This is a genomic window from Pseudomonas borbori, from assembly GCF_900115555.1.
Lineage (GTDB): Bacteria > Pseudomonadota > Gammaproteobacteria > Pseudomonadales > Pseudomonadaceae > Aquipseudomonas > Aquipseudomonas borbori.
Genome location: NZ_FOWX01000028.1, coordinates 1 through 57,671 on the forward strand (window position 1 = coordinate 1; position 57,671 = coordinate 57,671).

Genomic DNA, 57,671 nt, shown 5'->3' on the forward strand with positions numbered 1-57,671 from the left:
ACCAGTGCAACTTTGTTCATGGCGATGGCCTCCGAGATAAACCCAGCGAGAGCATAGCCCTCGCGGGGTGTGGGGGTGACCATCTCATTACGTTTTGAGCACCGAGAGCTGATCAATCAATGATCAAACCTGACGATCTCTCGTAAATTCCACGCAAGCTCGATGCGAAAACTTCTCCAGAATTCGCGTAGCAACGCGACCCGCAGAGTTGAGTGGGAGTTTTTACACAGACTGGGCCAAAAGCAGACGCTCAGTTCATGATGTCGAGCGCGTTCACATGACCAGAAGGATCACTCTGAAAGATTGAGCTTTCTCATTCAGTGAGATTTTGTGCAGATTTCGACTACCAGATTTCGCAGCCACCGATGGCCTAGGTCGGCACTTAGTCGAGGATGCCAAAGAAGTGAAACGGTGAACTGCGCAGTGCAGACCGGAAGCGGAAAACTGAACATCCCTTGCCGCAAGTTTACGGTATGGCGCTCGGGTACGCTGGCAATAAGATCAGATCCTCGTGCTAAACCCAGGGCGGTCGAAAAACCTCCAACAATGGTGGCGATCTTTCGCTCCAATCCAAGCGCCAGCAGCGCTTCATCAATCGGGCCTTTATCAAGTCCCTCCCGCGAGACAAAGATATGTTTGCCGGCGGCATAATTTAGCGGCGTGATCGCCTGTTCGCTCAGTGGGTGTCCTGAGCGCACCACACCTACATACCTGTCACGGAAAAGCGCTTGGACCCTTAGTTCCGGAGCTGTTGATGCTTCGATGACTCCCGTTTCCAGATCAACCACTCCATCCCGAAGTGACTGGCTGTCTTTGTCGGGTTTCTGCAAAAAGCACAACCTGACTCCGGGGGCCTCTTCTCCGATTCGCGTTATCAGCTCCGGTCCAAAGCACTCCACAAAGCCTTCGCTGGTTCTCAGCGTAAACGTCCTGACGAGGGATTTGAGGTTGAGCGTTTCTGCTGGCCTCAACATTTCCTGACCGTCGCGTACAAGCTGACTGACTCGGTCACGCAGTTCGATGGCTCTGGGAGTGGGGACGAGGCCTCGTCCAGCTCTGACTAAAAGAGGATCACCAGTAGTTTCTCGCAGACGTGCAAGTGCTCGGCTCATTGCTGATGGGCTCAAACGCAAGCGTTTAGCGGCGCGGGCAACACTCCCTTCTGCGAGCACCGCATCGAGAGTGATAAGCAAGTTGAAGTCTAGGTCCGGCATGAATCGATACTAGCGCAGATGGGCCTGACATAGCGTCAGACGCATGAATAAAGTGCAAATGGTGCGTCTTCCGCCACATAGATACGTTCCTTACAGTTTGAGTTAGCGGTGCATTCCGCGCCGAACCAGAAGGAAGTCATCATGAACTCGTTAGAAAAGTCAGTTGAAGCCATCAGGTCAATTTGGGGTCCGCTCAGTTCTGAGCTGGCTGCGGGTTGTAAGCAGCAACTGGAGGCACTCTTGCAAGCACCGGTCACGGAAGAATGGTTGGCGACGCTGCATCAGGAACAGTTGGCTCAAAAGGAGCTGCACAGAGATCCAGTGAATGGATTTGTTTTGTTGGCACATAGCGAGCCTGAAGGGCTCTACAGGCCTCCCCACGATCACGGCCGAGGCTGGGTTATCTATGCGATCCAGCAAGGGGAAATTGAAATGGGCACCTATGCCCGGATTGAGGACGCGGACGGTAGCGTGAAGCTGGTGAAACGGGGTTCCACGGTGCTCCGCCCCGGACAGGCTCAGGTGTATCTGCCGGGTGACATACATGATACGCGCTGCGTTTCAGGGCCAGCATTGTTATTCCGCTTCACCGAGCGGGATTTGAAGAAGGAGGACAAAGAGGCCCGCAAGCTGACACGGTATGTCGAGCAGGATGGTGAGTGGGTCCCGACGAGCCAGTGCGCGCCCGAGTGGTTGAAATCATGAAGCGTGGCCCCGCTCCCAAAGCCGGCCGCTTCAGCACACAACCTGAACCGGCAGCCGCATCGGAGCATGCTGCGGACGCGCTGTCAGTGCGCGCACAACCGAGGCGCCTGGCTGCCATCAGCTCAGTGCTGGCGGCCATGGTGCTGGTGGTACTCAACACGGCGATAGCCAACATGGCCTTGCCAACGATCGCCCAATCGCTGCACGTGGCACCCGCACTGTCCATCTGGATCATCACGGCCAACCAGGCGGCGCTCCTGATGGCGTTGCTGCCCTGTGCAGCACTGGGTGAAAGCCTTGGCTACCGCCGGGTATTCCGCTGGGGAGTGACGCTCTTTATGGCCGCCACTCTGATGTGCGCACTGGCCCCGACACTGTCTTGGCTTATTGCCGCGCGGTTGCTGCAGGGGCTTGGAAGCGCGGCAGTCATGGCACTCGCAATTGCACTGCTTCGTCAAGTGGTGCCGAGTCAGCAACTGGGCGCCGCTATCGGTTGGAATGCACTTGCGGTTGCCTTGTCATCAGCAGCAGGCCCCGCAATGGGGGCAGCGATTCTCAGCGTGGCTGACTGGCCATGGCTGTTTGCTGTGTTGCTCCCCTTCGGGCTCTGGGTGATGCTCGCGGCCCACGCGCTACCTGCTGTTGACGGCACCGCGCGCAAAGCTGATCTGTTGAGCATTGCATTGAATGCCGGGACTTTTGCATCACTGGTCATAGCCGCTGGAGTCATCACCGAGCAGACTGCATTGGCTGCAGCGTTGCTGGCCATCTCTGCCATCCAATTGACGCTATTGGTTAAGCGGGAAAGGCAGAAGGAGGCGCCACTGATTCCGCTTGATCTGCTCAGATCCAACTCATTCCGTATTTCAGTTATTGCCTCGGTGCTCTGCTTTGCTGGGCAGACCGCAGGCTTGGTGGCGTTGCCCTTCTACCTGCAACACAGCCTAGGGCAAGAGGTACTGATGACAGGCTTCTACATGATCCCCTGGCCTTTAACCGTTGCGTTAATAGCTCCGCTAGCTGGTCGTCTTTCAAACCGAAGGTCGACGGCCTGGTTTTGTTCGGTAGGTGGCATTTGTCTTTCAACAGGATTAGCTGGGGCTGCGCTTTGGCCTCTGCAGGAAAACCTCATGATGCTTGTACCGCTCACTATGCTTTGCGGTCTCGGCTTTGGCCTCTTTAACGTGGCCAATAACCGCAACATGTTTCTCTCGGCGCCGATGAGCCGAAGTGGTGCGGCTGGGGGGATGCAGGGTACCGCTCGCTTGCTCGGGCAAACTGCTGGCGCAGTCCTCATGACGCTGCTCTTTAACCTGTTCCCCGCCGACTCTGCGCCTCAGCTTGCCCTTGGAGCGGGAGCTTTATTGAACCTGTTCGCTGCCCTGATATGCACACTGCAAGGCAGACAGGCGTACAGCTACAAATCATGACTTTGAATCGCCCCGGATTTCCAAGGAACTTGATGCCCGCTTCTGGCCTAAAGCGGAGCGGGCTCCAAGGGCAGCTTTGCCCGGTTATTGCCCGTCACGGCTGACTGACGGCCTGGGTCGATGGCAATGCTTCTGACAGGCCGCAGTCGAGCCATTGGAAGCGGCGTGTCAGCCTCCCCACTCACCCCCGCCCAATCGGCTTGCCCACCCGCTTGCGCCCCGCCGTCGCCTTGCGTTTGCCGCTCTTGCGCTTGCCCTTCCAGGGTGCGGCGGCCGGGCTGGCGGGGCCGTTGATGGTCAGGCGCAGGCCGGCGCAGCGTTGCACCTGCTTGCTCATCCAGGCCGATTGTTTGCCGACGAATTCGTCCAGGCTCATCTCGCCGCTCTGCACCATGTCCAGCGCCTGTTCCCAGATCGCCGTGGTACCGGGGTCGGCGATGGCGCGGGGGACGGCGTCGATCAGGCTGCAGGCGGCCGGGGTGGCGGCCAGGGCCTTGCCCTGTTTGACCAGGTAGCCGCGCTCGAGCAGGCCCTGGATGATGCCGGCGCGGGTCGCCTCGGTGCCGATGCCGGTGGTGTCCTTGAGTTTCTGCTTGAGGCGCGGGTCGTCGACCAGCTTGGCGACATTCTTCATCGCCTTGATCAGATCGCCCTCGGTGAAGGGTTTCGGCGGCTGGGTCCAGAGATCCTTGAGGGTTACGCCGGTCACGCTGCAGTCCTGGCCTTCGCGCAGGGCCGGCAGGGCTTGGGCGGGGGGCGCTTCGCGGCCCTTGGCGGGTGTCAGGGCTTCGGGCAGGGCGCGGCGCCAGCCGGGCTCGACTATCACCTTGCCGACCGCGCGCAGGGCCTGGCCGGCGCAGTCGAAGTCGGCCTGGGTGCGGTCGTATTCGTGGTTGGCCAGGAACTGCGCCAGGTAGCGCGCGCGGATCAGGCTGTAGAGCGCCCGCGGCTTGCCGCTCAGACGTTCGAGATTCTGCGCGGCGGCGGTCGGGATGATGCCGTGGTGGGCGCTGACCTTGGCATCGTTCCAGGCCCGCGAACGGCGCTGCGCCTGCAGGTGTTCGAGCAGGCCGGCCAGAGCGGGATCGGCGCGACCCAGGGCGGCGAGGATGGCCGGCGCCTCGGCGTGCTGGCTAAGCGGCAGGTAGCCGCAATCGCTGCGCGGGTAGGTGATCAGCTTGTGGGTTTCGTAGAGCGCCTGGGCGATATCCAGGGTTTCCTGGGCGCCGAGGCCAAGCTTCTTCGAGCAGACTTCCTGCAGGGTGCCGAGATCGAACGGCAGGGGCGGCGCCTCGCGCAGGCGCTCGGTGCGCAGCTGCACCACCCGCGCGCTGGCGGCGTTGCCCATGGCCGTCGCCGCCTGCTGCGCCAGGGTCTGGTCGAGGCAGCGACCCTGCTCGTCGCAGAGCTCCGCTGGAGCGCGCCACTGGGCGCTGAACGCGGTGCCGTCGGCCAGCAGCGGCACCTCGATGGCCCAGTACGGCAGCGCCACGAAGGCGGCGATGCTGCGGTCGCGGTCGACCACCAGGCGCAGGGTCGGGGTCTGTACCCGGCCCACCGGCAGCACGCCCTGATAACCGGACTGCTGGCCGAGCAGGGTGAACAACCGGCTCATGTTCATGCCGATCAGCCAGTCGGCGCGCGAGCGGCCCAGCGCCGACTGGTAGAGGCTGAAGGTTGCGGCGCCGGGCTTGAGCGCGGCCAGGGCCTTGCGGATCGAGGCATCGTCCAGGGCCGACAGCCACAGGCGCTGGATCGGCCCGCGATAGCGGCAGTGCTCGACCAGCTCGCGGGCGATCATCTCGCCCTCGCGGTCGGCGTCGGTGGCGATGACCAGTTCGTCGGCCTCGCCGAGCAGGCGTTTGACCGCCTTGAACTGGCCGGCGGTCTTGGGCTTGACCAGCATCTTCCAGCGCTCGGGGATGATCGGCAGGTCGGCCAGCACCCAGCGCTTGTAGCGGGCGTCGTAGGCGTCCGGCGGGGCGGTTTCCAGCAGGTGGCCGATGCACCAGGTCACCGTCAGGTTGCTGCCCAACCAGCAGCCGTCGCCGCGCCGGGTGGCCCCGAGCACCTTGGCGATGTCCTTGGCCTGGGAAGGTTTTTCACAGAGGAAGAGCCGCATGGCCGCCATCTTCGATTCCTTGTCGCGATGGCGCACAGCATGCGCAGTGATGCGGGTTCAGGCAAGCTCAATCTGTATGGATGTACAGCTTATTGCTGCCGAGCCGCAGCGACGGCCCCGGCAGCGGAAACCTGCCGAGCGCCGTCGATAACGACAAAAGCTCAGCGTGACGAACCGCCCGCTCGGAGTTGCGGCTGTCAGCCCGGGCATCGGCTCAATGCTGGATGGTTTCAAAGGAGCTATCGGCGAAGTACTCGGCATAGCTCTGCAGCGCGCCAAGGACCTTGACCGCCCCGTTGCGGCGAGCCTGATCGGGCGTCTTGCCGGCCATGCTGTCGGCACCGGCCAGCAGCTCGGCGATGATCAGGTGCAACTGTGCGTCGGCTTCGGGTTCCAGCTTGCAATGCTTGACCATGTAGGCCACTTCATCATTAATCCGGACCGCCAACTGCTCGTACTGCGCATCGTCCAGCTGATGGTCATGGATGGCCGGCAATGACGCCTGCATGGCGCCATTCAGCGCGCCCATGGCTTTGCGCAGCGGCGCATCGGTGGCCCATTTTTCGCCGGCGTTCAGTTGCAGTTCATGCTCCGCGGCGCCGTGCTGGTGCGCGGTTTCGCCAGCCAGGCTGACGCCGGCAAAGCTCAGGGAAGTAGCGCCCAGGATCAGGGCGAGAATGACGGCACGGGGGTTCGGGTACATGGTAAGACTCCATAAATTCAACGGATGGCAAGCGGCTGCAAGCAGCGGCTGGTTGCAGTTACTTGAACGTCGCCCGGGATTTTTTGTTCCCTCTCTTTGCTCTATTCGCGGTGCAGGCTTTCAAAACCGGAGGGTCCGACCGGCTGCTGGGTGAGCAGTTGCGCCAGTCGTTGACGTTGTTCGGCGGTGAGAATGTTGCGTTCGAGCAGAAGCTGCTCGATAACCTGTTGCTGCTGGGCATCCTGCAGGCCGGCGATCGCGAGGCGCTCGCGCTCGATCAACTCGGGGTCCGGGCCTTCAGCGAAGATCGCCTCGATCAGCCGATCGCGGTGCTCCTTGATTGCGGCGCCGGAGGCGTGCAACCGGGTAAAGAACAGCACCTCGGCGTCATGCCAGCGCTGCAGCTGCGCGGCGCTCAGCTGGAGATGGCGGGACAGGCTGGTCGACGCCCCTGAAGGCATGGGCAGCCCGTCGCGCGGGAGCATTTGCCAGCCCGCGGCGGCAAGTACTCCGACATTGACCAGTAACGAAAAGACCAGTGCGGTACGAAGGGAGGCATGCGTCATTTCAGGGTTACCTTCAGGTAGCAGGATTCAGGGCGGGCACAGAGGGCGCCGGGCGGGGCACTTCCCAGCACGGCCAGAGCATTCAGGCTCAGCGCAGCGGATGCCGGCGGCTCCGGGGGCAAGGCGGAGCCGATCAGCACGCCGAACAGTAGCGATGCCGCCGCCCCCGCGACGACCGGCAGCCGCTTAGACCATCTGGCCGGTCGCTGGCGAGCCGGCCGTGGGCTGTCAAGCAAAGCGCCGACGCGCGCGGCCAGATCGACCGGCGGTTGCTCAGGCAGCAGCGCGCGCAAACCTTGACTGATCGCCTGCAAGTCGCGAACAACCGTGGCGCAACGGGGGCAGACGGCCAGGTGCGCGGCGATACAACGGCTTTCCAGCGGGTCAGACTCGCCATCGAGGTAGGCGGACAGCGCCTCCATATCCGGGTGCTCAGTCATCCAGTTGCCCTCCGTTCGCATGTCGATAACTACTCAGCATGGCCTCGCGGGCCCGGGCCAGCCGCGACTTGACCGTTCCCGGCTGGATATCCAGGGTGGTCGCCAGCTCCGCATAGGTCAGCCCCTCGATTTCACGCAGCAGCAGGATTTCGCGGTGTTCCAGCGGCAGCCGGGCCAGCAGACGCTCCAGCAGGGCGAGGCGCTGTGCACCGGCCAACTGCTGCTCCGGGGACGCCACGGGGCTGACCAGCGGAGCGCAGTCCTCGAGGGCTGCGCATGGCTGGCGCCGCTGCTGGCGCAGCACATCCAGGGTGGTGTTGCGGGCGATCTGCAGCAACCAGGTCTGAAAGCGCGCCTCGGGCCGCCATTTGTCCAGGGCCAGATAGGCCTTGAGGAAGGTGTCCTGGGTGATGTCCAGCGCCTCGTCGCCGCCGGCGCACAAACGCCGGACGAACTGGAACACGCGCGCCTGGTTGCGCTGCATCAACGAGCCGAAAGCATGCCGATTGCCCGCCTGGGCCTGCTGGATCAACTGTTCTTCCGAGTCGTGCATGTCAACTTTCCTGCCCAAGACATCGGCCCCTGCACGCTGTGTTAAGGGTTTAACGCTGCCAGCCGGGCAAATGTTCCATTCATATTGGTTCAACGTGGATATTTCACCCGGCCATCAGCGAAGTCGCCGTGCGCTGTTGTGCTTCGGCCGCGAAATCCGCACCTGCAGAAAGACGCCCCCCTGTGCAACACCCGACCCGGACAGGTTGATCTCCAGCGCCGGACCGACCGCGGGCAAACGGCGCGAGGGCCGTGCACTGGCGGAAAGCGCAACATTGCCGGCGGCGATAGCGCCTGCTCGACGAGTTGACAGCGTGATCGACGGAGCTAAGATAGTAATCGATTACTATCTTAGCCAAGGAGCACACTGGTGGATACCCATTCGAAGCACCTGCCCGCCGATGAACGACGAGCCGTGACGGTCGAGGCGGTGATTGAGTTGGCCGGCTCGCAAAACCCCAGCGAGATCACCACGTCGGCAATCGCCAAGCACATGAAGCTGACCCAGGGTGCCCTGTTCCGCCATTTTCCGAACAAGGAGGCCATCTGGCAGGCAGTCATGGAGTGGGTGGCCGAGCGCCTCCTGGCTCGGGTCGACCGGGCCGCGCACGGCATCGAATCGCCCCTGGCCGCGTTGCAGGCCATGTTCATGAGCCATATCGAGTTCGTCGCCGAGCACCCCGGGGTGCCGCGCATGATCTTTGGCGAGCTTCAGCGCGCTGAAAGCACCGCCGCCAAGCGCATGGTACAGACCCTGATTCAACGCTACGGCGAGCGCCTGCACTGCTGCATCGAGAAGGGCAAGGCCTGCGGCGAGCTGTGCGCCAGCCTGGATAGCCAGGCGGCGGCCACGCTGTTCATCGGCACCATCCAGGGCCTGGTCATGCAGTCTATGCTGGCCGGGGACGTGGCGCGCATTCGCGCGGATGCGCCCAGGGTGTTTGCGCTTTATCGGCGCGCCATCGCGAGCACAGCGCAATGACACGCCGCACCCTGGCGCTCCTGGCGGTGCTCGTCCCGCTGCTCGCGCTGTTCGTCTATGTCGGCCTGAGTTCCGGCCCCCTCGCCCCGGTGGCGGTGACGCTGGCAACCGTGCAGGATCGCTCGCTCAGCCCCACCCTGTTCGGCATTGGTACGGTCGAGGCACGCTACACCTACAAGATCGGCCCCACCCTGACCGGGCGAATTAAACGGCTGGATGTGCAGGTGGGCGATCAGGTGAAGGCCGGCCAGGTGCTCGGTGAAATGGAGCCGGTCGATCTCGATGAGCGCGTGCGCTCACAGCAAGCGGCAGCCAAGCGCGCCGAAGCTGTATTGCGCGAGGCCGAGGCGCGCCGCCGCTACGCGCAATCCCAGGCACAGCGTTTCGAGAAACTGTTCGCCAAGCGCATGACCAGCGAGGAAATCATCAGTACCAAGCGACAGGAACTGCAGATCGCCGATGCGGTTCTATCCGCCGCGCGCGAAGACCTCGCGCGCGGCGCTTCCGACTACCAGGCACTCGTGGCGCAGCGACGCAATTTGCGCCTGACCGCCCCGACAGATGGGGTCGTCGCCGCGCGTAACGCCGATCCGGGCACGACCATAGTCGCGGGCCAGGCCGTGATTGAACTGATCGATCCGGACAGCCTGTGGATAAACACACGCTTCGACCAGATCAGCGCCTCGAAGCTCGAGGCCGGCCTGCCGGCAAGCATTGTGCTGCGTTCGCGCAACGGCCAGGCGCTGGACGGCCGGGTGTTGCGCGCGGAGCCCATGGCCGACGCGGTGACCGAGGAAATCCTCGCCAAGGTGGCGTTCGAGGCTCCAGCGCAGGCCCTGCCGCCGATTGGCGAATTGGCCGAAGTCAGCGTTGCCTTGCCCGCCTTGGCCGCGACCCCGGTGCTTCCCAATGCGGCAGTCAGCCTTCATGCCGGCCGTATCGGCGTATGGCAGGTCCTCGATCGCGCCCTGCAGTTCACCCCCATCAGCCTCGGCGCCGCCGATCTCGACGGCTGGGTGCAGGTCCTCGCAGGGCTCGAGAGCGGCGCCCGGGTGGTGGTTTATCGCGAAAAGGCGCTGACCGAGCGCAGCCGGCTGCATGTGGTCGAGCAAATTCCCGGAGTGCCGCGGTGATCAGCCTGGCCGGTCGCGACATCCTGCATGCCTGGGGCAAGTTCGTATTCACCGGCATCGGCCTGGGCCTGTTGATCGGCGTGACCCTGGTCATGGCGGGCGTCTACAGAGGCATGGTCGATGACGGCAAGGTATTGCTCGACAACAGCGGCGCCGACCTCTGGGTGGTGCAAAAAGGCACCCTCGGCCCCTACGCCGAGTCATCCAGCATCAACGACGACCGCTACCGCGGCCTCCTCGGCATACCGGGTATTGCCCAGGCCGCCAACGTGACTTACCTGACCATGCAGATCGGCAGGAGCGACGGCGACGTGCGGGCCATGGTGGTTGGCATCGCACCCGGCGCGGCGGGCACGCCTGGCTGGCCGCCGTACCTGATCGCCGGGCGGCAGATCACCCGCAGTCACTACGAGGCGGTCGCCGATATCGCCAGCGGTTTCCAACTGGGCGACTACCTCAACATCCGCCGCAATCAGTACCGGGTGGTGGGCTTGACCCGGCGCATGGTGTCGTCCAGCGGCGATCCGATGGTGTTCATTCCGTTGAAGGATGCCCAGCAGGCCCAGTTCCTCAAGGACAACGACACTCTCTGGCAGAACCGCCGGCGCACTGAAGCCAACCCGGCCTTCAACCGCGCCGAAGTGCCCGGCCTGCTTGCCGCCATCAATGCCTCGCAGGAAACCAGCCAATCGGTCAATGCCGTGCTGGTGCGGCTGCAACCCGGGCAGGCGGCCGATCAGGCGGCCGAAGCCATCCGTCGCTGGAAACGGCTGACGACCTATACCCGACCGCAGATGGAAGCCATCCTCATCGGCAAACTGATCGCCACCTCGGCCAGACAGATCGGCATGTTCCTGATCATCCTGGCGCTGGTCAGCGCGGCCATAGTCGCCTTCATCATCTACAGCCTGACCATGGACAAGATCCGCGAAATTGCGGTGCTGAAACTGATCGGCACCAAGAACCGCACCATCGCCGCCATGATCATGCAGCAGTCCCTGGCCCTGGGCCTGATCGGTTTCGTGGTGGGCAAGATCACCGCCACCTTCGCCGCGCCGTTTTTCCCCAAGTATGTGCTGCTGATACCGCAGGACTCCGTCGTCGGTTTCTTCGCCGTGCTGGCGATCTGTGGGCTCGCCAGCCTTATCGCCATCCGCATGGCGCTCAAGGTCGATCCGGCCGAAGCAATAGGTGGTTGAAATGAACGGTAAAGGCATCCGCATCGAAGGCTTGAGCAAGCGCTACGGCAAAGGCGATACCGCGGTCGACGCGCTGAAGCAGGTGGACATGCAGGTCGCTCCAGGCGAAGTCGTGGGCCTGATCGGCCCTTCCGGCTCGGGCAAGAGCACCCTGCTCAAATGCCTTGGCGCAGTCATAGACCCGAGCGGCGGACGGATGACCCTGGGCGACCAGGTGATCTTCGACGATGGCTGGAAGGTCCGCAACTTACGCGCCCTGCGCCGAGACAAGATTGGCTTCGTGTTCCAGGCCCCCTACCTGATCCCGTTTCTCGATGTCATCGACAACGTCGCCCTGCTACCGATGCTGACCGGCATGCCCAATGACCAGGCACGCGCACAAGCCCTGGAGCTGCTGACGGCCCTGGATGTGCAACACCGCATCAGCGCCATGCCCTCGCAACTTTCCGGCGGCGAACAACAGCGGGTCGCCATTGCGCGCGGGCTGATCAACCGGCCACCGGTGATCCTCGCCGATGAACCCACCGCTCCGCTCGACAGCACACGCGCCATGGCGGTCATGCGCATCCTCAACAACATGGCGCGCAAGTTCGAGACGGCAATCATTGTCGTCACCCATGATGAGAAAATCATCCCCACCTTCAAGCGCATCTACCACATCCGCGACGGCGTAACCCATGAGCAAGTCGGCGAAGGCAGGAGCCTCGAATGAGCCCGCAACTGCGTCAGGAGCCGCAATATTGCGGGCGGTAACCCGCAGGGCGCTACTCGCCGCAGGCTGTACGCCGAGGATGGCTGGTGCAGCGTAGTCTGGCGAGCTGGCGCTTCGCTGCGCACGGATCGCCGCCCGGGGCGTCCGAATATCTCCCACAAAAAAGGGCCACCGCAGCGACCCTTTTCCGTTGACTCAACCCGCTAGCTAGACGGTCGCGTGGATCTGCGACGGATCGCGGCGGCTGTCCGGGCCGTTCTGCAGGTGGGCGCCGGTGCTTTCGTCCATGGCTTGCTGGATCGACTTCCTGCGCTTTTCCTCGGCGCGGCGGGCGACGAACCAGATGATGAAGGTCATCAGCGATACCGACAGCAGGATCAGGCTGGCGATGGCGTTGATTTCCGGCTTCACGCCCAGACGCACGGCGGAGAACACCTCCATCGGCAGGGTGGTGGAACCGGGACCGGAGACGAAGCTGGCGAGCACCAGGTCGTCCAGCGACAGGGCGAAGGACATCATGCCGCCGGCCGCCAGCGAAGGCGCGATCATCGGGATGGTGATCAGGAAGAACACCTTCCACGGCTTGGCGCCCAGGTCCATGGCCGCCTCCTCGATCGACAGGTCCAGCTCACGCAGGCGCGAGGACACCACCACCGCCACATAGGCGGAACAGAAGGTGGTGTGGGCGATCCAGATGGTCAGGATGCCGCGCTCGGCGGGCCAGCCGATCAGTTGCGCCATGGCCACGAACAGCAGCAGCAACGACAGACCGGTGATCACTTCGGGCATCACCAGCGGTGCGGTGACCAGACCACCGAACAGGGTGCGGCCCTTGAAATGAGTGACCCGGGTCAGCACGAAGGCCGCCAGGGTCCCCAGGGCCACCGCCGCCACCGCGGTATAGCAGGCGATTTCCAGGGAACGCATCACCGCGTTCATCAACTGGGTGTTGTCGAGCAGACCGATGTACCACTTCAGCGACCAGCCGCCCCACACCGTGACCAGGCGCGAGGCGTTGAACGAGTAGATCACCAGGATCAGCATCGGCAGATAGATGAACAGCAGGCCGACCCACAGCATGATGCTGGAGAAACTGTAACGCTTCATGGACGACCCTCCATCTCTTTGGCTATGCCCCAGTTGCGTATTGCATGCGTAGGAGCGGCCCATGGCCGCGAAATTCGCGGGCATGGCCCGCTCCTACGACCGTAGCGCGGTTCCGGGTTGAAGGTCGGTTGAACAGGCTGTCTGACGTAATGCGGCAGGAACGCACTCATGCTCTGCCCTCCATCTCTTTGGCCAGGCTCTAAGGTTGAAAGCCGGTTGAACAGGCTGTTTGCCGGGAACGCGATCATGGACGCCCCTCCATCTCTTTGGCCTGGTTACGATTGAACAGGATGATCGGGATCATCAGGATCGCCAGCATCACCACCGCCAGGGCGGAGGCCACCGGCCAGTCGCGGTTGTTGAAGAACTCCTGCCAGAGCACCTTGCCGATCATCAGGGTCTCCGGGCCGCCGAGTAGTTCGGGAATCACGAACTCGCCGACCACCGGGATGAACACCAGCATGCAACCGGCGATGATGCCGTTCTTCGACAGCGGCACGGTGATTTTCCAGAAGCTGTTGTAGGTGCTCGAACCCAGGTCGGCCGCGGCCTCCAGCAGGCTCTGGTCGTGTTTGACCAGGTTGGCGTAGAGCGGCAGGACCATGAACGGCAAATACGAGTAGACAACCCCGATATAGACCGCGAGGTTGGTGTTGAGGATCTGCAGCGGAGTGTCGATCAGGCCGATGCTTTGCAGGAAGCCATTGAGCAGGCCGTTGTTGCTGAGGATGCCCATCCAGGCATAGACGCGGATCAGGATCGCCGTCCAGGTCGGCATCATGATCAGCAGCAGGTACACCAGCTGCATTTCCTTGTCGGCGCGGGCGATGGCATAGGCCATCGGGTAGCCGAGCAGCAAACACAGGAGGGTACTGAAGAAGGCCATCTGCAGCGAGCCGAGGTAGGCGGCCAGGTACAGATCGTCCTCGCTGAGGAAGATGTAGTTGCCCAGGTTGAGCACCACGGACAGCTGGTTGTCGGCCCAGGCATAGATCTCCGTATAGGGCGGAATGGCCACATCGGCTTCGGCGAAGCTGATCTTCAGCACGATGATGAACGGCAGCAGGAAAAACATGAACAACCAGAGGAAGGGCACCCCGATGACGAAGTGCCTGCCCTTGGGCAAACGGCGGTTGATGCTTCGGGAAATGTTCATGAGCGCAATGCCACCCCGCTGTCATCCTCCCACCACACGTAGACCTGGTCGTCCCAGGTCGGCCGCGCACCGCGGCGCTCGGCGTTGGCGACGAAGGACTGGACGATCTTGCCGCTGGGCAACTGCACATGGAACACCGAATGCCCGCCGAGGTAGGCGATGTCGTGCACGATGCCGCGCGACCAGTTGTACTCGCAGGCTGGTTGTTCGGTGGTGACCAGCAGCTTCTCCGGGCGAATGGCGTAGGTGATGCTCTTGTCCTGCACCGAGGTACTGACCCCATGACCGACGAAGATGTTGCGCTCCAGGTCCGGGCTGTCGATCAGCGCGTGGCCCTCGGCGTCTTCCACCACCTGGCCGTCGAACAGGTTGACGTTGCCGATGAACTCGCAGACCAGGCGGCTGGTCGGCGTCTCGTAGATGTCCACCGGGCTGCCGATCTGGGCGATCCAGCCCAGGTGCATGATGGCGATGCGCTGGGCCATGGTCATGGCCTCTTCCTGGTCGTGGGTCACCATCACACAGGTCACGCCGACCCGCTCGATGATCTCGACCAGTTCCAGCTGCATCTGCGAACGCAGCTTCTTGTCCAGCGCGCCCATCGGCTCATCGAGCAGCAGCAGCTTCGGGCTTTTGGCCAGGGAGCGGGCCAGGGCCACGCGCTGGCGCTGGCCGCCGGACAGCTGGTGCGGCTTGCGCTTGGCGTACTGGCTCATCTGCACCAGCTTGAGCATCTCGGCGACCCGCGCGTCGATCTGCTCCTTGGGCATCTTGTCCTGCTTGAGGCCGAAGGCGATGTTGTCGGCCACGCTCATGTGCGGGAACAACGCATAGGACTGGAACATCATGTTGATCGGCCGCTCGTAGGGCGGCAGGTCGGTGATGTCCTCGCCGTCGAGGTAGATGCGCCCCTCGGTCGGCCGTTCGAAGCCGGCGAGCATGCGCAGCAGGGTCGATTTACCCGAGCCCGAACCGCCGAGCAGAGCGAATATCTCGCCCTTGTTGATGGTCAGAGAGACATCGTCGACCGCGATGGTTTCGTCGAACTTCTTCGTCACCCGATCGATTTTGACCAACACCTCTTTCGGTTGTTGATCGCCCTCGAGAACCTTTTTATAGGCACTGGAAGCAACTGCCATTACCAAAACTCCCGCAAAAGTAGCGCCCAACCCCGACGGCCGGGCGTTTGAAATTACTGGCCTGAGTCGACCCGGTTCCAGCTTCGGGTCATTGGCCTGTGTAGCCTGATCGGCAACTCCGCCGAGATAAACAACCTGTCCAGAACTGCTCGCGGCAGCTACATCGCCGCGCCGCTGGCTACACGTTGATCCGCCCATGAGGATTAGCGTAGCCAAGGAAATCGTCGGCCCCGGCAATTAACCCGGGCCGCACTGGGTAATTCGTCCAGGCCGCAGCCTGCGTGTCACTGTTGGCCGTGCGCCGTTGAGCTGGCGCTCAAGGTGTTGCCGAAGGCTGCTTGCACAACCTGAGTCCTGCCTGAATCGGGCCACCTGTACGGGCCGCTTGTCTACCGGCAAAAAACCTTGTCGTTCAACGTATCGCCGTCCGCCAGGCGCCGTGTTCAGACCCGCCTCTGCTGCTTGCCGAGCTAACCGCAGGCAACAGCATGGCGAATGGCACGGACGCGAGGCCGGCCAGCTGAGTTGAACGATGCATAGTGGGCTTCCTTATTTATTCTCAGGGTTTCTGGCGGGATGCCCCGCCAGAAACCGGGTGGTTCAGCAGATCGCCTGCATCCACCACCTTGCCGGGCTCGCTATCAACGGCCCGATTTCACCTTGGTCCAGCTGCGGGTGACGGCTCGTTGTACCTTCGGCTTCAGCTCGGCGAAGGTGTAGAGCTTCTTCGAGGCTTCCTCGGTCGGGTAGATGCCCGGGTTGTTGCGGATTTCCTCGGCTACCAGCGGCGTGGCGGTGGCGTTGCCGTTCGGGTAGGCGACATAGTCGGAGATCGGTGCGATCACTTCCGGGGTCAGGATGTAGTTGAGGAAGACATGTGCCTCTTCGACATTCTTGGCGTCGGCCGGGATGGCCATCATGTCGAAGAACGAGGCGGCGCCCTCTTTCGGGATCGCATAGGCGACCGGTACGTTGTTCTTCGCTTCCTCGGCACGCGCCTGGGCCTGGAACACATCGCCGGACCAGCCCAGCGCCACGCAGATGTTGCCGTTGGCCAGGTCGGAGATGTACTTGGAGGAGTGGAAGTAGGTGATGTAAGGACGCACCTTCATCAGCAATTCTTCGGCCTTGGCCACGTCCTCGACGCTGGTCGGGTTGGGGTTCATGCCCTGGTAATGCAGGGCAGCGGCGTAGACCTCATCCGGGGCGTCGAGCATGGCGACGCCGCAGGCCTTGAGTTTCTCCATGTTTTCCGGCTTGAACAGCACATCCCAGGAGTCGATGGTGTCGACGCCCAGCGCAGCCTTGACCTTCTCCGGGTTGTAACCGATGCCGGTGGTGCCCCACAGGTAGGGGAAGGCGTACTGGTTACCCGGGTCGGCGGTTTCCAGCGCCTTCATCAGGTCCGGGTTGAGGTGCTTCCAGTTCGGCAGCTTGGCCATGTCCAGCTTCTGGAACACGCCGGCCTTGATCTGCTTGGCGAGGAACTGGTTGGACGGCACCACCACGTCGTAGCCCGAACCGCCGGAAAGCAGTTTGGCTTCCAGGGTCTCGTTGCTGTCGAAGACGTCGTACACCACCTTGATGCCGGTTTCTTTCTGGAAGTTTTCCAGGGTGTCCTCGGCGATGTAATCCGACCAGTTGTACACGTGCAGCACTTTGTCCTGAGCTTGCGCGGCCCCTGCCACCGCCCCGGCGAGGGACAACGCGAGAAGGGTTTTGCCGAATGTTTTCATGCGTACAGCTCCTGTTGTTGTAAAAGTTTTCCGGATGATGCGCAGCTGCGGCACCTTCCGGTGAGCCTGGCCAACGCACTGGCCCAGTCTGGCAAGGTCGCGCCACTCTTTACAACTCTCAGCGTAGTCCGCCGAACGCGATAAAGAGCGGCGTGTTTTCAGCCAGCAAGATCCTCTGCGGTCAAGTCGAGACACAGACGCGCCTTGTCTACCAGTTCGTCGATCTCGGCCTTGCTGATCACCAGCGGTGGCGAAATGATCATGGTGTCGCCCACGGCACGCATGATCAGGCCGTTGTTGAAGCAGTGGCCACGGCAGATCATGCCTGCGCTCAATTCGCTCGGATAGCGCTCACGCGTGGCCTTGTTCTTCACCAGTTCGATCGCACCGAGCATGCCGACACCGCGTACTTCGCCCACCAACGGATGGTCGGCCAGTTCACGCAGACGCTTTTGCAAATAGGGTGCCGTTTCAGCCTTGACCCGCTCGATTATCTTTTCGTCGCGCAGGATGCGGATGTTTTCCAGCGCCACGGCGGCGGCCACCGGATGCCCGGAGTAGGTGAAGCCGTGGTTGAAGTCACCGCCGCGGTTGATCACCTCGAACACCTTGTCGCTGACGATCAGGCCGCCCATGGGGATGTAACCGGAAGTCAGGCCCTTGGCGATGGTCATCAGGTCCGGCTGGTTGCCGTAGTAATCGCTGCCGAACCACTCGCCGGTCCGGCCGAAGCCGCAGATCACCTCGTCGGCGACGAACAGGATGTCGTACTTGCCGAGGATCTCGCGGATCTTCGGCCAGTAGCTGTCCGGCGGGATGATCACACCGCCGGCGCCCTGGATCGGCTCGGCGATAAAGGCGGCGACCTTGTCCACGCCGACTTCGAGAATCTTCTTCTCCAGCTGCTCGGCGGCCCAGATGCCGAACTCGTCCGGGCTCATGTCGCCACCCTCGCTGAACCAGTACGGCTGCGGGATGTGTTCGATGCCCGGGATCATGCCGCCCTGGGCGTGCATGCCGGCCATGCCGCCGAGGCTGGCCCCGGCCACGGTGGAACCGTGGTAGCCGTTGATGCGGCTGATGATCACCTGCTTCTCCGGCTGGCCCTTGACCGCCCAGTAGTGGCGGACCATGCGCAGCATGGTGTCGTTGCCTTCCGAGCCCGAACCGGTGAAGAACACGTGGTTCATGCCTTGCGGCGCGATCTCGGCAAGGGCCTTGGCCAACTCGAGAACCGGCGGGTGGGCGGTCATGAAGAAGGTGTTGTAGAACGGCAGCTCTTTCATCTGCCTGCTGGCGGCATCGGCCAGTTCATGCCGGCCGTAGCCGATGGCGGCGCACCACAGGCCGGCCATGCCGTCGAGGATCTTGTTGCCTTCGCTGTCCCACACGTACACGCCTTCAGCCTTGACGATGATGCGCGGGCCAACCTCGCTCAGCTGCTGATAGTCACTGAACGGAGCCAGGTGGTGGTCACGGCTCATGGCCTGCCACTCGCGGGTTTGCGGATTGCTTGCTTGCTTGGTCATATCCACCTCAAAAATGTACACCATCATCGGCTGCCACGGGCCTCGCGCCCCGGCACCCGCTCGATCAAACCGAGAGCAGGAGGAACTCACGCTCCCAGGAACTGATCACACGCTTGTAGTTCTCGTGCTCGGCCCGCTTGACCGCCACGTAACCACGCATGAACTTCTCACCCAGGTACTCTTCCGCCGCCTTGCAGGCTTCCATTCGCTCCAGCGCGTGCTCGATGGTGATCGGCAGACGCAGATTGCGCCGTTCGTAACCCCGGCCCTTGACCGGCGCACCGGGTTCGAGCTGCCCCACCATGCCCATGTAACCGCACAGCAGCGAGGCGGCCAGCACCAGGTAGGGGTTGGCATCGGCACCGGCCAGACGGTTTTCCACCCGCCGGTTGTCCGGCAAGGCTTCCGGTACGCGCAGGCCGACCGTGCGGTTCTCTTCGCCCCACTCGACGTTCACCGGCGCCGAGGTGTCCGGCAGGAAGCGGCGGAAGGAATTGACGTTGGGGGCGAACAGCGGCAGCAGTTCGGGAATGTACTTCTGCATGCCACCTATATGGTGGAGGAACAGCTCGCTCATGCTGCCATCGGCATTGGAAAACAGGTTCTGCCCGGTCTTGATGTCCACCACGCTCTGGTGGATGTGCATGGCGCTGCCAGGCTGGTCGGTGATCGGCTTGGCCATGAAGGTCGCCGCCACGTCATGCTTGAGCGCCGCCTCGCGCATGGTGCGCTTGAACACGGTGATCTGGTCGGCCAGGTGCAAGGCCTCGCCATGGCGGAAGTTGATTTCCATCTGCGCCGGGCCGTCTTCGTGGATCAGGGTGTCGAGATCCAGGCCCTGGATTTCACACCAGTCGTAGACATCTTCGAACAGCGGGTCGAATTCGTTGGCGGCATCGATGGAGAACGACTGGCGACCGACTTCCGGACGGCCGGAGCGGCCCATCGGCGCTTCCAGCGGGAAGTCCGGGTCGCTGCAACGCTTGGTCAGGTAGAACTCCATCTCCGGTGCGACTATCGGCTTCCAGCCCTTGTCGGCATACAGTTTGAGCACATTCTTGAGAATGTTGCGCGGCGACAGCTCGATCGGGTTGCCCTGCTTGTCGAAGGTATCGTGGATGACCATGGCGGTCGGCTCGATGGCCCAGGGCACCAGGAACACCGCGTTCTCGTCGGGGCGACAGAACATGTCGATGTCCGCCTCGTCGAGCAGGGCGTAATAGATGTCGTCCTCGACGTAGTCGCCGGTCACGGTCTGCAGCAGCACACTCTCGGGGAGGCGCATGCCCTTCTCGTCGAGGAACTTGTTGGTCGGCGAAATCTTGCCACGGGCAATGCCGGTAAGATCGCTTATCAAACATTCAACTTCGGTGATTTTGCGTTCTTTCAGCCAGCTCGAAAGCTGGTCCAGTTTGGTGCTCATAGAGACCTCAGGGTTGATGAGAGCCGACTCATGGAGAGTCGGTTCAGCGCTGCCCCGCCCTCTTCCTGCAAGCCTCACCAAAGGCCTGGAAGATGGCGAGATAATTCGGGTTGGATCCTACCTGCCATTCGGGGTGCCATTGCACCCCCAGGGCGAAACTCGGCGCACCTTCGACGGAGAAGGCTTCGATCAACCCGTCAGGCGCCAGCGCTTCGACGCGAAGGCCCGGCGCCAGACGCTCAACGCCCTGCCCGTGAATGGAGTTGACGGCAATCTCGCTGGGCAAGCCGAGGCCGGCGAGTACGCCGCCCGGCTGCACCCGCAGCAGGTGGCGCGGAGCATATTGCACCTCGAGCGGCTCATCGGCCTGCTCGCGGTGATCGAGCATGCCGGCGACCTCATGCACCTTCTGCAGCAGGGTGCCGCCGAAGGCCACGTTGATCTCCTGAAAGCCGCGACAGATGCCGAGCACCGGGACGCCGGCGGCGATGGCCTGGCGGACCAGGGGCAAGGTGGTGCGATCGCGCTCGGGATCGTGCGGCGTCCCGGCCTCGCTGGGCGAGCCGCTATAATGATGGGGCTCGACATTCGACGGCGAGCCGGTGAACAGCAGACCGTGCAGATTATCGAGCAGGGTCGACTGATCGAGCAGTTCGCCCAGCGCCGGAATGATCAGCGGCAGGCCGCCGGCTCCAATGGCTACGGCACGAACGTATTTGTCACCGGTTATATGGTGAAGATGCAGACCGACCTGTTTAGTACAGGCGGTAACGCCGATCAACGGCAGGCGCGACATGTGACACCCGTTTTATTGCTGTTAGTGGGTTGAAACCGAGCTTAGCCTTGTTCATTTTTTTACACAATAGGGATGTAAAAAATTGAACACACCTCTGTGAGCACCGCGCCAGACAAGGCTCCGCGTGGGACAGCGCTGCCCTGAAACGCCCTGAATGTGGTCACACTGCGCTTTTTTAGGGCAAAATAAGCCACCCTTGACAGGCTTCAAGGTTTAAGATTGACTCAACTCACCGTTGTTTAATGATTGATATTTTTAACAAGAAAGGTGTTGCATCATGTCGGTACCCCCGCGTGCCGTTCAGCTTAACGAAGCGAACGCGTTCCTTAAGAAACATCCTGAGGTCCTGTTCGTCGACCTTCTCATTGCAGATATGAATGGAGTGGTGCGCGGCAAGCGCATCGAGCGTGCGAGCCTGCACAAGGTTTACGAACGCGGCATCAACCTCCCGGCGTCTTTGTTCGCCCTGGATATCAACGGCTCGACGGTGGAAAGCACCGGCCTGGGCCTGGATATCGGCGATGCCGACCGCATCTGCTACCCCATCCCCAACACCCTGTGCAATGAACCCTGGCAGAAGCGCCCTACCGCGCAACTGTTGATGACCATGCACGAAATGGAAGGCGAGCCGTTCTTTGCCGACCCACGGGAAGTGTTGCGTCAGGTGGTCGCGAAGTTCGACGAACTGGGCCTTACCATCTGTGCCGCTTTCGAACTCGAGTTCTACCTGATCGACCAGGCCAACGTGAACGGCCGCCCGCAGCCGCCACTGTCGCCGCTGTCGGGCAAGCGTCCGCATTCGACCCAGGTCTACCTGATCGACGACCTCGACGAATACGCCGAATGCCTGCAGGACATCCTCGAAGGCGCCAAGGAGCAGGGCATCCCCGCCGATGCCATCGTCAAGGAAAGCGCCCCGGCGCAGTTCGAGGTCAACCTGCACCACGTCGCCGACCCGATCAAGGCCTGCGACTACGCGCTGCTGCTCAAGCGTCTGGTGAAGAACATCGCCTACGACCATGAGATGGACACCACCTTCATGGCCAAGCCCTACCCGAACCAGGCGGGCAACGGCTTGCACGTGCACATCTCGATCCTCGACAAGGACGGCAAGAATATTTTTGCCTGCGACGATCCGGAGCAGAACGACGCCCTGCGCCATGCCATCGGCGGCGTGCTGGAAACCATGCCGGCGTCGATGGCCTTCCTCTGCCCGAACGTCAACTCGTACCGCCGCTTCGGCGCGCAGTATTACGTGCCGAACTCGCCGTGCTGGGGGATCGACAACCGTACCGTGGCCCTGCGCGTGCCGAACGACAGTGCCGATGCGGTGCGTATCGAACACCGGGTCGCCGGTGCCGATGCCAACCCCTACCTGCTGCTGTCGGCAGTGCTGGCGGGCGTGCACCACGGCCTGACCAACAAGATCGAGCCAAGCGCGCCGGTGGAAGGCAACTCCTACGAGCAGAACGAACAGAGCCTGCCGAACAACCTGCGCGATGCCCTGCGCGAGCTGGATGACAGCGAGGTACTGGCGCGCTATATCGACCCGAAGTACATCGATATCTTCGTCGCCTGCAAGGAAAGCGAGCTGGCCGAGTTCGAGAACTCGATCTCCGACCTCGAGTACAACTGGTACCTGCACACCGTGTAAGCACTACCCGACGCCGGCTTGATGCCGGCGTCGTTTTAACCAGCCGAATCTGCCGCATCGCCAACAACTCTGACAACCGCGCATAAGCCTGCGGCGGGGTACTGCTGCGCCGAATTCAGCCGTGGACGCACCACCGCCAAGGAGAAACCCATGTTGCGCCTGCTCGCTTCGCTACTGCTCGTGCTGCTGCCGCTACTGGCTCACTGCGCACCGCAAGCTGCGCTGGAAAAAGCCGAGGACAGCCTGCGCGTATACAACTGGAACGACTACATCGCACCGCAGGTGCTCGAGCGCTTCGAGGCCGAAAGCGGAATCCGCATCGAATACCACACCTTCAGCAGCGCCGAGGACATGCACGCGGCGCTCGCGGGCAGCGAGGCCATCGACATCATCGTGCCCTCGCACAACGACTTGCCGCAACTGATCGGGGACGGCCTGCTGCAGCCCCTGGATTTCAACCTGCTGCCCAACCGCGTACACCTGGACAAACAGCTGCTGAGCAAACTCGCCGCGGTCGATCCGGGCAACCGCCATGCGGTGCCCTACCTGTGGGGCGCGGTCGGCCTGGCAATCAACACGCCGCAGGCCGAAGCCGCATTCGGCGGCCCGCTACCCGACAGCTGGAGCCTGCTGTTCGACCCCGCACAGAGCGCGCGTCTGGCCAGTTGCGGCATCAGCGTGCTGGATGCACCGGACGAGACCCTGGCGCTGCTGCTCAACTATCAGGGTCGCAGCCTGACCCGCAGCGCAGCGAGCCGCATCGAACGCGCCAGCAGCGTGCTCGAGCGCCTGCGCCCCAACCTGCGCTACGTCGACAGCCAACGCTATATCGATGACCTCGGCAATGGCCGCCTGTGCGTGGCCATGGCCTGGGTCGGCGACGCCCTGGCGGCCGCCGATGCCGGCCAGCCGGTGCGCTTCCTGGTGCCGGATGAGGGTTCGGTGCTGTTCATCGACAACCTGGTGATCCCGCACAACGCCCGCCGTGCCGACCTGGCCCACCGCTTCATCGACTACCTGATGCAGCCCGAGGTCGCCGCACTGATCACCACGGCAACCCTCTATCCCAGCGGCAACGCCGACTCCAAGGCGTTTCTCGACGCGGCTCTGCGCAACCAGCCCGGCCTCTACCCGGACGCCGCGACCAAGCGTCGTCTGCATGCCCTGGAGGCGTTACCGGAAAAGCACATGCAGGCCCGCGACCGGGTGTGGCCGCGCTTTCGCGATGGTGCCCTGCCGCTGTAGGGCGGGTGCTTGCGCGCCAGCCGACTTGCCTGCACAGCACCGGCTGGCGTCCAATGGCGCGTCCCTTGCCGAGATGATCGCCATGCAGCGTACCGCCCCCGCCCGCAAACCCCGCGCCAGCAGCCAGGCACGGATCGCCGTGATCCTCAAAGCCGCCCGCGCGCTGCTCGCCGAGCAGGGTGTGGCCAATCTGTCGATCTACAGCGTGGCCGAGCGCGCGGCCATTCCCGCGTCCTCGGTCTACCACTTCTTCGCCAGCGTGCCGGCGCTGCTCGAAGGCCTGACCGCCGACATCCATGCCGCCTTTCGCGCCAGCCTGCAGGCGCCCATCGCCCATGCCGAACTGCGCGACTGGCGCGACCTGTCGCGCATCGTCGAGCAGCGCATGCTGGCGATCTATGCGGCCGATCCGGCCGCGCGTCAGTTGATCCTGGCCCAGCACGGCCTGAGCGAGGTGACCCAGGCCGACCGCCAGCACGATCTCGAGCTGGGCCGGCTGATGCAGGCGCTGTTCGAACGGCATTTCGACCTGCCGCCACTGCCGGACGATGTCGATGTGTTCGCCCTGGCCATGGAACTGGGCGACCGCGTCTATGCCCGTTCGGTGCAACTGCACGGCGGCATCACCCCGCGCCTGGCCGAGGAAGGCATGCGCGTGTTCGACGCCTACCTGGGCCTGTACCTGCCGCCCTGCCTGCCGAAACGCGCCGCAGCGCTGTAGCCAGCGCCACTCGCCCGTAGCCTGGATGCAATCCGGGGAACTCGACGGGCTGACGACAGCTCCCGGATTGCATCCGGACTACGCGAGCCGGACAGGGTGGATTGCGCCTTGTTCATCCGCCATCGTCGCTGGTGGATGGGTAAAGCGTCATCCACCCTACAATGCTAAAGCCTCGCGGGCATGGCCCGCTCCTACGTGCCGCCGAGGGCATGGCCATAAATGCGGATATTTATCTGCGTTTTTATCGAAAGTAACTCACAAAAAGATGAAATGCACTTTTAAAACAGATTTTTATCGATTATAAAGTCACATAACCGCTCGCCGACACGGCGTCGTCACAGGTCGTCTGCTAGCGTGTAACGACCACCGTCCATTGCTCCTACGAGGTGTTCCATGTCCCGCATCGTCACCGTCGCCGCTACCCAGATGGCCTGTTCCTGGGATCGTGCCGGCAACATCGCCAACGCCGAGAAGCTGGTGCGCCAGGCCGCGGCCCAGGGCGCGCAGATCATCCTGATCCAGGAACTGTTCGAGACCCCGTACTTCTGCCAGAAGCCCAACCCGGACTACCTGCAGCTGGCCACCACGGCCGAGGCCAACGAGGCCATCGCCCACTTCCAGAAGGTCGCCAAGGAACTGCAGGTGGTGCTACCGATCAGCTTCTTCGAGCTGGCCGGGCGCGCGCGCTTCAACAGCATCGCGATCATCGATGCCGACGGCAGCAACCTGGGGATTTATCGGAAAAGCCACATCCCGGACGGCCCCGGCTACCACGAGAAGTACTACTTCAACCCGGGCGACACCGGCTTCAAGGTATGGAACACCCGCTACGCCAAGATCGGCGTGGGTATCTGCTGGGACCAGTGGTTCCCCGAGTGCGCGCGCAGCATGGCCCTGCTCGGCGCCGAGATCCTGTTCTACCCGACCGCCATCGGCACCGAGCCGCATGACCCGACCATCAGCTCGCGCGACCACTGGCAGCGCGTGCAGCAGGGCCACGCCGGCGCCAACCTGATGCCGCTGGTGGCGAGCAACCGCATCGGCCGCGAGGACCAGGGCGACTACCACATCAATTTCTATGGCTCCTCGTTCATCGCCGACCAGTTCGGCAAAAAGGTCGAAGAGCTCAACGAGACCGAGGAAGGCGTACTGGTGCACAGCTTCGACCTCGACCAGCTCGAGCATATCCGCAGCGCCTGGGGCAGTTTCCGCGACCGCCGACCGAACCTCTACGGGCCGCTCAAGACCCTCGACGGCGCGCTGGAGTCCTGAATCGAGTAGGGTGCGCGGGGTCGCCCAGGCCGTGCGCACCGCCCCTACGCAATCGGTGCGCGCGGCGCACCCTACGCCATGCAGGTAGATACTATGACCACCCTGAACAGCACCCCCCGCGCCGACGGCTTCCGCATGCCGGCCGAGTGGGAAGCCCATAGCCAGACCTGGATGGTCTGGCCCGAGCGCCCGGACAACTGGCGCCTCGGCGGCAAGCCGGCGCAAGCGGCCTTCGCCGCGGTGGCCAAGGCCATCGCCGCATTCGAGCCGGTGACTGTCTGCGTCAGCGCCGGGCAATACGAGAACGCCCGCGCCCGCCTCGACCACGGCGCTATCCGCGTGGTCGAAATCAGCAGCGACGATGCCTGGGTGCGCGACACCGGGCCGACCTTCGTCACCAACCCGCACGGCGAAGTCCGTGGCATCGACTGGACCTTCAATGCCTGGGGCGGCTTCGATGGCGGCCTGTACTTCCCGTGGCAGCGCGACGATCAGGTGGCCGGCAAGATCCTCGAGATCGAGCGCTGCGCGCGCTACCGCACCGAAGGCTTCATCCTCGAAGGCGGCTCGATCCACGTCGACGGCGAAGGCACCCTGATCACCACCGAGGAATGCCTGCTCAACCGCAACCGCAACCCGCACCTCAGCCGTGAACAAACCGAGCAGGTGCTGCGCGAGCATCTGGCAATCGACAAGGTGATCTGGCTGCCGGATGGCCTGTTCAACGACGAAACCGACGGCCACGTCGACAACTTCTGCTGCTACGTGCGCCCCGGCGAGGTGCTGCTGGCCTGGACCGACGACCCGCAGGACCCCAACTACCCGCGCTGCCAGGCGGCGCTGCAGGTACTGGAGCAGGCGCGCGACGCCCAGGGTCGCCAACTGATCGTGCACAAGCTGCCGATCCCCGGCCCGCTCTACGCCACGGCAGAAGAATGCGCCGGCGTCGACCTGGTCGCCGGCAGCCAGCAGCGCAGCCCGGAGGTGCGCCTGGCCGGCTCCTACGTCAACTTCCTGATCGTCAACGGCGGCATCATCGCGCCGAGCTTCGACGACCCGCAGGACGAGGCCGCCCACGCCATCCTCCAGCGCCTGTTTCCCGAGCACCGGGTGGTGCTGGTGCCCGGCCGCGAGATCCTCCTCGGCGGCGGCAATATCCACTGCATCACCCAGCAGCAGCCGGCACCGCAACGCGCCTGACCGGCTCGGGGCAGCGAGCGCATCGGGCTCTCGCCTGCCCCGGGTTACTCGCGCAACACTAGCTGCGCCGGTGTTACTCTGGCGTCCATGAATTCGAGCAAACCAGACCCCAGCCTCAACGCCGAGAGCCACACTCGGACCGAGAGCGCGCATATCGTTCAGGCCCTCAGCGACGGCAAGAACAAGCGTGTGCGCAAGCTGCTCGGCCGCATGCACCCGGCCAAGACCGCCGCCCTGCTCGAGATGCTCGACGCCGAGCAACGCATGGCGCTGTGGCAGCAAATCGATCCCGCGCTCGAAGGCCGCATCCTGTCCCACCTCAGCCTCGAACTGATCGGTCAGCTGGCCGGCGACTCGGCGGACTCGACCCACGCCAGAGCGGAACAGCAACACCCACAAAGCGCGGTCAACCACCTGGAGGCCGTGCGCGCTGCGCTGGGTCTGAAGAAGCTCAAGCGCGTCGGCAAGATTCTGCACCGCATGCACCCGGCCAAGATCGCCGGGCTGCTCGAGGCGCTGCCACCCGAGGAACGCCGCAGCGTCTGGAGCATGGTCGACACCGAGCGGGCCGGCAAGGTGCTGACCTACCTGCACGATGAAATACGCATCGCCCTGGCCCTCGACCTGGATATCGAGGACCTGATCGCCTCGGCCGAACACCTGGAGCTCGATGACCGGGTCGACCTGATCCAGACCTTGCCCGGCGAACTGGGCAACAAGCTGCTGCGCGCCAGCAGCGCCAGCCAGCGCAAGCAGCTCGAGTCGATGCTGTCCTATCCCGAGGACTCGGCCGGCGGCTTGATGAACGCCGACGTCATCCAGATCCGCGCCGACGTCAAAGTCAGCACGGTGCTGCGCTATCTGCGCCTGCTGGAAAAACTGCCGCCACAGACCGACATGCTGATGGTGGTCGACCGCAAAGGCCACTACCAGGGCAGCCTGCGCCTGAGCAGCCTGGTCACCGCCGACCTGGGCCGCCCGGTAGCCGAGCTGATCGACCGCGACATCGCCGGCATCGCTGTGACCAGCAAGAACACCGATGTGGCCCGCCTGTTCCAGGACCTCGACCTGCTCTCGGCCCCGGTGGTGGATGAGCACAACCGGGTGATCGGCCGGATCACCGTCGACGACGTGGTCGACCTGATTCGCGAAGACTCGGAGCGCGCGCTGATGCAGATGGCCGGCCTCGACGACGAAGCCGATATCTTCGCCCCGGTGCTGATCAGTTCGCGCCGTCGTGCGGTCTGGCTGGGGATCAACCTGATCACCGCGTTCACTGCCGCCTGGGTGATCGGCCTGTTCCAGGCGACCCTTGAGCAGCTGGTGGCCCTCGCCGTGCTGATGCCCATAGTGGCGAGCATGGGCGGTATCGCCGGCAGCCAGACCCTGACCCTGGTGATCCGCGGCCTGGCCCTGGGCCAGGTGCAGAAAGGCAATATCCGCATCCTGCTCAACCGCGAGCTGGGCATCTCCATCCTCAACGGCCTGCTCTGGTCGGTGGTGATCGCTGCGCTCGCCGTGCTCTGGTTCGGCGACTGGGGCATAGGCGCAGTGCTCGGCGCCGCCATCCTGGTCAACCTGCTGTGCGCGGCCCTGGCCGGCTGGGGCATCCCGTTGCTGCTCGAGCGCATGGGCATCGACCCGGCGCTGGCCGGCAGCGTGATCCTGACCACGGTGACCGATGTCGTCGGTTTCTTCGCCTTCCTCGGCCTGGCCACCCTACTGTTGCTGTAAGACTACCCCCGCACCAGGGCGCGCCGCGTGCTCAGTGGATCGAGCGTGCGCAGCGCCTGGTACTGGCTGACGAATACCTGGCCGCCGAAGTGCTCGAGGAAATCCGAACGGCGCAGCTGATCCATCACCGGCCCCTTGACTTCCGACAGGTGCAGTTGCACCCCGGCCGCCTGCAGGCGCTCGACTATGGCCTCCAGGCTTTCCAGGGCGCTGGCGTCGATCAGGTTGACCCCCGGGCACATCAGCACCAGATGGCGCACCAGCGGGCGCGCCGCGATCAGCTCGCCGATACGTTCTTCGAGAAAGCGCGCGTTGGGAAAGTACAGACTCTCGTCGACCCGCAGCGACAGCACGCTGGGGCTTTCCACCACGGCGAAGCGTTCGATGTTGCGAAAGTGCTCGCTGCCCGGCACCTGACCGACCACCGCCATATGCGGGCGACTGGTGCGCCAGAGGAACAACAGCAGCGACAGGCCGACGCCCAGCAAAATGCCCGCCTCGACGCCGAGCAGCAGCACCCCGCCGAGGGTCGCCGCCTGGGCCGCGCCGTCCTGCCGCGAATAGCGCCAGGTACGGCCGAGGGCCTTAAGGTCGACCAGGCTGAGCACCGCGACCATGATGGTCGCGGCCAGCACCGCCTGCGGCAGGTTGTGCAGCAGCGGCGTCAGCAACAGCACGCTAAGGGCGATACCGCCGGCGGTCAGCACCCCGGCCATGGGCGTCTGCGCCCCGGCATCGAAGTTGACCACCGAGCGGGCGAAGCCGCCGGTGACCGGGAAGCCGCCACTGAGGGCCGCCGCCAGGTTGGCGCCGCCCAGCCCCAGCAGCTCGTTGTCCGGCTCGATGCGCTGGCGACGCTTGGCCGCCAGGGTCTGCGCCACCGACACCGACTCGACGAAGCCGACCAGGCTGATCAACAGCGCCGCCGGCAACAGCTGCAGGGCCAGGCGGTAGTCCAGGGTGGGCAGGCTCAGCCCCGGCAAGCCCTGAGGCACCGCGCCTACGACCTTGACCCCGGCCTGCTCCAGTTGCAGCAGGCTGACCACCAGGATGGCGACGATGATCGCCAGCACCGGCCCGGCCTTGGCCAGGTTGCCGGCCATGCCGGCGCCCATCCCCAGGCGCATGAGCGAGGGCTTGAGCCGGCCACGCACCCACCAGAGAAACAGCAGGCTGCAGGCACCGATCAGCAGGGTCGGCCCGTGCACCGCCGGCAGGTTGTGCAGCAGCGCCGGCAGCAGTTGCTGGAGATTTTCGCCGGAGGCGGAAATACCGAGGATATGCTTGAGCTGGCCGACCGCGATGAGAATCCCGGAGGCGCTGATAAAGCCGGAAATCACCGGATGGCTGAGAAAGTTGGCGACGAAGCCCAGGCGCAGCAGGGCCATGCCGGCGAGCAGCAGCCCGGACAGCAGCGCCAGCAGCATGGCGGCGCCGACATACTCGGCGCTGCCAGCGGGGAACAACGGCCCCAGGGCGGCGGCGGTCATCAGCGAGACCACCGCCACCGGGCCGACCGCCAGGGTGCGACTGGAACCGAACAGGGCATAGGCCAGCAGCGGCAGGATGCTGGCATACAGCCCGGCGACCGGCGGCAGGCCGGCGAGCATGGCATAGGCCAGGCTCTGCGGGATCAGCATCAGGGTGACGATCAGCGCCGCCAGGCCATCCTGCGCGGCGCTGGCGCGGTTGTAACTCCGGCCCCAGTCAAGGCAGGGCAGCCAGCGGCGCAGGCTCATTTACTTTTCTCCCGTTCGAAGTCGCCGGCGCCCGGCGCGGCCAAGGGCTTGTGCGGCAGACAGCTGAAGGAATCCATGGGCATCTCCTCAGAGCACATCGAGGGGAATCTTCAGATAGCGGATGCCGTTGGCTTCCGCCGGCGGTAGCTGGCCGGCGCGCATGTTCACCTGCACCGACGGCAGGATCAGGCTCGGCATGTCCAGGGTGGTGTCGCGCGCGCGGCGCATGGCGACGAAATCGTCCTCGCCGACCCCCTCATGCACATGCACGTTATGCGCGCGTTCCTTGGCCAGCGTGGTTTCATAGAGGAACTCTTCGCGCCCCGGCGCCTTGTAGTCATGGCACATGAACAGCCGGGTCGCATCCGGCAGCTGGAACAGCTTGCGGATCGAGCGGAACAGCAGCCGCGCATCGCCACCGGGGAAATCGCAGCGGGCGGTGCCGTAATCGGGCATGAACAGGGTATCACCAACGAAGGCCGCATCGCCGACCACATAGGTCATGCAGGCCGGGGTATGCCCGGGTGTATGGATGGCACGGGCTTCGAGGTTGCCGATCCGGAAGCGCTCGCCGTCGCGCAACAGGTGGTCGAACTGGCGGCCATCGGTGGCGAACTCGGGTCCGGTGTTGAACAGCTTGGCGAAGGTGTCCTGCACCAGGGTGATCCGTTCGCCGATGGCCAACTGGCCGCCCAGTTCGCGCTTGAGGTAGGCCGCAGCCGACAGGTGATCGGCGTGCACATGGGTTTCCAGCAGCCAGTCGACCTGCAGACCCTGCTCGCGCACATAGGCGATCAGACGGTCGGCGTTGTGCCGCGAGGTGCGCCCGGCGGCTGGGTCGTAGTCGAGCACCGAGTCGAGGATGGCGCAGCGCCGGGTCGCAGGATCGCTGACCACGTAACTGTAGGTGAAGGTGGCAGGATCAAAAAAAGCTTCGATGTGCGCTTGCATGCTGACGGCCCTCCTTCGCAGCCTCTGTGGATTGGGTTAACGAGGCGCCGGCAGCCCTGCCCGGGAGAGATGACCGGCGCTTTGCAAAGCGCCCGTCATCTGCGCATCGCCAACAGCCTCTCAGGAGCGTTTGCAGCTGTTGATGCCCAGCAACGAATACGCCGGGCAGGTACGCAGCAGGCCGGTGGCCAGCGGCACGACGCCGATCCAGCCCCACAGGCCGATGGTGCCGCTCAGGCTCAAGCCAATCAGAATCAAGCCGACGGCGATGCGCAGGCTGCGGTCGATGGTGCCAACGTTGGTTTTCATGATGATCTCCCAGTCAAGGAACACGCTGGCGTTCCAGCGCGGTGAACAACAGCATCCCGGCCAGCATGGCCAGAACGAAAACGCTGACCTGCCAATGGCCGCTGAGCAGAATGGCCAACGCCGGCCCCGGGCAGATCCCGGCAATGCCCCAGCCGATGCCGAAGACCAGGCTGCCGCCGATCAACCGCCGATCCAGCTCGCGCTTGGCCGGCAACTGCATAGGCGCGCCGAGCAGCGACTGCCCGCGGCCCTTGGCCCAGGCCAGCGGCCCCGCAGCGACCGCGATGGCGCCAGCCATCACCAGCGCCAACGACGGATCCCAGGCCCCCGCCAGATCGAGGAAGCCCAGCACCTTGGCCGGATTGGCCATGCCGGCCAGCAACAGACCCATGCCGAACAGCAAGCCGGCCAGCAATGCGGTCAGTTTGCGCATGTTCAACCCCCCAGCAGATGACGCAGAACAAAGACCGTGACGAAACCGGCGGCCATGAAGGCCAGCGTCGCCACCAGCGAACGCGGCGACAGCCGGGACACGCCACAGACCCCATGGCCGCTGGTACAGCCGGAGCCGTAGCGGGTACCCACACCGACCAGCAGGCCGGCCCCCAGCAAGCCCGGCCAGCCGCTCTGGAACTCGATAGTCGGCAGCACGGCAAACAGCCCCCAGAGCAGCGGCGCCAGCAGCAGGCCGAGGAGGAACAGGCCCTTCTCCGCCCGGCCCTCGCCGCCCTCCAGCACCGCGCCGAGCAAGCCGCTGATGCCGGCGATGCGGCCGTTGCACAACACGAACAGACTGGCGGCCAGACCGATCAGCGCACCGCCCGCGAGCGAACTCCAGGGCGTGAAATTCAGCCAGTCGATGCTCATCATGCCTCTCCGGCGCAGAACAACTGGTACAGCGTATCGATCACCGCCAAGGCTGCCGGGCTGCTGATCCGGTAGTAAATCTGCTTGCCCTCGCGGCGGGTCTCCACCAGCCCTTCACGACGCAATACCGCCAACTGCTGCGACAACGTCGGCTGCTGGATGCCGAGCAGGTTTTCCAGCTCACTGACGTTGCGCTCGCCTTGCGACAGCTGACAGAGCAGCAACAGGCGGTCGGGATTGGCCAAAGCCTTGAGCAACTGCCCGGCGGCATCGGCGTTGGCGCGCAGTTGCTGGACATCGAGCGTCTGTTCGGGAGCGTTCATGGGGCGAGCCATCAATTAATTTAAAAACAATATATTTTTTTATATATTATTATGCAAGCAAAAATTGGCAGCACCTCTCTCCGGCGAGATCTGGCTTGGCCATTCCACCGAGCATAAAGCGCACCTGATTTCGCTGGCGCTCCGCAAGGCACCGCACATACCTGTAGGAGGCCCGCCCCGGGGCGATGCTCTGGCTGAGTTCCCGGATTGCACGCCAGCTCTCGCAGGTTGAGCGTAGCGATACCCCTCAACCGCGCTATGCCCGTACTCGGCGCCGTGGCCACTATCGCTGATGGGTTACGCCGCGCTTAACATGCAGCCGGCCTGCCATCGTCCCGGCGGCTAACCCATCCTACGGATTGCGGCTTTTCCAGATTCGACGGCGTCAGCAGGCACCGCGCGATAGCGGATGGTGCGCTGCCCGATGAGCACCCACAAAAAAGCCCGGAACAGGGTCCGGGCTTTCTTGTGTCACGGCTGAACAGGATGCAACTGCTCAGCCATGCCCGACAGCCCCGCTAACCGCGGGGTGCAGGTCAGAGCAGCGGCAGGGTGTAGCTGAGGATCAGGCGGTTTTCGTCCAGGTCGTTGGCGAAGTTGTTGCGCACAGTGGCGTTGCGCCATTTCAGCCCGAGGTTCTTCAACGGGCCCTGCTGAACCACATAGCCGATGTCCATGTTGCGCTCCCACTCCTTGCCATCGGACAGATTTGCACCGCGGTCGATGTTGTCACCGGTCAGGTAGCGGGTCATGAAGGTCAGGCCGGGGATGCCGATCGAGGCGAAGTCGAAGTCGTAGCGCGCCTGCCAGGAGGTCTCGTCCTTGCTGGCGAAGTCGCCGATCTGCACGTAGTTGACCAGGAACGGATCGGTGCCGTTGAGATAGGCGTAGCCGGTATCGCCGCTCATCTTCTGGTAGCCCAGGCCGAGTTTGTGACCGCTCAGGGCGTAGGTGAACATGGCGCCGAAGGCCTTGTTGTCGATGTTGCTGCTGCCGTCATCGGTGGAGCGGGCATAGCGCAGGTCGGTCTTGAACGACTGCTGGTCGGCGATCGGCAGCACATGCACCACATTGAAGATGTGCTGCTTGTACAGCTCTTCCAGCTCGCCGTAGTGGTAAGCGGTGCTCAGGTTGTCCTGCCACTTGTAGGACAGGCCGGCGAAGTTGAAGTCGTCACCCTGGTTACCGTTGCTGCCGAACTTGAAGTTACGCTTGCCACCCGCGGCGTTCAGGCTCAGGTCCTGAAAATCGCTGGAGTCGCGCTGGTTGGTTTCCTTCAGCTGGCCCGCATCGACCGTCAGGCCGGCGATCTCCTGGGAGTTCAGGTGGCCGCCGAGGAAGTTCTGCGGCAGCAGGCGCGAATCGTTGGCCGATACGCTCGGCAGCTTGGGCATCAGGCCGCCGACCTTGAGCACGGTCTTGGAGATCTTGGCCTTGAGCGTGGCGGTCGCCTCCGAATATTCGCCCGGGCCCTCGTCGCCGAAGCTGCTCGGCAGCAGGTTGCTGCCGGCGCGCTCGTCCGACGAGTCGAGTTTCAGGCCCAGACCGGCGTAGGCATCCAGACCGAAGCCAACGGTGCCCTCGGTGAAGCCGGACTCAGCCCTGAGAATGAAACCTTGCGCCCACTCTTCGCGCTTGGATTGCTGAGCTGCCGTGGTGTCGCGCAAATCACGATTGAAATAGAAATTACGCGCTTCGATGCTGGCCTTGCTGTCCTTGATGAACTCGGCGTTGGCGACGTGGCTCAGGGTCAAGCCCAGGGTGCCGGCGGCTACGGCCAGCGCCAGGGAGGTCTTTCTCATTATGGTTTTCTCCAGTGTTTTTTTTGGGTGGCACATCGGCACGGGCGCAGACTTCGACCACGAAGGAGCAGGCACGAACCGAATTCGTTGGCTCACTCCCGCGAACCTCGCCAGGTAGATGACCGGCAAGCGCAGAGCGGAAGGAGCAGGAAATCAGACGTGTCTGGTGACTTGGGCGAGAGACAGCAACGGACTGGTGGCGACAAGACCACCGGCAGGCGAGTGCAAACAGGCCTGACCAGAACAACCAGAGAAGCACGCAGAGCGCGTGATAGGCGTGAACCCCATGGAAAACCTCGGCACTTTATTGGAATTATTGTTTTTTCACTTCAAAGTAATTGGTAATACCAATTTACATAACGCCTGTCCAGAGTAGAAGGCCGACGCTCCCCATGTCAACCGAGCGCCTAAAACCTCCGGACCAGCGGCGCCGTCGCGCACACCGAAAATGGCGTGCGGAGCACAATCGTCCGAATGTTCCGGGACGCCGAAACCGCTAATAGTGCTGGTGCTGCACAGCTCAATGCAGATACTGCGCCAAGCGCCAAGCCACGCGCGCAAACCGCTCTATTCCGGAGATTTACAGGTTTACGGCGCTTTATCCGGGGGAGCCGGTCACAGGCGAATAGGCGGATTTTCGCCCATCGCAATAGCGATAACGGCGATAAATCGCCAATGCCGACATGAGCCCGGAACAGCCGTCCTCAGCCGCAAAGGATCCGCTTCCCGGGGACATGGACACGGGCAACAGGGAATATCCGGACCGAGGCCGGCAGTGCACGGACGGGGCAGCCCCGGCTCGGGCTGATGCCGAACCGCCTGCCCCATGACTGAAGCTCAGGCCGCGGGCGCTCGGCGACAAGCGCGGCGCTGCAACGCCTGGTCGCCCACCCGCAGGGCGTAGCTGTCGGTGAAATGCTTGAAGGTGTCGACGGGCAGGACAAACGCCGAGCGGACGCACTCGAGGAAGTGGCTTTGGGTGATCCAAGGGTCGCCGCTAACAGGCCGTTGAAAAACGTAGGCGAGGCAGGCAAGACAAGGCAAAAACGGCCGAAAAAGCGGAGTTTACGTGCTGTAAATGAGCATTTTGAGGCCGTTTTTAACGCAGTATTGCCAACGTAGGTAGTTTTTCAACGGCCTGCTAGGCTCCGAACGGACTACCGATGCTTGAAACGGTCACAGTCGCCATTCACTCAAGTGACCGTCTCGGGACGTTTGTCGCCAGTCAAGCGACTGCGGCGGGCCGCAGCGAGTAGGTCTTCAATTGCTCGGCGAACTCACCCAGCGCCTGGATCCCGCTGGCCTCGGCCTCATGCACCCACTGCTTGATCGCGTCGAGCATGTCGTGGCCATTGGCGCTGGTCTTGAGCCAGATCTGCTGCAGCGCCAGGCGCTTCTCGTAGATCACCCTGAGCGCCTGGCTCTGCGCCAGCATGGCATCGATGCGCAGTTGCTGCTGGTCGTGCAACAGGCTCGGCTCGCGGCCCAGCAGGCGCTTGGCGCGGTGGAACTGATGGCGCACCGAGGCATCGGCCTTGGCCAGTTCCTGCTTGACCAGCGGCCCTATCACCAGCTTGCGGTACTGCGCCATGATCTGGAAACGGTTGTTGAGAATGGCCATGGCGGTGTCCATGTCCAGGCTACGCTTGCCCTCGATGCGATGGGCGATCGGCGCCACGCGCTGCACCTTGGCCAGGCCGAGCAGGCTGAACAGCCGGATCCAGGCCCAGCCCATGTCGAACTCCCACTTGCGCACCGACAGCTTGGCCGAGTTGGGATAGGTGTGGTGGTTGTTGTGCAGCTCTTCGCCGCCGATCAGGATGCCCCAGGGCAGCAGGTTGGTCGCGGCGTCGCGGCACTCGAAATTGCGGTAGCCGACGGCATGGCCGAGACCGTTGATCACCCCGGCCGCCCACAGCGGAATCCACATCATCTGGATTGCCCAGACGCTGATGCCGATCACGCCGAACAGGGCCAGGTCGATGAGCGCCATCAGGGTCACGCCGGCGAAGGTATGGCGCGAATAGAGGTTGCGTTCGATCCAGTCGTCCGGACAGTTCTTGCCGTAGATGCGCAGGGTTTCCGGGTTCTTCGCCTCTTGCTGATAGAGCTCGGCGCCGCTGCGCAATACCGTGCCCAGGCCCTTGATCACCGGGCTGTGCGGGTCGTCGACGGTTTCGCACTTGGCGTGGTGCTTGCGGTGGATGGCGGTCCATTCGCGGGTGTTCTGCCCGGTGGTCAACCACAGCCAGAAACGAAAGAAGTGTTTCAGCGCCGGATGCAACTCCAGGGCGCGATGGGCAGAATAACGGTGCAGGTACACCGTGACGCCGACAATGGTGATATGCGTCATCACCAGCACGGCAACGATCAACTGCCAGACCGACAGGTCGAGAAAACCGTTGTACCACATGAGCCGAGTGCCTCTTGAAAGGGAAACGTGACGCGACCACAGTGCATTATCACCGGCATGGGTCATAAAACCAGTTGGTCTTTTAGATAACAATACCCGGCCGCTGCTTACACTATTATCACAGTGCCCACCTGGAGAGCCGATGGACACCTTATGAGCCTACACCAAGGAGCGGTGCGCCTGACCCTGGTCTACCTGCTGGCTGCCGGACTGTGGATCGTCTTCAGTGACGCCCTGCTGGCCTGGCTGCACCTGCCTGCCGAACGTATCGAGCAGGTGCAGTTGCTCAAGGGGCTGTGCTTCGTGCTGTTCAGCAGCGTCCTGCTGTACCTGATCCTGCGCGCCCACCTGCACCAGCAGGCGCGCATGCGCAGAACCCTGCGCGCCAGCGAAGAGCGCCTGAACCTGGCCCTGGCCTCCGCCAGGGAAGGCTTGTGGGACTGGGACCTGGGCAGCGACAAGGTGTTCTTCTCGCCGGGCTACACCGCCCTGCTCGGCCTGCAACCCACGGAACTGGGCAACAGCCGGGCGCGCTGGCTGCAACAGTTGCACCCCAACGACCGCGCCCGCCATGAGCGAACCATCGCCGATATCCTGAACAATGCCAGCCAGGAGACATTCGAAGTGACCCTGCGCATGCGCCACCAGGATGGCGACTACCGCTGGATCCAGTCGCGCGGGCAGTTGCAGCTCGACGCCCAGGGTCGAGCGGAGCGCATTATCGGCACCGCCAGCGACATCAGCCAACGGCGGGCCAATGAACACAGCCTGCGCCAGGCCGCCGCCGTGTTCGATGCGACCCAGGACGGGGTGCTGGTCACCGACAGCAAGCAGAAGATCGTTCACGTCAACCCGGCCTTTACCCGTATCACCGGCTACAGCCCCGAGGACATCATCGGCCGCCGGCCCAACCACCTGAGTTCGGGTCGCCACGACCGGGCGTTCTACAAACGCCTGTGGCACGCGCTGGCAGCCCGGGGCAGCTGGAGCGGAGAAATCTGGAACCGGCGCAAGAACGGTGAAATCTATCCGCAGTGGCACTGCATTCGCGCCATCCACGACGACAAAGGCGAGCTCAGCCACTACGTCGCGGTGTTCTCCGACATCAGCGCCCTGAAGCGCTCGCAGAGCGAACTGGACCACCTGGCCCACCATGATCCGCTGAGCGGGCTGCCCAATCGCCTGCTCTTCACCGAGCGGGTCGAAAACGCCCTCAAGCGTGCCAAATCCGAACGGCAGGGTGCGGTGCTGCTGATCGACCTCGATCACTTCAAGCACATCAACGAAAGCCTGGGCCACAACATCGGCGACCTGCTGCTCAAGGCGGTCGGCGAGCGCCTGGCCGCACAACTGGCCCAAGGCATGACCCTGGCGCGCCTGGGCGGCGACGAGTTCGGCCTGCTCTGCGAGCACTGCCTGGATGCGCCCCAGGCCGCCAGCCTGGCCCAGCTCCTGCTGAGCAGCCTGGGCGCACCGTTCAACCTCGAAAGGCATGAGTTCTACATGAGCGCCAGCATCGGCATCAGCCTGTTTCCCGGCGATGCGCAAACCCTCGAGCAGGTCCTGCGCAATGCCGACTCGGCGCTGTCCAAGGCCAAGAGCAGCGGCCGCGAAGGCTATGCCTTCTATACCCAGGAGCTGACCGAGTTCGCCCGCCATCGCGTCGACCTGGTCAGCGCCTTGCACCATGCCCTGGATAACCAGGAGCTGCGCGTCTACTACCAACCGCTGCACGACCTGGCCAGCGGCGAACTGATCGGCGCCGAGGCGCTGGTGCGCTGGCAGCATCCGCAGCGCGGCCTGATAACGCCGGGAGAGTTCATTCCGGTCGCCGAAGACAGCGGCCTGATCGGCGCCATCGACGCCTGGGTACTGCAACAGGCCTGCCGGCAGATGGTGCTCTGGCAAGAGCAGACGCAGGTTCCGCGCTTCGTCGCCGTCAACGTCTCCAGCCGCCTGTTCGGCCGCGGCGGGCTGGATCTGCAGGTGGCCCGGGTGCTGGCCGACACCGGCCTGGACCCGGCCTGCCTGGAACTGGAGGTCACCGAAAGCGCGGTGATGGACGACCCGGACGCAGCCCTGGCGCTGCTCGAGCGCCTGCGGGCCCTGGGTGTACGCCTGGCGATCGACGACTTCGGCACCGGCTACAGCTCCCTGGCCCGGCTCAAGCGCCTGCCAGTGCACAAACTCAAGCTCGACATGAGTTTCGTCCGCGGCCTGCCCCACGACAGCGACGATGTCGCCATTACCCGCGCGGTGGTCGCCCTGGGCCACAGCCTGGACCTCAAGGTTCTGGCCGAAGGCATCGAACGGCCGGAACAGATGGAGTTCCTCCGGCAGATCGGCTGCGACTATGGCCAGGGCTATCTGTTCGGCCGACCGCAACCGGCCGAGCCCGAGCCGACACCAGCCGTAGCGGCGTCCTGAGCAATCAAGCATCATGCGCAGCGCAGCCAAGGAATAGCCGAGACCTATGCGGGTACTGATTCTCGAAGACGATCACTGGATCGCCGATCTGCTCAAGCAGATCGTGCTGAGCCTGCGCCCGCATGCCGAAGTCGCCTGCCTGGGCAGCGTGGCCGAGGCCCTGGCGGACTGGCAACGACAGCCCAGCGACCTGCTGATCAGCGACTGGAACCTGCCGGACGGCGAAGGCACTCGGCTGCTCAAACAGGTGCGCCAGCAAAACCGCGAGGTACCGCTGGTGATGATCACCGGCCGCACCGACCGCAGCAGCGTGGTGGAAGTACGCGCGTTGGGGATCAACGCTTTCATCAGCAAGCCCTTCCAGGCCTCGCGCGTCGCCGCCAGCCTGGACCAGTTGCTGCCTGCGGCCGAAGCGCAGAAGCATGCAGCCTGCGCCGTCGACGACGAAGACTTCATGGCCCACCTGGAAAAACTGCCGGCCAGCGAACTGGACCTGCCGCTGAGCCAGGGCATCCGCGATCGCCTCCTGCAAAGCTTCAAGGGCGAGCAACTGAGCCTGCGCGAACTGGCCGAGGACTGGCGCCACGACCCGGCCCTGAATGCCCGGCTGCTGACCGTGGCCAACAGCAGCGCCTACAAAGGCGCCGGTCGCCCGTGCATCAGCCTGCTCGAAGCCCTGCACAAACTCGGCGCGGCGACCAGCCTCAACCTGGCCATGGGCCTCGCCCTGCGCCAGTCCGCTGCCCTGGATAGCCCACTCCTGCGCCAGCTCGCCGAAGTGCATCTGGACGCCAGCGAACGACTGGCCGAAACCAGCATGGCCCTGGCCCGCCAGTGCAGCCTGGATCCGGCGCCCTTTCATAGCGCGGCGCTGCTGCACCGCATGGGTGAGCTCTGCGTGCTCTACCTGGCCCAGGCCTGGGAGAAGCGCGGGCATAACCTCGGCGAAGCGCAGGTAGCACAAGCGCTTGGCCAATTCAGTTCACCCTTCGCCATTGCGATCAAGGCGCGCTGGCAGTTGCCCATGGCCCTGCGCGAACTGATCGGCGCCTGCTATGCCCTGCCCAACAACAGCATCAAGCGCGCGGCCGTGCTCATGCGCCTGGCCGCCTGCGAGCAGGATGCCAGCGTCGACAGCAACGCTCAGGCGCGCCTGCGTCGACTCGCCGGGCTGGCCTGAATGCCAACCGCTCGTTCAGGATCTGGTCAATGAACCGCGAGGAAAAATCCTCGGCGATCCGCTGGATAGTCGGCCTCGGCAGCCTCGGCCTGGCGCTGTTCTTTGCCGTGCTGGGCTGGCTCGCCCTGAACGAACGGGAAAGTTTCTGGCAGCTGCAGCTGACCAAGCAGGCCGACCTGCAGCGCCTGGCCCTGCACAGCAGCCAACGGCGCCAGCGGGATCAGGCGCAGCTGCTGGCCGAGAGCATGGCCGCCGACTCCTGGGCCATCGAACTGGTGCGCCAGGCCTATGCCCTGCACAACAGCGGCACGCCGGATCGGGCCGCCGCCAACGCCATCCGCAACCAGCTCTACACCCGCCTGGCCCCGCGCTGGCGCAACCTGCAGAGCAGCCATCCGTTCAAGCTGTATATCCACCTCGCGCCCACCAGCGAAGTCCTGCTGCGCGTGCACCAGCCCGAACGCTTTGGCGACAGTCCCGCTGCGCAGCGGTCGATGCTCGCCGATGTCCTCCGGGATGAGCAGAGCAAGGCCGGCCTGGGCCTCGGCGTCGACAGCCTGGTGATGCGCGCGATGACCCCGCTGCAGGTGGATGGCACACTCGAGCCAGTGATCATCGGCGCTCTGGAAGTCACCCTGAGCCTGCACAACGACCTGCAACAGCTGGATCGGGAGCTGGACGCCGGGGTCGCCCTGCTGCTCGAGCGTAGCGCGCAGCAAGCACCGCTCAGTGGCGGGATGCTGCGCCCCCCGGACGGTGCATCCGGCTACTGGCAGCTGGAAGGCTACTCGCGCGCGCAGGTGCAGAACTGGCAAACCCAGCGGCTGCTGCCCGCCCCCGCCGCCGGCGACACCTTCAAGCTGCTCGAAGATCAGGGCCACACCTACCTGCTCACCCAAGTGGTACTGCCGAGCTACCGCTCAGCGCACACTGCCGGCCCCGGCACCCCGGCCGTCGCCCTGACCTGGCGCGACGTCAGCGAACAGTTCGCCCGCCACCAGAGCGACCAGCAGTGGCTGCTCGGCAAGTGGCTGCTGGCCTGGCTCGGCGCCGAGGCCCTGCTCCTGTTGCTGCTGCTGAGCACCCGCCGCGCCAGCCAGACACTGATCAGCCGGCACCGCGACGAGCTGCAGCACAAGCACCAGCAAAGCGAGCAGTCGCGCCAATTGCTGGCCGTCATCGCCCAGGCCCAGGCCGCCTATATCACCGCGCAGAACCAGCGCGAAGCCTTCGACGCGCTGCTTGCGCGCATTCTCGAGCTGACCGCCAGCCAGTTCGGCTTCATCGGCGAAGTGCTCGAAGATGAACAGGGCGCACCCCACCTGCACACCTACAGCATCAGCAACATTGCCTGGGACAGCGCCAATGCCGAACACCTGGCCCAAGGCATGGAGTTGCGCAACCTCGACAGCCTGTTCGGTCAGGTCATGCGCAGCGGCGAGGCGCTGATCAGCAATCACCCCGCGCAGCATCCGCACAGCGGCGGCTTACCCCCTGGCCATCCGCCGCTACTGGCGTTTGCCGGTCTGCCCATCCATGCCCATGGCCGCCTGGTGGGCATGCTCGGTGTGGCCAACCGCGCCGACGGTTATCCGCAGACCCTGGCCGAGCAGCTGCAGCCCCTGCTCGCCACCCTCGGCCAGTTGATCGAGGCGCTGCGCCGCGACGTGCAACGCGAGCAGGCCCAGCAGCACCTGCAACGCCAACAAGAGGCCCTGCGCGCGCTCAACGAGATCGCCGCGCTGCCCACCCTGAGCAGTCAGGAGCAGCTGCGCCAAGCCCTGCAACTGGGTGCCAGCTTCTACCGGGTACCGCTGGCCATCATCAGCCAGATCGAGGCCGAGGATTACCAGGTACGGGTGCAGGTCTCGCCGGCGGGGACCCTCAGCGATGGCCAGCACTTCCCCCTGGGCGACACCTGCTGCAGCCTCACCCTGCGCAGCGACGAAGTGCTGGCCATCGAGTGCATGGGCCAGTCGGTCCACGCCGCTCACCCCTGTTACCCGCTGTTCAGCCTGGAAACCTACATCGGCATCGCCATCTGGGTCGCCGGCAAGCGCTTCGGCACCCTGTGCTTCGCCTCGCCCGAGGCGCGCAGCCGGCCATTCGACGAGGCCGACCGCGAATTCCTCCGCCTGTTCGCCCGCTGGATCGGCGCGACCCTGGAACGCCAGCAGCAGGAGCAGACCCGCCAGAACCTGCTGGAGCGCCTGGATCAGGCCCAGCAAATCGCCCGCCTGGGCCACTGGCAGGCCAACCTGCAGACGGGCGAGCTGGACTGGTCGAGCACCATCTTCGACATCTTCGGCTATGACCCCGCGAAATTTGCCCCGGACGTCGAAGCCTTCAAACGTTGCGTGCACCCCGACGATCTGACCCTGTTCGAGGCCAGCGAACAGCGGGCGCTGGCCGGTGGCCTGCACGACCTGGTGCACCGCATCGTGCGCCCCGATGGCGAGATCCGCTGGGTGCATGAACTGGCCCGCCTGCAGCCCGACGCACAGGGGCGCATGAGCCTGCTGGCCGGCACCGTGCAGGACGTCAGCGAGCTCAAGCAGCGCGAGGCCCAGGTGCACGAGGCCCGCGCCTTCCTCCAGGCCGTGCTCGACTCGGCCACCGGGGTCGCCATCATCGCCACCGATACCCGCGGGCTGATCAGCCTGTTCAATCCTGGCGCCGAACTGCTCCTCGGCTATCGGGCCGAAGAGGTGATCGGCCGGCACTCGCCGCTGCTGTTTCACCAGGCCGAAGAGCTGCGTGTCCGTGGCAGCGAACTGAGCCGCGAGCTGGGCCGCGAGATCCATGGTTTCGAGGTATTCGTCGCCACTATCCAGGGCGGTGAGGCACAAACCCGGCAGTGGACCTATCAGCGCAAGGACGGCGAGTCGCGCCTGGTCAACCTGACGATCAGCGCCATCCGCGACGAACACGAGAGTATCCACGGCTACCTGGGCATCGCCACCGATGTCAGTGCCTTGCAGCAGGCCACCCGCGCCCTGCAAAAGAGCGAAAGCCGCTTCCGCGGCATGGTCGCCAACCTGCCGGGGGTTGTCTACCGCTGCCGTCACGACGCCGACTGGAGCATGCGCTTCATGGGCGATGAAATCGAACAGCTGAGCGGCTACCCGGCCAGCGACTTCATCGATAACCGGGTGCGCAGCTATGCCAGCGTGATCCATCCAGATGACCGCGCCAGCACCTACGCCATCGAGGCGCAAATCGCGCGCAAGGAAGTGTTCGAGCTGACCTATCGCCTGCGTCACGCCGACGGCCACAGCGTCTGGGTGCGCGAGAAGGGTCGCGGCGAATACGACGGCCAGGGCAACCTGCTGTGGCTGGACGGTTTCATCTGGGACATCAGCGAACGCCAGCGGGTCGAGGACGAACTCGAACTCAGCCAGCAGCGCTTCAGCAGCGCCTTCAACACCGCGCCCCTGGGCATGGCCCTGGTGTCGCCCGCGGGGCGCTGGCTGGAGGTCAACGACAAGCTCTGCCAGATCCTCGGCTATAACCGCGACGAGCTGCTGCACGGCGATTTCCAGCGGATCACCCACCCCGATGACCTGGCCGCCGACCTGGAAAATACCGAGTCGCTGCTGGCCGGACGAATCAACGCCTACCAGATGGAGAAACGCTACCTGGACAAGCTCGGCCGGACCATCTGGGCGCTGCTCAGCGTGTCCCTGGTGCGCGATGGCGAGGGTCGGCCGGTGCACTTCGTCACCCAGATCCAGGACTTCAGCGACCGGGTCGCCACCGAACGGGCGATCCGCGAGCGCGAACACTACCTGCGCACCGTACTGGAACATGTCCTGGACGCCATCGTCACCATCGACGAGATGGGCCGTATCGAAACCTTCAACCGCGCCGCCGAGCACTTGTTCGGCTATCGTCAGGAGGAAGTGGCCGGGCAGAACGTCAACATGCTGATGCCCGAGCCCCATCATTCGGCCCATGACGGCTACCTGGCCCGCTACCGCAGAACCGGCGAATCGAGCCTGATCGGCACGGTGCGCGAACTCAGCGGCCTGCGCCGCAATGGCGAGTCCTTCGCCATGGAGCTGGCGGTGTCGCAGATCAGCCACCAGGGCCAGCGGCGTTTCATCGCGGTGATCCGCGACATCAGCGAGCGCAAGCGCATCGAGCGTATGAAGAACGAATTCGTCTCCACCGTCAGCCACGAACTGCGCACCCCGCTGACCGCCATCGCCGGCTCCCTGAGCCTGATCAACGCAGGCGTACTCGGCGCGGTGCCGGCGGGCATGCAGCAGATGCTGACGATCGCCCAGGACAACAGCCGGCACCTCAGTGAGTTGATCAACGATCTGCTGGACATGGACAAACTGGTGGCCGGCAAGATGCCGATCGAGCTGAGCGAACAGCCCCTGCGGCCGCTGCTCGAGCAGGCCATCGCGCAGAACCAGCCATATGCCAGCCAGTATCGGGTGCAGCTGCAGCTGCGCGAGCCCATGCCGGCGGTCCGGGTCCGGGTCGACAGCCAGCGTCTGGCCCAAGTGTTGGCCAACCTGCTGTCCAATGCGGCCAAATTCTCCCCCGCCGGCCAGCTCGTCGAGGTTGCCGTGCAGCAGCGCGACGCACAGCTGCGGGTCAGCGTGCGCGACCAGGGGCCGGGGATTGCCGAGGCGTTCAAGGCCAGCATCTTCGCCAAGTTTTCCCAGGCCGACGCCAGCGACACCCGGCAGAAAGGCGGCACCGGCCTGGGCCTGGCGATCAGCAAGGAACTGATCGAGCGCATGGGCGGACAGATCGGCTTCGACTCGGTCGAAGGCCAGGGCGCCACCTTCTGGTTCGAGCTGCCGCTGACGAACGGCGCCGAGCTGTGACCGGCGGCCTCGAACCGATCCTGCTGAAACTGCAGCGCCCTGGCCTGTGGCCATTAGCCTGCGCGTCTGCCGCTGGTGGTACTCTGCGCCACAGAGTCGTCCGGCGGACGGGCCGCCGCCGCGCTGGCCAAATCACCTACCCTTTGTTCAGCGTTATCGCGCACCTGTCGCCCGCCAAGGAGTCCTCCAATGCCTGAACTGTCGCGCATCCTGCATGTGGAAGACGATCCTTCGATCCAGGCGGTGGCCAAGGTTGCCCTGGAGGCCGTCGGCGGTTTCAGGGTACTGAGTTGCTCATGCGGCCAGGATGCACTGGATCAGGTGCAGGGTTTCGCCCCCGATTTCATCCTGCTGGATGTGATGATGCCGGGCATGGACGGTCCGCAAACCCTGGCGAAAATCGCCCAACTGGTGGATATCGGCCGGATCCCGGTGGCATTCATGACCGCCAAGGTACAACCCGCCGAGATCGAACATTACCGCGGCCTGGGCGCCTGCGACGTGATCATCAAACCCTTCGACCCGATGCAACTGGCCGCCCAGGTTCGACAGATATGGAGCAGTGTTCATGGCTGAACAGCACACCCCGACCAGCGAACTGCAGCGCCAATTGCAGCTGCTCGGCGAACAATTCGCCGAGCGCCTGGCGCAGGAACTGCCGGAACTGGCCAACAAGGCCGAACTGCTGCAAGCCGGCGACCACCAGGCGCAACTGCAGCAGTTGCGCGGCCTGCGCGATCAGTTGCACAAACTGGCGGGCGCGGCCGGCACCTTCGGCTTCGCCAGCATCGGCCAGCGCGCCCATGAACTCGAACAACAGGCCATCCACTGGCTGGAGAGCCTGCGCCTGAAGGATCAGGGCCTGCAGGAGTTCATCCAGCAGTTGCAGCAGTTCGCCGCGCAAGGCGTGCAGGGCGAGCCGGCGCCGAACAGCCCTGCACATCCGAAAGCCACGCTCAAGCCCGAAACGGACACCCACTGCATCTACATCCTCGAGGACGAGCTCAGCATCGGCGAGAACATGTGCCTGACCCTGGGCAACTTCGGCTACCACGCCGAGCACTTCAGCCGTATCGCCGACTTCGACGCGGCGCTGCAACGACGCCTGCCGGATGCGCTGATCATCGACGTCAACCTCGGCGACAGCGAGCAAACCGGCCTGGCCTATGCCGCCGCCCTGCAACAACGCCTGGTACAACCGCTGCCGTTGCTGGTGATCACCACCGAAGACGATTTCGCCACCCACCTGGAGGCGGTACGGGTTGGCGCCATGGGATACTTCACCAAACCGGTGGACATTCCCCAGTTGGAAAACCGCCTGATGCGCTGCTTCGCCCAGCAGCAGGGCGAGCCCTACCGGGTGCTGATCGTCGATGACGACCAGCACCTGGCCAGCCGCTACAGCCTGATCCTGCGCAGCGCCAACATGCTGGTCGAAGTACTCGACAGGCCGGCGGGGATCTTCGCCGCCATGAGCCGTTTCAACCCGGAGGTGGTGCTGCTCGACGTCAATATGCCGGACTGCACCGGCCCCGAGCTGGCGCAGATCATCCGCTTCAACGACGACTGGCTGCGGGTGCCGATCATCTACCTGTCGGCAGAAACCGACATCACCCGACAGATGAACGCCCTGATCAAGGCCGGCGACGACTTCGTCAGCAAGCCCATCGCCGACAACGCCCTGGTCACCACCGTGTTCTCCCGCGCCCAGCGCGCCCGCCTGCTGAGCATCGCCCTGTCGCGCGACAGCCTGACCGGCCTGCTCAAGCATGCCGACATCAAGGAGCAGGTCGGCATCGAGCTGGAGCGTGCGCAACGCAGCGGCAAACCGGCCAGCGTGGCGATGCTGGATATCGACTTCTTCAAGCAGGTCAACGACAGCCATGGCCACGTCGCCGGCGACAACGTGATCCGCGCCCTGGCCAACCTGCTGCGCCAGCGTCTGCGCCGGGTCGACAGCCTGGGCCGTTATGGCGGCGAGGAGTTTCTCGTGGTGCTGCCCGACTGCCCGGCCGATCAGGCTCTGCGGGTACTCGACGAAATACGCCAGCGCTTTGCCGAGCTGCACTTCATCGCCGGCGACAGCGAGTTCACGGTCACCCTGAGCGCCGGTATCGCCTCGACCGAAGCAGGCGCGAAGGATGCCGGCGAACTGCTGGAACGAGCCGACCGCGCCCTCTATGTGGCCAAACACGGCGGCCGCAACCAGGTCAGCCAATCCTGACCGAATAGCCCGCCGAGACGCCGCAGGCGGCGTTATAGCTGCTCACTTGCCTCCGGACCTGACAATGGCAGCGCGTTGCGGCTTGGCCTTATGAATTAAATAGTGTATTTTTTCATGAAATTAAATATTGTTAATTTCATGAGGCGTGCCGTGTTCAAACAATCCGCCCAGCATGTCGCCAGCTACTACGCGCGTACCTTTCCCGGCCCGCTTGCCCTGCGACCAACCCTGCACGAGCGTCTGGACTGCGACGTGCTGATCGTCGGCGCCGGCTTCAGCGGCCTGCACACGGCGTTGCGCCTGGCCCTGGCCGGCAAGCGAGTGATCCTGCTGGAAGCCAGCCGGGTGGCCTGGGCCGCCTCCGGGCGCAATGGCGGCCAGGCGCTGCTCGGCTGGTCCTGCGACATGCCGCCGCTGGAAAAGGCGCTGGGCCAGGAACGCGCCCGCCGCCTGTGGGACAGCATGCGCTGGGCCGCCGCGGAACTGCGCGAACTGCCGGGCCGGCATGGCTTCGACGTCGACTACCGGGTCGGCAGCCTGTGGACCGCCGTGCAGCAGCGGCGCATCGCGCAACTGCGCGAGGCCCAGCACGACGCGGTGGAGAAGTGGGGCTATGAGCAACTGCGCTTTATCGACCGCGAGGAACTGCCCGAGTGGATCGCCAGCCAGCGCTACCTGGCCGCGCTCTATGATCCCGAGGCCGCCCACCTCAACCCGCTGAAACTGGCCCAGGGCCTGGCCGGCGCTATCGAGCAAGCCGGCGGGCAGATCTTCGAACAGAGCCAGGTGCTGGAGTATCAACAAACCAGCGCCGGTTTTGTCGCCCGCACCGCCCAGGGCGAAGTAGCCAGCGACGCACTGGTGCTGGCCTGCAACGCCTATATCGATGGGCTGGATCGCCAGCTGGCCAGCCGCCTACTGCCGGTCGGTTCCTACCAGGTCGCCACGGCGCCGCTCGACCCCGAGCTGGCGCGCTCGCTGCTGCCGCGGGGCAGTTGCGTGATCGACAACCAGTTCGTCCCCGACTATTTCCGCCTGACCCCGGACCAGCGCCTGCTGTTCGGTGGCGGCTGCACCTACCTGGGCGGCATCCCCAAGGACGTCGCCAGTGCCACCCGGCCCTATCTGCAGCGGGTATTTCCGCAACTGCGTGGGGTCGAACTGGAGTTCGCCTGGGGCGGGCATATCGACGTCAGTATGAAACGCACCCCGGATATCGGCCGCCAGGGCCAGCGCTACTGGCTGCAGGGCTTCTCCGGCCACGGCGTGCTGCCGACCCTGGCCGGCGCCCGCGCGGTGAGCGACGCCATCCTAGGCGACGACGAGCTGCTGACGCTGTACCAGGCCATCGGCAACCCGCGCTTCCCCGGCGGGGCGCTGCTCGCCGCACCGCTGGAAGCCCTCGGCAAGGCCTGGTACCGCCTGCGCGACGTCATCTGACGCCCCCCGCAGAATGGGTGATAACCCATCAACCGCCACGATGGGTTATCACCCATCCTACGAACTGAAACGAGGACACCGGCATGGACATGCAGGACGAAATAGAAGGTCTGGCGATCCTGATTCGCGACCTGCGCAAGCACAAGAACCTCACCCTCGGCGAACTGGCCGAGCGCATCGGCCGTTCGGTGGGCTTTCTCTCCCAGGTCGAGCGCGGCCTGTCGCGCCCGACCGTGGCCGACCTCACCGCGATCAGCGAAACCCTGGGCGTGCCGACCACCTACTTCTACAGCCTGAGCAAGCCGCGCGCACTGCGCTGGGTGACCCGCCCCGGCGAGCGGCGCACGCTCTACTACGCCGGAGGCATCACCGACGTGCTGGTGTCGCCGAGCATGTCGGCCGGCTTCTCCATGCTCGAAAGCCATCTGGCGCCCGGCGCCAGCAGCGGCGAAGGGCACCTGGACGACAGCTCCGAACAGGGCGGCTTCGTCCTCGAGGGCGAGTTGAGCATCTGGCTGGGCGACGACCCGCACGCCGTGACCCTGGGCCCCAACGACAGTTTTCAATTGCCGCCACACAGTCAATTCCGTTACGCCAACCTCACCGAGCAACCGACCCGGGTGCTCTGGGTGTTCCGCTAGCCAGCCGTTAACCCGTTGAACATCGCACCGCACATCACTCAGGCCCGCAGGATCATTACTTATGACAACAACAAGCTTTCCCGATCTGCTCAGCGAAGTCCGCGCCTTCCGCGCCCAATACCCGGCGGTGCGCTACGTCGACCTGATCAGCCTGGACATTCCCGGGCATTTCTACGGCAAGCGCTACCCCATCGACATGCTGGAAAAGGTCGCCGCCGGCAGCCCGCTGAAGATCCCGCAGAATTGCGTGCTGCTCGGCGCCCAGGGCGGCCTGCACCCGATCGGCGATTACTGCTTCAACGACGGCGACCCGGACGCGCCGCGGCGCCTGATCCCCGGCACGCTCAAGCCGGTACGCTGGGAAAGCCAGCCGCTGGGGCAGATGCTGATCAGCTCCGACGGCACCGCCGCACCGATCGAATTCGAGCCGCGCGAGGTGCTCGCGCGGGTGTTGCAGCGTCTGGAGGCGCGCGGCATCCACCCGGTGGTGGCCTTCGAGCTGGAGTTCTACCTGTTCGACCGCACGCTCAAGGATGGCCTGCCGCAGTTCCCCCGCGACCCGCTGTGCGGCGATGCCGACGACCAGCCGAACATGCACATCGAACGCCTGTCGCGCTTCTCCGACGTGCTCCACGAGATCGTCGAGGCGGCCAATGAACAGGGGGTCGACGCCAACGTGATCACCGCCGAACTCGGCCCCGGCCAGTTCGAGATCAATTTCGGCCACTGCGACGACGGCCTGCGCGCCGCCGACTGGGCCGCCCTGTTCTGCCGCAGCACCCGTGGCGTGGCGCTCAAGCACGGCCAGCGCGCCAGCTTCATGAGCAAGCCCTACCTGCAGGCGCCGGGCAGCGGCATGCACGTGCATGTCAGCCTGTACGACGCGGACGGCAACAACCTGCTGGCGGCGGACCAGCAGCGCCCGCTGCGCCATGCCGTGGCCGGCTGCCTGGAGCTGCTGCCGCACTGCATGCCGATCTTCGCCGCCAACCACAACGCCTACCGCCGCTACGGCGCCATGGTCAACGCCGCCAGCCGCGCCAGCTGGGGTTTCGAGGACCGCGATGCATGCATCCGCATCCCCGAATCGGACGGCCGCAACCTGCGCATCGAACACCGCCTGGCCGGCGCCGACGCCAACCCCTACCTGGTGCTGGCCGCCATCCTCACCGGCATGGAACACGGCCTGGATGCCCAGCGCGAACCCATCGCCCCGCTCAACGAGAATCGCCAGAGCGGCATCGATTTCCCCCAGGACATGCTCAGTGCCGTGGCCGCCATGCGTGACCACCCGGTGGTCAACCAGGGCCTGGGCAGCGAGTTCGTCATGGTCTACTGCGAGAACAAACGCCAGGACCACCTGGCCTTCATGAACGAGCTGAGCGCACGGGAGTACCGCTGGTTTCTTTAGCAGTCCGCATTTCGTAGCCTGGACAAGCCTTGGCGTATCCCCGGATTGCGCTGGGGCTGATCCAGGCTACAGGCTGATTCCTGTCGCGCGCCGTCGCGCAAAAAACCATTGCACAAGCCGCTGCTGGCCTGTGCAGGGGGCGCGCAGCGCAGCGGCAGATAGGTTTTAATAGCATCCTGCTTTCGCCCAAGGCTTGCCCGATGCCCCTGACTGCCGCCGAACTCGCCCGGATCAGCGCCCTCACCCTGGCCCATTATCAAGACCACGCCGAGGAATTCCGCGCGGGCACCCGCGATCACGATGTCAGCCAGAACATCGCCGCCCTGCTCGGCCATATTCAGGCCGAGCCGCCCTACCGCATCCTCGATTTCGGCTGCGGCCCGGGCCGCGACCTGCGCACCTTCAGCGCCCTTGGGCACACGGCGATCGGCCTGGACGGCTGCCCGCGCTTCGTCGAGATGGCCCGCGAAGGCAGCGGCTGCGAGGTCTGGCAGCAGGACTTCCTCGCCCTCGACCTGCCCGCCGCGCACTTCGACGGCATTTTCGCCAACGCCGTGCTGTTCCATATCCCCAGCCAGGCCCTGCCGCGGGTGCTGCGCCAACTGCACGCCGCGCTCAAGCCGGGCGGCGTGCTGTTCAGCTCCAACCCGCGCGGGGAGAACCAGGAAGGCTGGAACGGCGAGCGCTACGGCGCCTACTACGACCTGGCCAACTGGCACGCGCTGCTGAGCGCCGCCGGCTTCCTCGAACTGCAGCACTACTACCGCCCGCCCGGCTTGCCGCGCGCGCAGCAACCCTGGCTGGCCAGCGTCTGGCGCCGGCCTTAGGCTGCGCTCAAGAAGCAGAAGGTTTCTGCAGGGACACCAAGCCCGCGCGCGGGCCTGGGTTGCTCAGCGTGACTGTTTCGAGGACGCCGGCTCGTAGGTTGCGCCGCGCGCACCAGGCACCCGCTGGCCGGTGGTGCGCACGGCCTAGGCGGCCCCGCGTCCCCTACACGGGTCAACCTGCCGAATGCTGTTTGCGCCAGGTCGCCGGTGGCAGGCCGAACTCGCGCTTGAAGGCGCGGTTGAACGCGGCCTCCGATTCATAGCCGATGGCGTAGGCGATCTGCGCCAGCGAAACACCGCCATCACACAGCCGCGTGGCCGCCAGTTGCAGGCGCCAATGGGCCAGGTAGGTCATCGGTGGCTGGCCGAGCAGCCGACTGAAGCGCTCGGCGAAGGCGGAACGCGACAGGCCGACTTCACGCGCCAATGCTTCGGTGGTCCAGGGCTCGGCCAGGCGGCCGTGCAACAGGGCCAGGGCCTTGCCGACGAAGGGATCGCGCAGCGCGGCCAGCCAACCGCTCTGCTCGGCCGGCAGGGTCGCCAGGTAACGACGCACCGCCTCGATGAACAGCAGTTCGGCCAGCTTGTTCAACAAGGCCGCCGAGCCGCTGCTGTCGCTAGCGAATTCCGCCGCGGCCAGGCGAACCGACTGCTCGACCCAGGCCCCGGCCAGGCCGTCGCTGAGCCTGAGACGCAAGGCCGGAGGCAAGGTCGCCAGCAGCGGATTATCCGCCACTTCGCAGCCGAGAAAGCCGCAGATGACATGCGTGAGCTCGCCGCCGCCGTACTGCAACTGGGCGAGACCGGGGCTGGCGACCGGCTGGATCAGGTCATCCACCACCACCGGGCGCAGCTTCAAGGCGCTGGCCAGACGGTGGGCATCGTTGCGCGGCAGCAGCACGATATCGCCCGCGGCCAGCGGCAGCGGTGGCTCCCCGGCGAGTTCGAGAAACAATTCGCCGTCGACCACATAGTGATAGGCAATGATATGCGCGGGCACGGCACCGAGCAGCCGACAGTCCTCCGGCTCCACCTTGGCGGTGATGCACCAGGGAGCGGTGAACTCGGCGTGGAGGAAGGCCACCGCGGAAAAACGGACGGCGGCGAGCACCTCTGAAAGGGCGTCCATGGGCTTGGCTTCGCATCGATGGCGGCTGCGTCAACAGTGCCGGCGGCTTGGACATATTCGCCGGGCACCCACCTGACTACCTTAGCGCTGGTCAGACGCTCGCGGCGGCCCGCGCAAGCCGTTGAACCACGTCCGCGCGAGCCTCGGTTACGCCTGCTTGACCAGCGCAGCTGTCACTTCGCCTGGCGCTCGCCAGTGCGCTGCCGCCTAACCGTCGCGCGCCGCCTGTTTCAACGTCCTGCCACGCCACTGCCGCGCAGTCCGTAGCGCCTGCATCATTTGTTTTAGCTCAGGAGACGAGTAAATGACAATAAGAGACATGCACGGCCTTGCGCTTTCCGGGGCCGATGCCTCCAGCTTGGCGCATTACGAAAAAGCCCTGCGCCAATTCCAGTGTTATCGCGGCGACCCCGTGGCCAGTGTCGACGCCGCCATCACGGCCTGTCCCAATCTGCTCATGGCCCATGTACTCAAGGCCTACCTGCACCTGCTCGGCACCGAGCCGGATGGGCTGGCGGTCGCGCGGGCCTGCCACGCCCACGCCCTGGAGCTGCCGGCCAATGCCCAGGAGCGCGGCCATATCGCAGCCGTGGGCCACTTGCTCGATGGCTATTGGCGGCGCGCCGGGCAGACCCTGGAAGACCTGTCCATTGCCCAGCCGCGCGATATCCTGGCCCTGCAAGCCGGGCATCAGGTGGATTTCTTCAGCGGCAACTCGCGCATGCTGCGCGACCGCATCGCCCGCGCCCTGCCGGCATGGAGCGCAGGCATGCCGGCTTATCACGCGGTACTCGGCATGCATGCCTTCGGCCTGGAGGAAACCGCCGACTATGCGGCGGCCGAAGCCGCCGGGCGCCGCGCGGTGGAACTCGAACCGCGCGATGGCTGGGCGCAGCATGCGGTGGCGCATGTGCTGGAGATGCAGTGCCGCCAGCGCGAGGGCATCGCCTGGATGCGCGCCAGCCCGCAAGCCTGGGCGGCGGACAGCTTCTTCCAGGTGCACAACTGGTGGCACCTGGCGCTCTACCACCTGGAACTGGGCGAGATCGACGAGGTGCTGGCGCTGTTCGACGGGCCTGTCTATGGCGCGCAGTCCGGGGTGGTGATGGACCTGGTCGATGCCGCGGCGCTGCTCTGGCGTCTGCACCTGCAGGGGATCGAACTGGGCAATCGCTGGCAGGCGGTCGCCGACCATTGGCAGCCGCTGGCCAACGCCGGCAACTACGCCTTCAACGACGTCCACGCGATGATGGCCCTGGTCGGCGCCAACCGGCCACAGGCCGCCCGCGCACTGCTCGAGACCCAGCAGCAAACCATGCGGGGGGGCGCAGACAATGCACGCTTCACCGCCGAAGTCGGCCACCCGGTGAGCAAGGCGATCTTCGCCTTCGGCGACGGCAACTATGACGCAACCGTGCGCCTGCTGCGGCCGGTGCGCAATATCGCCCAGCGTTTCGGCGGCAGCCACGCGCAACGCGACCTGCTCGACCTGACCCTGATCGAGGCGGCCTTCCGCGCCGGGCAGAAGGATCTGGCCACAGCCCTGTGCAACGAACGCCTGGCCGTGCGCCCGGCCAGCCCCCTGAGCCGCCACCTGACCAGCCGTGCCGAGCAGCAGCGCGCGGCCTGAGCCTGCGCGGCCATCCTCAAATCCGGTGAAAAAGCACTCGCCGGCTGCTGCACTGCTGCTCGCTTAAGCCAAGTGAGCAGCAGTTTTTTTAGCCCGGATGCAATCCGGAAAAGTCTGGCACCTGAAAGATCGCTCCCGGATTGCATCCGGGCTACGCGTTGGCCAACTGGCTTACGACCAGCGTTCAGAGAAATGGCTAGCAGGCTGTTGAAAAACTACCTACGTTGCCGATACGGCGTTAAAAACAGGCTCGGAATGCTCATTTACAGCTCGTAAAGTCGGGTGCGACCCCAGTCGCTTCCTCGCCTGTTTTTGCCTTGTCTCGGCTGCCTCACCTACGTTTTTCAACGGCCTGCTAATGGCGGAACGGCGCCGGCCCTCTGGCCTGCTGAACGCCAAGCGCTATATTTCTTTGTATATAGCGACTGAGTCAGGCTAAAGTGCCCTGGCTACGGGCGAAGCGCCCGGGCGTTGTCCGCTAACCAAGGTCAAGGAGTCATTCGATGGATTGCCGTATCCCCCGCACCTGGCTGACGCTGCTTGCCGGCCTGAGCTGCAGCGCCAGCGTGCTGGCCGAGGAGGTGCAGGTGGCCGTGGCCGCCAACTTCACCGCGCCGCTGCAGGCGATTGCCCGCGAATTTGCACAAGATACCGGGCACACACTGGTCGCTGCCTTTGGTGCCACCGGCCAGTTGTATGCGCAGATTCAAAACGGCGCACCTTTCGAGGTGTTCCTCGCCGCTGACGCCAACACCCCGGCCAGGCTGGAAAGGCAGGGGCTTGGGGTTGCCGGTTCGCGCTTTACCTATGCGATCGGCAGCCTGGTGCTGTGGTCGGCCAAGGCCGACTACATCGACGGCAGCGACGCGGTGCTCAAGGCGAACCCATTCAGGCACCTGGCCATTGCCAACCCGAAAGCCGCACCTTACGGCCTGGCTGCGACCCAGGTGCTGACTAAACTCGGTTTGCGCGCAGCGCTGCAGAGCAAGCTGGTCGAGGGGCAGAGCATTACCCAGACGCTGCAATTCGTGTCCACCGGCAATGCCGAGCTCGGCTTTGTCGCGCTGTCGCAAGTGTATAAGGATGGCCAGATCAGCAGCGGCTCGGCCTGGGTCGTGCCCGATGAGCTGTATGAGCCGATCAGGCAGGACGCACTGATTCTCAAGCGAGGTGAGAACAACCCCGCGGCCACTGCGCTGGTGGAGTACCTGAAAGGCCCGAAAGTGGCTGAAATCATCCAATCCTACGGTTACCAGCCGTAATTACAGGTCGCAGCGATGCCCCTCACCCAAGCCGACTTCGACGCCGTCCTGCTGACCCTTGAGCTGGCTTCGCTGACCACCGTGCTGCTGCTGTTGATCGGTACGCCCATCGCCTGGTGGCTGGCGCGCACCGGCTCCTGGCTGAAGAGACCGCTCGGCGCCATCGTCGCCCTGCCGCTGGTGCTGCCTCCGACGGTGATCGGTTTCTACCTGCTGGTGAGCATGGGCCCGCATGGTTTTATCGGTCAGCTGACCCAGAGCCTCGGCCTCGGCACCCTGACCTTCACCTTCAGCGGGCTGGTGATCGGCTCGGTGTTCTATTCGCTGCCTTTCGTCGTGCAACCCTTGCAGAACGCCTTCGAGGCCATCGGCCGCGCACCGCTGGAGGCGGCGGCGACCCTGCGCGCCAATCCCTGGGACGCCTTCTTCACGGTGGTGCTGCCACTGGCCAAACCCGGCTTCCTGACCGCGGCCATCCTCGGTTTCGCCCACACCGTGGGCGAGTTCGGCGTGGTGCTGATGATCGGTGGCAATATCCCCGGCAAGACTCAGGTGGCGTCCGTGCAGATCTATAACCATGTGGAAACCATGAACTACGCCCAGGCCCACTGGCTGGCCGGCGGCATGGTGGCGTTCTCCTTTATCGTGTTGCTGGCGCTCTATTCCGGGCGTAGCAACAAGCGGGTGTGGCAATGATCTGGCCGTTACGCCGCCAGCCTGCGGCTATCCAAGCGGTCGCGGGTCTGGGCGAAATCCGTGGGCGATTCAAGGTCGAACATGCCGATTTCATCCTGGATGTTGAGCTGCACCTGCCTGGCCGCGGGATCAGCGCGCTGTTCGGCCACTCGGGTTCGGGCAAGACCAGTTGCCTGCGCTGCTTCGCCGGGCTGGATCAGCCATCCGAGGGCTACCTGCAGGTCAATGGCGAACTGTGGCAGGACAGTGATCAGGGCATCTTTGTGCCGGCGCATAAGCGCTCCGTGGGCTACGTGTTTCAGGATGCCAACCTGTTTGCCCACCTGTCGGTGCGGCGCAACCTCGAGTACGGACACAAACGCATTCCTGCGGCGCAGCGGCGGATTGCCCTGGAGCAGGCGGTGGAGTTGCTCGGCATTGGCCATCTGCTCGAGCGCTTACCGGGCAACCTGTCGGGTGGCGAGCGGCAGCGTGTCGGTATTGCTCGCGCCCTGCTGACCACCCCGCGCCTGCTGTTGATGGACGAGCCGCTGGCCTCGCTCGACCTCAAGCGCAAGCTGGAGGTGCTGCCCTACCTGGAGCGCCTGCACCAGGAGCTGGATATCCCGATTCTCTACGTCAGCCATTCGCCCGACGAGGTGGCGCGCCTGGCCGATCACCTGGTGGTGCTGGAGGAAGGCCGGGTGCAGGCCAGCGGGCCACTGAAGGAAACCCTGCTGCGCAGCGACCTGCCCTTTATGTTCGAGGAAGATGCCGAGGCCGTGGTCGATGGCAGCGTCAGCCACTACGACCCGGACTATCGGCTGCTGAGCATCCGCCTGAGCGGCACCGACGCCGTGCTGCAGCTGACCCATGCGCCCCTGCCTGCAGGCAAGCCGGTGCGGGTGAAAATCAAGGCGCGGGATGTCAGCCTGAGCCTGGACCAGGCCGAGGGCACCAGCCTGCTCAACCTGCTGCCGGCGCGGGTCGAACACTGGCTGGCGCTGGACAACCAGGCGCAGATGCTGGTCGACCTGAGGGTCGGCGACGAGCGGATGATCGCCCGCATCACCCGCTATTCCTTCGACCGGCTGGGTATCCATGCGC

At 64.4% G+C, this 57,671-nt stretch carries 47 protein-coding genes (1 of these 47 running past the window's edge); 25 read left to right on the plus strand and 22 right to left on the minus strand.

The features are described 5' to 3' along the window. Positions 1-317 precede the first annotated feature (317 nt). The gene (locus tag BM315_RS18155) at positions 318-1,214 is read right to left on the minus strand and encodes a LysR family transcriptional regulator (RefSeq protein WP_090503740.1); all 897 of its coding nucleotides are present in this window, start codon (positions 1,212-1,214) and stop codon (positions 318-320) included. A gap of 141 nt (positions 1,215-1,355) precedes the next feature. On the opposite strand from BM315_RS18155, the gene BM315_RS18160 reads away from it, so the two are divergent. Together BM315_RS18160 and BM315_RS18165 are read left to right on the plus strand one after the other, a co-directional pair. Further along, positions 1,356-1,919 (plus strand): cupin domain-containing protein, encoded by a 564-nt coding sequence (locus BM315_RS18160; RefSeq protein ID WP_090503743.1) that lies wholly within the window; start codon positions 1,356-1,358, stop codon positions 1,917-1,919. After that, positions 1,916-3,349 (plus strand): MFS transporter, encoded by a 1,434-nt coding sequence (locus BM315_RS18165; RefSeq protein ID WP_090503746.1) that lies wholly within the window; start codon positions 1,916-1,918, stop codon positions 3,347-3,349. Before BM315_RS18160 ends, BM315_RS18165 begins: the two co-directional genes overlap by 4 nt. Before the next feature lie 181 nt (positions 3,350-3,530). On the opposite strand, the gene BM315_RS18170 is transcribed toward BM315_RS18165, so the two are convergent. The 5 genes from BM315_RS18170 to BM315_RS18190 form a co-directional block, all read right to left on the minus strand. Next, complete coding sequence (locus BM315_RS18170) at positions 3,531-5,471, minus strand: DNA topoisomerase III (RefSeq protein ID WP_090503892.1); 1,941 nt, start codon at positions 5,469-5,471, stop codon at positions 3,531-3,533. 214 nt (positions 5,472-5,685) lie between these two features. After that, positions 5,686-6,174 (minus strand): hypothetical protein, encoded by a 489-nt coding sequence (locus BM315_RS18175; protein ID WP_090503749.1) that lies wholly within the window; start codon positions 6,172-6,174, stop codon positions 5,686-5,688. Between the two features lie 101 nt (positions 6,175-6,275). Further along, positions 6,276-6,740, minus strand: coding sequence for a Spy/CpxP family protein refolding chaperone (locus tag BM315_RS18180; RefSeq protein ID WP_090503752.1), 465 nt, complete (start codon positions 6,738-6,740; stop codon positions 6,276-6,278). Then, entirely contained in the window at positions 6,737-7,180 is a 444-nt protein-coding gene (locus BM315_RS18185) for an anti-sigma factor family protein (RefSeq protein WP_090503755.1), read from the minus strand. Before BM315_RS18185 ends, BM315_RS18180 begins: the two co-directional genes overlap by 4 nt. Further along, on the minus strand, positions 7,173-7,733 hold the full coding sequence (locus BM315_RS18190) for an RNA polymerase sigma factor (protein ID WP_090503759.1): 561 nt from the start codon (positions 7,731-7,733) through the stop codon (positions 7,173-7,175). The genes BM315_RS18185 and BM315_RS18190 overlap by 8 nt, the downstream gene beginning before the upstream one ends. A 369-nt stretch (positions 7,734-8,102) precedes the next feature. On the opposite strand from BM315_RS18190, the gene BM315_RS18195 reads away from it, so the two are divergent. The 4 genes from BM315_RS18195 to BM315_RS18210 are packed head-to-tail and all read left to right on the plus strand — an operon-like array spanning position 8,103 to position 11,758. Beyond that, a complete protein-coding gene (locus BM315_RS18195) occupies positions 8,103-8,714 on the plus strand; it encodes a TetR/AcrR family transcriptional regulator (RefSeq protein WP_090503761.1) in 612 nt (203 codons plus the stop codon). Beyond that, a complete protein-coding gene (locus tag BM315_RS18200; protein ID WP_090503765.1) occupies positions 8,711-9,847 on the plus strand; it encodes an efflux RND transporter periplasmic adaptor subunit in 1,137 nt (378 codons plus the stop codon). The genes BM315_RS18195 and BM315_RS18200 overlap by 4 nt, the downstream gene beginning before the upstream one ends. Beyond that, on the plus strand, positions 9,844-11,046 hold the full coding sequence (locus BM315_RS18205; RefSeq protein WP_090503768.1) for an ABC transporter permease: 1,203 nt from the start codon (positions 9,844-9,846) through the stop codon (positions 11,044-11,046). The genes BM315_RS18200 and BM315_RS18205 overlap by 4 nt, the downstream gene beginning before the upstream one ends. A 1-nt stretch (position 11,047) precedes the next feature. Continuing rightward, complete coding sequence (locus BM315_RS18210) at positions 11,048-11,758, plus strand: ABC transporter ATP-binding protein (protein WP_090503770.1); 711 nt, start codon at positions 11,048-11,050, stop codon at positions 11,756-11,758. A 207-nt stretch (positions 11,759-11,965) separates the two neighbouring features. Here BM315_RS18210 and BM315_RS18215 read toward each other — a convergent pair whose 3' ends face one another. The 7 genes from BM315_RS18215 to BM315_RS18245 form a co-directional block, all read right to left on the minus strand. Next, entirely contained in the window at positions 11,966-12,865 is a 900-nt protein-coding gene (locus BM315_RS18215; protein WP_090503773.1) for an ABC transporter permease subunit, read from the minus strand. 244 nt (positions 12,866-13,109) lie between these two features. Then, a complete protein-coding gene (locus BM315_RS18220) occupies positions 13,110-13,991 on the minus strand; it encodes an ABC transporter permease subunit (protein WP_170862256.1) in 882 nt (293 codons plus the stop codon). 26 nt (positions 13,992-14,017) lie between these two features. Then, the gene (locus BM315_RS18225; protein ID WP_090503778.1) at positions 14,018-15,160 is read right to left on the minus strand and encodes an ABC transporter ATP-binding protein; all 1,143 of its coding nucleotides are present in this window, start codon (positions 15,158-15,160) and stop codon (positions 14,018-14,020) included. A 641-nt stretch (positions 15,161-15,801) separates the two neighbouring features. Continuing rightward, positions 15,802-16,896, minus strand: a complete 1,095-nt coding sequence (locus BM315_RS18230; RefSeq protein WP_090503781.1) for a polyamine ABC transporter substrate-binding protein — start codon at positions 16,894-16,896, stop codon at positions 15,802-15,804. Positions 16,897-17,054: 158 nt separating this feature from the next. Continuing rightward, positions 17,055-18,425, minus strand: a complete 1,371-nt coding sequence (locus tag BM315_RS18235) for an aspartate aminotransferase family protein (protein WP_090503895.1) — start codon at positions 18,423-18,425, stop codon at positions 17,055-17,057. Positions 18,426-18,489: 64 nt separating this feature from the next. Beyond that, complete coding sequence (locus BM315_RS18240) at positions 18,490-19,848, minus strand: glutamine synthetase family protein (RefSeq protein ID WP_090503783.1); 1,359 nt, start codon at positions 19,846-19,848, stop codon at positions 18,490-18,492. A gap of 43 nt (positions 19,849-19,891) precedes the next feature. Then, positions 19,892-20,644, minus strand: coding sequence for a gamma-glutamyl-gamma-aminobutyrate hydrolase family protein (locus BM315_RS18245; protein WP_090503784.1), 753 nt, complete (start codon positions 20,642-20,644; stop codon positions 19,892-19,894). Positions 20,645-20,921: 277 nt separating this feature from the next. Between BM315_RS18245 and BM315_RS18250 the strand changes: the two genes are divergently transcribed. The 6 genes from BM315_RS18250 to mgtE all read left to right on the plus strand — a co-directional run bounded on the left by BM315_RS18250 (position 20,922) and on the right by mgtE (position 28,470). Next, on the plus strand, positions 20,922-22,298 hold the full coding sequence (locus tag BM315_RS18250; RefSeq protein ID WP_090503787.1) for a glutamine synthetase family protein: 1,377 nt from the start codon (positions 20,922-20,924) through the stop codon (positions 22,296-22,298). A 150-nt stretch (positions 22,299-22,448) separates the two neighbouring features. Continuing rightward, positions 22,449-23,543 carry a polyamine ABC transporter substrate-binding protein gene (locus BM315_RS18255; protein ID WP_090503789.1) on the plus strand — a complete coding sequence of 365 codons (1,095 nt, stop codon included), beginning with the start codon at positions 22,449-22,451 and terminating at the stop codon, positions 23,541-23,543. Positions 23,544-23,625: 82 nt separating this feature from the next. After that, a complete protein-coding gene (locus tag BM315_RS18260; protein WP_090503897.1) occupies positions 23,626-24,264 on the plus strand; it encodes a TetR/AcrR family transcriptional regulator in 639 nt (212 codons plus the stop codon). 393 nt (positions 24,265-24,657) lie between these two features. Continuing rightward, complete coding sequence (aguB, locus tag BM315_RS18265; protein ID WP_090503792.1) at positions 24,658-25,536, plus strand: N-carbamoylputrescine amidase; 879 nt, start codon at positions 24,658-24,660, stop codon at positions 25,534-25,536. 93 nt (positions 25,537-25,629) lie between these two features. Further along, positions 25,630-26,736: an agmatine deiminase gene (gene aguA / locus BM315_RS18270; RefSeq protein WP_090503796.1), complete on the plus strand. Its 1,107-nt coding sequence runs from the start codon at positions 25,630-25,632 to the stop codon at positions 26,734-26,736. A gap of 87 nt (positions 26,737-26,823) precedes the next feature. Next, a complete protein-coding gene (gene mgtE / locus BM315_RS18275; protein WP_212632973.1) occupies positions 26,824-28,470 on the plus strand; it encodes a magnesium transporter in 1,647 nt (548 codons plus the stop codon). Positions 28,471-28,472: 2 nt separating this feature from the next. On the opposite strand, the gene BM315_RS18280 is transcribed toward mgtE, so the two are convergent. The 8 genes from BM315_RS18280 to desA all read right to left on the minus strand — a co-directional run bounded on the left by BM315_RS18280 (position 28,473) and on the right by desA (position 36,874). Next, complete coding sequence (locus BM315_RS18280; RefSeq protein WP_090503798.1) at positions 28,473-30,209, minus strand: SulP family inorganic anion transporter; 1,737 nt, start codon at positions 30,207-30,209, stop codon at positions 28,473-28,475. 87 nt (positions 30,210-30,296) lie between these two features. Further along, entirely contained in the window at positions 30,297-31,160 is an 864-nt protein-coding gene (locus tag BM315_RS18285; protein ID WP_090503801.1) for an MBL fold metallo-hydrolase, read from the minus strand. Positions 31,161-31,280: 120 nt separating this feature from the next. Further along, positions 31,281-31,469, minus strand: coding sequence for a YgaP family membrane protein (locus BM315_RS18290; RefSeq protein WP_090503903.1), 189 nt, complete (start codon positions 31,467-31,469; stop codon positions 31,281-31,283). Between the two features lie 13 nt (positions 31,470-31,482). Further along, on the minus strand, positions 31,483-31,902 hold the full coding sequence (locus tag BM315_RS18295) for a DUF6691 family protein (protein ID WP_090503802.1): 420 nt from the start codon (positions 31,900-31,902) through the stop codon (positions 31,483-31,485). 2 nt (positions 31,903-31,904) lie between these two features. After that, on the minus strand, positions 31,905-32,336 hold the full coding sequence (locus BM315_RS18300) for a YeeE/YedE family protein (RefSeq protein ID WP_090503805.1): 432 nt from the start codon (positions 32,334-32,336) through the stop codon (positions 31,905-31,907). After that, entirely contained in the window at positions 32,336-32,659 is a 324-nt protein-coding gene (locus BM315_RS18305) for an ArsR/SmtB family transcription factor (RefSeq protein ID WP_090503807.1), read from the minus strand. Before BM315_RS18305 ends, BM315_RS18300 begins: the two co-directional genes overlap by 1 nt. A gap of 536 nt (positions 32,660-33,195) precedes the next feature. Further along, complete coding sequence (locus BM315_RS18310; protein ID WP_090503810.1) at positions 33,196-34,461, minus strand: OprD family porin; 1,266 nt, start codon at positions 34,459-34,461, stop codon at positions 33,196-33,198. Positions 34,462-35,686: 1,225 nt separating this feature from the next. Beyond that, positions 35,687-36,874: a delta-9 fatty acid desaturase DesA gene (gene desA, locus BM315_RS18320; protein ID WP_090503815.1), complete on the minus strand. Its 1,188-nt coding sequence runs from the start codon at positions 36,872-36,874 to the stop codon at positions 35,687-35,689. A gap of 153 nt (positions 36,875-37,027) precedes the next feature. Between desA and BM315_RS18325 the strand changes: the two genes are divergently transcribed. The 9 genes from BM315_RS18325 to BM315_RS18365 all read left to right on the plus strand — a co-directional run bounded on the left by BM315_RS18325 (position 37,028) and on the right by BM315_RS18365 (position 51,868). After that, positions 37,028-39,301, plus strand: a complete 2,274-nt coding sequence (locus tag BM315_RS18325) for a putative bifunctional diguanylate cyclase/phosphodiesterase (RefSeq protein WP_090503818.1) — start codon at positions 37,028-37,030, stop codon at positions 39,299-39,301. Positions 39,302-39,347: 46 nt separating this feature from the next. Then, positions 39,348-40,481, plus strand: coding sequence for an HDOD domain-containing protein (locus tag BM315_RS18330; RefSeq protein WP_090503820.1), 1,134 nt, complete (start codon positions 39,348-39,350; stop codon positions 40,479-40,481). A gap of 29 nt (positions 40,482-40,510) precedes the next feature. Further along, positions 40,511-45,325, plus strand: a complete 4,815-nt coding sequence (locus tag BM315_RS18335; RefSeq protein ID WP_090503825.1) for a PAS domain S-box protein — start codon at positions 40,511-40,513, stop codon at positions 45,323-45,325. A 189-nt stretch (positions 45,326-45,514) separates the two neighbouring features. Continuing rightward, positions 45,515-45,901: a response regulator gene (locus BM315_RS18340; RefSeq protein ID WP_090503828.1), complete on the plus strand. Its 387-nt coding sequence runs from the start codon at positions 45,515-45,517 to the stop codon at positions 45,899-45,901. Next, positions 45,894-47,549, plus strand: a complete 1,656-nt coding sequence (locus BM315_RS18345; RefSeq protein WP_090503830.1) for a diguanylate cyclase — start codon at positions 45,894-45,896, stop codon at positions 47,547-47,549. The genes BM315_RS18340 and BM315_RS18345 overlap by 8 nt, the downstream gene beginning before the upstream one ends. A gap of 150 nt (positions 47,550-47,699) precedes the next feature. Next, positions 47,700-48,989: an NAD(P)/FAD-dependent oxidoreductase gene (locus tag BM315_RS18350; RefSeq protein WP_090503833.1), complete on the plus strand. Its 1,290-nt coding sequence runs from the start codon at positions 47,700-47,702 to the stop codon at positions 48,987-48,989. Between the two features lie 83 nt (positions 48,990-49,072). Next, positions 49,073-49,630 (plus strand): helix-turn-helix domain-containing protein, encoded by a 558-nt coding sequence (locus tag BM315_RS18355; RefSeq protein WP_090503835.1) that lies wholly within the window; start codon positions 49,073-49,075, stop codon positions 49,628-49,630. Positions 49,631-49,691: 61 nt separating this feature from the next. Beyond that, a complete protein-coding gene (locus BM315_RS18360) occupies positions 49,692-51,041 on the plus strand; it encodes a glutamine synthetase family protein (RefSeq protein WP_090503837.1) in 1,350 nt (449 codons plus the stop codon). Positions 51,042-51,241: 200 nt separating this feature from the next. Further along, positions 51,242-51,868 carry a class I SAM-dependent methyltransferase gene (locus BM315_RS18365; RefSeq protein WP_090503839.1) on the plus strand — a complete coding sequence of 209 codons (627 nt, stop codon included), beginning with the start codon at positions 51,242-51,244 and terminating at the stop codon, positions 51,866-51,868. 172 nt (positions 51,869-52,040) lie between these two features. On the opposite strand, the gene BM315_RS18370 is transcribed toward BM315_RS18365, so the two are convergent. Next, positions 52,041-52,997 (minus strand): AraC family transcriptional regulator, encoded by a 957-nt coding sequence (locus BM315_RS18370; protein WP_090503841.1) that lies wholly within the window; start codon positions 52,995-52,997, stop codon positions 52,041-52,043. Positions 52,998-53,301: 304 nt separating this feature from the next. On the opposite strand from BM315_RS18370, the gene BM315_RS18375 reads away from it, so the two are divergent. From BM315_RS18375 to modC, 4 genes are all read left to right on the plus strand, one after another. Beyond that, a complete protein-coding gene (locus tag BM315_RS18375) occupies positions 53,302-54,627 on the plus strand; it encodes a tetratricopeptide repeat protein (RefSeq protein ID WP_090503844.1) in 1,326 nt (441 codons plus the stop codon). A gap of 503 nt (positions 54,628-55,130) precedes the next feature. Beyond that, complete coding sequence (gene modA, locus BM315_RS18380; RefSeq protein ID WP_090503846.1) at positions 55,131-55,889, plus strand: molybdate ABC transporter substrate-binding protein; 759 nt, start codon at positions 55,131-55,133, stop codon at positions 55,887-55,889. A 15-nt stretch (positions 55,890-55,904) separates the two neighbouring features. Further along, positions 55,905-56,585 (plus strand): molybdate ABC transporter permease subunit, encoded by a 681-nt coding sequence (modB, locus tag BM315_RS18385; RefSeq protein WP_090503848.1) that lies wholly within the window; start codon positions 55,905-55,907, stop codon positions 56,583-56,585. Continuing rightward, on the plus strand, positions 56,582-57,671 hold the 5' portion of the coding sequence (gene modC, locus BM315_RS18390; RefSeq protein ID WP_090503851.1) for a molybdenum ABC transporter ATP-binding protein. 53 nt of this gene lie beyond the right edge of the window; 1,090 of the gene's 1,143 nt are visible here — the first part of the coding sequence; its start codon is at positions 56,582-56,584; its stop codon lies beyond the right edge, outside the window. Before modB ends, modC begins: the two co-directional genes overlap by 4 nt.

Excerpts from the sequence above, each read along its gene's own strand:
- modA (WP_090503846.1), top strand. The coding sequence starts at position 55,131 with ATGGATTGCCGTATCCCCCGCACCTGGCTGACGCTGCTTGCCGGCCTG.
- BM315_RS18290 (WP_090503903.1), bottom strand. The coding sequence starts at position 31,469 with ATGAAAACCAACGTTGGCACCATCGACCGCAGCCTGCGCATCGCCGTC.
- BM315_RS18200 (WP_090503765.1), top strand. The coding sequence starts at position 8,711 with ATGACACGCCGCACCCTGGCGCTCCTGGCGGTGCTCGTCCCGCTGCTC.
- BM315_RS18305 (WP_090503807.1), bottom strand. The coding sequence starts at position 32,659 with ATGAACGCTCCCGAACAGACGCTCGATGTCCAGCAACTGCGCGCCAAC.
- BM315_RS18210 (WP_090503770.1), top strand. The coding sequence starts at position 11,048 with ATGAACGGTAAAGGCATCCGCATCGAAGGCTTGAGCAAGCGCTACGGC.
- BM315_RS18340 (WP_090503828.1), top strand. The coding sequence starts at position 45,515 with ATGCCTGAACTGTCGCGCATCCTGCATGTGGAAGACGATCCTTCGATC.
- BM315_RS18160 (WP_090503743.1), top strand. The coding sequence starts at position 1,356 with ATGAACTCGTTAGAAAAGTCAGTTGAAGCCATCAGGTCAATTTGGGGT.
- BM315_RS18360 (WP_090503837.1), top strand. The coding sequence starts at position 49,692 with ATGACAACAACAAGCTTTCCCGATCTGCTCAGCGAAGTCCGCGCCTTC.
- BM315_RS18225 (WP_090503778.1), bottom strand. The coding sequence starts at position 15,160 with ATGGCAGTTGCTTCCAGTGCCTATAAAAAGGTTCTCGAGGGCGATCAA.
- BM315_RS18310 (WP_090503810.1), bottom strand. The coding sequence starts at position 34,461 with ATGAGAAAGACCTCCCTGGCGCTGGCCGTAGCCGCCGGCACCCTGGGC.
- BM315_RS18255 (WP_090503789.1), top strand. The coding sequence starts at position 22,449 with ATGTTGCGCCTGCTCGCTTCGCTACTGCTCGTGCTGCTGCCGCTACTG.
- BM315_RS18295 (WP_090503802.1), bottom strand. The coding sequence starts at position 31,902 with ATGCGCAAACTGACCGCATTGCTGGCCGGCTTGCTGTTCGGCATGGGT.
- BM315_RS18185 (WP_090503755.1), bottom strand. The coding sequence starts at position 7,180 with ATGACTGAGCACCCGGATATGGAGGCGCTGTCCGCCTACCTCGATGGC.
- mgtE (WP_212632973.1), top strand. The coding sequence starts at position 26,824 with ATGAATTCGAGCAAACCAGACCCCAGCCTCAACGCCGAGAGCCACACT.
- BM315_RS18370 (WP_090503841.1), bottom strand. The coding sequence starts at position 52,997 with ATGGACGCCCTTTCAGAGGTGCTCGCCGCCGTCCGTTTTTCCGCGGTG.
- BM315_RS18355 (WP_090503835.1), top strand. The coding sequence starts at position 49,073 with ATGGACATGCAGGACGAAATAGAAGGTCTGGCGATCCTGATTCGCGAC.
- BM315_RS18235 (WP_090503895.1), bottom strand. The coding sequence starts at position 18,425 with ATGACCAAGCAAGCAAGCAATCCGCAAACCCGCGAGTGGCAGGCCATG.
- BM315_RS18330 (WP_090503820.1), top strand. The coding sequence starts at position 39,348 with ATGCGGGTACTGATTCTCGAAGACGATCACTGGATCGCCGATCTGCTC.
- BM315_RS18245 (WP_090503784.1), bottom strand. The coding sequence starts at position 20,644 with ATGTCGCGCCTGCCGTTGATCGGCGTTACCGCCTGTACTAAACAGGTC.
- BM315_RS18215 (WP_090503773.1), bottom strand. The coding sequence starts at position 12,865 with ATGAAGCGTTACAGTTTCTCCAGCATCATGCTGTGGGTCGGCCTGCTG.
- BM315_RS18175 (WP_090503749.1), bottom strand. The coding sequence starts at position 6,174 with ATGTACCCGAACCCCCGTGCCGTCATTCTCGCCCTGATCCTGGGCGCT.
- BM315_RS18170 (WP_090503892.1), bottom strand. The coding sequence starts at position 5,471 with ATGCGGCTCTTCCTCTGTGAAAAACCTTCCCAGGCCAAGGACATCGCC.
- BM315_RS18335 (WP_090503825.1), top strand. The coding sequence starts at position 40,511 with ATGAACCGCGAGGAAAAATCCTCGGCGATCCGCTGGATAGTCGGCCTC.
- aguA (WP_090503796.1), top strand. The coding sequence starts at position 25,630 with ATGACCACCCTGAACAGCACCCCCCGCGCCGACGGCTTCCGCATGCCG.
- BM315_RS18190 (WP_090503759.1), bottom strand. The coding sequence starts at position 7,733 with ATGCACGACTCGGAAGAACAGTTGATCCAGCAGGCCCAGGCGGGCAAT.
- BM315_RS18365 (WP_090503839.1), top strand. The coding sequence starts at position 51,242 with ATGCCCCTGACTGCCGCCGAACTCGCCCGGATCAGCGCCCTCACCCTG.
- aguB (WP_090503792.1), top strand. The coding sequence starts at position 24,658 with ATGTCCCGCATCGTCACCGTCGCCGCTACCCAGATGGCCTGTTCCTGG.
- BM315_RS18230 (WP_090503781.1), bottom strand. The coding sequence starts at position 16,896 with ATGAAAACATTCGGCAAAACCCTTCTCGCGTTGTCCCTCGCCGGGGCG.
- modB (WP_090503848.1), top strand. The coding sequence starts at position 55,905 with ATGCCCCTCACCCAAGCCGACTTCGACGCCGTCCTGCTGACCCTTGAG.
- BM315_RS18345 (WP_090503830.1), top strand. The coding sequence starts at position 45,894 with ATGGCTGAACAGCACACCCCGACCAGCGAACTGCAGCGCCAATTGCAG.
- BM315_RS18165 (WP_090503746.1), top strand. The coding sequence starts at position 1,916 with ATGAAGCGTGGCCCCGCTCCCAAAGCCGGCCGCTTCAGCACACAACCT.
- BM315_RS18155 (WP_090503740.1), bottom strand. The coding sequence starts at position 1,214 with ATGCCGGACCTAGACTTCAACTTGCTTATCACTCTCGATGCGGTGCTC.
- BM315_RS18250 (WP_090503787.1), top strand. The coding sequence starts at position 20,922 with ATGTCGGTACCCCCGCGTGCCGTTCAGCTTAACGAAGCGAACGCGTTC.
- desA (WP_090503815.1), bottom strand. The coding sequence starts at position 36,874 with ATGTGGTACAACGGTTTTCTCGACCTGTCGGTCTGGCAGTTGATCGTT.
- BM315_RS18280 (WP_090503798.1), bottom strand. The coding sequence starts at position 30,209 with ATGAGCCTGCGCCGCTGGCTGCCCTGCCTTGACTGGGGCCGGAGTTAC.
- BM315_RS18240 (WP_090503783.1), bottom strand. The coding sequence starts at position 19,848 with ATGAGCACCAAACTGGACCAGCTTTCGAGCTGGCTGAAAGAACGCAAA.
- BM315_RS18375 (WP_090503844.1), top strand. The coding sequence starts at position 53,302 with ATGACAATAAGAGACATGCACGGCCTTGCGCTTTCCGGGGCCGATGCC.
- BM315_RS18260 (WP_090503897.1), top strand. The coding sequence starts at position 23,626 with ATGCAGCGTACCGCCCCCGCCCGCAAACCCCGCGCCAGCAGCCAGGCA.
- BM315_RS18300 (WP_090503805.1), bottom strand. The coding sequence starts at position 32,336 with ATGAGCATCGACTGGCTGAATTTCACGCCCTGGAGTTCGCTCGCGGGC.
- BM315_RS18285 (WP_090503801.1), bottom strand. The coding sequence starts at position 31,160 with ATGCAAGCGCACATCGAAGCTTTTTTTGATCCTGCCACCTTCACCTAC.
- BM315_RS18325 (WP_090503818.1), top strand. The coding sequence starts at position 37,028 with ATGAGCCTACACCAAGGAGCGGTGCGCCTGACCCTGGTCTACCTGCTG.
- BM315_RS18180 (WP_090503752.1), bottom strand. The coding sequence starts at position 6,740 with ATGACGCATGCCTCCCTTCGTACCGCACTGGTCTTTTCGTTACTGGTC.